The sequence below is a fragment of the Bacillota bacterium genome, assembly GCA_012837335.1.
In the GTDB taxonomy this organism is placed as follows: Bacteria; Bacillota; Limnochordia; order Darwinibacteriales; family DTU012; genus DTU012.
In genome coordinates this window covers 1-57,671 of the sequence record DURM01000089.1, presented here as the reverse complement: position 1 = coordinate 57,671, position 57,671 = coordinate 1, and the positions used below count along the sequence as shown (strand labels likewise).

Here is a 57,671-nt window from a genome sequence, read left to right as displayed (position 1 = left end):
GGAGACCGCCATCCACTTTGATATAGCTGACACCGAAGCGCGCAAGAATACCGTGAACGCTGCCGGTATCATAGACATTAATTCCGGCAGCCAGCAAGCCGGAAATAAGGGCTCGTTTTGCAACCCGTCCAAGCTCACTGCCATCGCTGCTGACAAGTACTGCTCCACCTCTACCGACAAAGGCTCCATAAGCCAATCCGAACCGCACAATCTTCTCTGGAGTCAAGGATGTGCGGATATCCCCTTTGATGCCATCTTTGGTAAATAGAGTTGATTCGCTGTGACTGCCCCAAACCACACTGTCGCTCAGACGAGAACCAGCGGCAATTTGTTTGTGGGGCCAGATTTTAACATTTGGTTCAATTATCGTTCTTGAGCCTATGATCGATTTCTCTCCCACTATCGACCCTTCGTAGACTTGCGTCTTTGCTCCAACACATGCATTACTTGCTAAAACTGCACCTCGCAGCTGGGAGTCTGCGCCCACCTTTACATGCGGCCACAGCACACTTCGTTTAATATCCGCACCGGGATCAAGCTGACAGCAGCTGCTGATCACAGTGTACGGGCCGATGCAACAGCCCGACGTTATTTTTGCATCCTTTCCGATGTAAACAGGTCCGGTAATCTGGACATCATCGGCAATATCAGCATCAATATCGATCCAAATACTGCTGCTTTGCGCTTCCGGCAGTTCAATCTTAACCTGACCTGACAAGCAGTCATACTGAGCTTGGCGGTAGGCTTCTAAGCCGCCCACATCGGACCAGTAGCCATCCGCTGTATAGCCATACAGCGGAGCCCCTTGCTCAAGCAATTTAGGAAATAAGTCCTGGCTGAAATCAAATTTTTCATTCTTAGGAATTTGGGTAAGCGCTTCCGGTTCTATAATATAGATTCCGGTATTAACTGTGTCGCTGAAAACCTCACTCCAGGAGGGTTTTTCTACAAACCGAACGATCCTGCCCTTCTCATCAGTAATAACTACCCCGTAGCTGAGAGGATTGGGTACCTCAGTCAATACTATGGTTACTAAGGCGCCTTTTCGACGGTGAAAATCAACAGCGAATTGGAGATTGATATCTGTCAGGCAGTCACCGCTGACAACAATGAAGGTTTCATCAAGGAAGCTCTCCGCATTCTTAACACTCCCGGCTGTCCCCAATTGTTTGGGTTCAATGAAATATTCGATAGAAACATTATAATTGCTGCCATCCCCAAAATAATCTTGAATTACCTCCGGCATGTACCATAAGGTGCTGGCGATCTCATGAAAATCGTGCTTCTTCAGCAGATCAAGAATATGTTCCATCATCGGTTTATTGACGACAGGAACCATCGGCTTGGGCATGGTGCATGTCAGCGGGCGCAGCCGTGTACCCTCGCCCCCGGCCATAATAACCGCTTTCATTCTTTGTCCCTCCTCAGTCTTCTCTGCGCTGACTTAGCTATGATAAGGTCCAGATAATCGCCTGTCTGCTGATAGCGATCATAGCGAGGCAAGTTAGCCATCCTGGAGTTGAAATCCCGCCCATCCTCCAACGCGCTGCGGCTGATGACTTGGTTAAACACCTCCTCTGTCTGCTCAGCAATTCTACTCCACTGATACTTGGTGGTAACATCTTCATAGGCCTGATCCCGCAGCTTCTTGGCTAAGGCAGGAGCGTCCAGGATAGCCACAATATTATCTGCCAAAGACTGGCTGTTGCCCACGTAGGTGGTTAAACCATTTTTTCCGTGCTGTACGATTTCGGCAAAACCTCCAATATCGCTTACCACCACCGGTGTACCAGCTGCCATAGCTTCCAAAGCCACAATTCCGAAAGGCTCATATAAACTGGGAAAAACCGCTGCATTCGCTATGCGGTAAAAGCTGTTTCTAATCTGATCATCTACAAATCCGACAAAAATAACTCTGTCAGCTGCACCCATCGCTGCCGCCCTGTGCCGGAGTTCTTTTTCATTTGGTCCTGCACCAGCAACAATAAACTTGGCATCAGGTATCCGCGCCAGCACCTTAGGCACAGCGTCCAACAGCACCTGTACCCCTTTCTCGTAGACCAGCCGCCCTATAAAAAAAACAATTCTCTCTTCTGGACTGGCATATTTACTTCTAAAAGCTGTCAAATCTTTCACAGTGCTGGTGAATTTGTCCGCCTTGACGCCATTGGGTATAACCATTATTTTATCCTGGGGCACTTGGAATATGCGCTGAAGCTCTCCGCACATATAAAAGCTGCAGCAGATGACGGCATAGGCTTCGTAGGTCAGCCACCACTCCACATCGCTGATATGCCGCTGCAGATCATTGTGCAGTCCATTATTGCGCCCCCACTCTGTCGCATGGATTGTGGCGATCATTGGACAGCCAAACCCATGTTTTAGCACTTTGGCGGCGTGCCCAACCAACCAGTCATGGGCATGCACCACATCCCAGTGCCAACCACTAGACCACAGTTTAAGAGCACGTTCGATCACTTGGTAATTAAAATAAAAAACTGAATCAAGAAAATTCAGCGGCTGTGGGTGCTCTGTGTTCACTCGCTCTACCCTTACCCCTTCCCGAAACTCAGAGCTGCTTCCCTGAGGATAATCGCCGGAAATCACGCAGACATCATGGCCCCGAGCAGCCATTGCCTCGGATAAATCAGCAACTGCGCGGGCCAGCCCGCCTACAATCTTAGGCGGGTATTCCCAAGACAAGACCAGTATTCTCACTCACACCACCACCTAAAACCATCTTCAGATAGAGCATTACCCAAATTGGTAAAATTTATTAGAGAAAATTGGCAAACAAAAAAAAAGACGGGCGTCCTCTATCCCATCCTTTACATAAAGCCAGAAAAAGATTCGATTTTCTCTAATCCAATCTATTCCACAGGCTTTACAGCCCGCTCCCGCACTGCAGTAAGAATTTCCTGAAGAAAAGCCTGCCTCAGCTCCGGATCAAGCATGTCCTTTTCCGAGATTACTCTGCATCTAGGGTATTTCTTTAATACCTCAGCTGCGAAAAAACCGCTGATACTTCCAATGGGCTCTTCGGGCGAGTCGACAGCAAAGAGCTTACAGTCCTCTATTCCGCAGGAAGGAGAGCGGCTTTTGAGGATAAATCCATCCACATGCTCCAAATCTTCCAGAAAGCCTTCGGCAAAACCAATCATCTCATCTGTCAAATCCCGATCTGTGGAGGGCTGGATTAATCGTAAACCCTGATCGGTCTTATAGATGCAGATCGGGTCCCTGGGAACAGAGAGCCCTATTCCCACTTCCGGACAGACAGGAATAAATTCTACAAAAGGTTCTAGTTCCTGGATAAAATCTGCCTCGATCCGAGCTCCATCATAGCGGCAGGCGTCAAAACTCAAGCATCTGCTTACTACAATTACCGGTTTCTGATAAACTTTCATAGTCACACCACCATTTAGTAATCCCAATTAAATTGATTCCACGGATACAGCCTGGTCGGAGGCAGAAGCTTAAAGGTCATCCATTCTTTTAATGTTGGATGGCTGAACCCCACCTGACAAGACCACAAAGCGATTTGAACATGATCTTTAGTCGGAATGCCGTACTTCTGGTCTCCAATCAACGGAGTACCCTCGGCTGCAAACTGCGCACGAATCTGATGCGGGCGTCCGGTTATCAGCTCTATCCGCACAAGACTGCATCCCTTTTGGCTTTCCAGCACCTGGTAATTCAAAACAGCTTTTCTGCTGCCGGAAACCTCTCCAGCACTCGCCGCAACCTTATTAAGTTCTCTATCTTTCTTTAAATAATGGACAAGCTGTCCAGCAGATTTTTTAGGTCTGCCGTGAACAACGGCCAGGTAGATCTTCTCAAAACTTCCATCAACAAACTGCTTGGAAAGGCGTCCGGCTGCCTTCGAAGTCTTGGCAAAAACCATCACACCTCCCACCGGGCGGTCAAGGCGGTGCACTAAGCCAAGATACACATTCCCCGGTTTATTGTAGCGCTCCTTTAGATCCTGCTTCAACAAAGTCAGCATATCGGGATCACCAGTGCGATCTGCCTGAGACAGCACATTAACCGGTTTCTCCACCACCAATAAATGGTTGTCCTCATAGATTATTGGAATAGACAGCATCAAATTCATCCTTCAAGCTCGCGAAATCTAACCGTTCCGTAGGTTTTCATCAAATAGTACATTCCAGCACAACCTAGGATTACAATTCCTGAAAATAGTACTGCAGCGGCCGCTATTTCTAATCTCAGCATAAAGGTTAAAGCAATCAGGCCAAATCCTATCACCATACTAGCCAGCATATTATACAGTAAATTCATATTCTGCTTAACTGCCATCTGCTCAGTGTCCCAATCCAGCTTAGGATTGAGCAGATCTATCATCAGCCCCATCATACCGGTTAAAAGCATGGCAGCAAAACTGGCGGCTAGAACCAAAATCGTAAAATAAACCGGAGCTTTGATCAGCACCGCTGCTGGTATAACCATGAGAAGAAATCCGGCGTAGCTGAACACTACCCCCGATAAAAGCTTAGCGATCAACTGTTCTTGATAACGCATCGGGATATGCTTAACATATAACTGCTGCCCTTCCCGAGAAATAGCGGTAGCTGTAATACCATTGCTCCCGCCGAGAATGGCCGCTATTCCCAATACAACACCAAAGACTATGCCCGCTATTTCTGGTTCCTGAAGAATGCCGGAAAGCGTTCCAAGTCTCTCAACAAAACCAACTTCGGCTTCATTGGAAGAAAAGAACAGTCCCATAATTAAAAATAGCGGCCAGACAAAATTTATTACCACACAGTTGAGAAAATAGATCGGCGTGCGGATTAAAATCTTCATCTCCAATAAAAGATAAGATAGGATCGGTGTCCGCTGTTTAACGAGCCCGCCAACCTGGTCAGCTTTGATGCGGTGGCGCCGTGAGCCCGATTCAGAGATCCCAATTACACCTTTAAAATAGATCAGCTCCGCGAAAAACAGCAGCACTAAAAACGCGGCCGCTGACAGAGCGGCAAATATCAGCAGATTAGTCAAACCGCTGGCAATTTCGAAATTGATCAGCGATTTCAACGCCCACTGCACACTGGGAAACAGCCTGGTCTGAAGCATCGAGAGAGCATTTCTGTCATCAAGAATCATCTGCTGCAGCATTTCTGGTGTAATTGTATCAAATCGCTGCAGAAAAAAGTTAATGCTCACACCAAGAGCAAAACTCAGCAGACCTCCCCCAATCTTGAGCATTTCCCGGTAGCGTCCCAGATTAGTAACCCGCATCACCAGCATCACCAAGAATGCCGCCAGCACCAAGGGCACAATTGGCAGAAATACTGTAATGATTAAGCCGTACAGATAGAAAAGTATACCAGCTTTTTGCTGAATACCATAGTAAACAAGAATCGGCAGAAATACAAATCCGACTAACAAATATTCATACAGTACTACTGTGAAAAACTTGGCGCCCACAATCTCCCGCGGCTTTACCGGCAGAGGCAGAAAGTTTTCAACATCATTTGCAAAGTAAAAAGTGCTGAGAATATGAAAGATCCCGAAGATGAAAATGATCAGGGAACTTATCGCCAAGCCCCAACTAATAATTACGCTTTCCTGACCAATTACAGCTAACCCTTGGTAAAGTAAACCGATCAATTCTAAAAAAGCAAAGAGAGCAATCGGGATAAAAACGAGGAAGAACGCTGCCATTAAAACCCAGGACCATTTGCTGCCCCTCTTAAAACCAAAATCGATACCGCCGCCGTTTTTTAATAAAACTTTTGTTAACACAAACGTCTTATTCCTCATTATCGGTCAACTCCAAGAAGAATTTCTCAAGGGAATCATTTTTCCGGAAATGCTCACGCATCTCAGTCATATCGCCTGTGAACAGGATTTTACCGCGATTAATAATCGCAATTCGATCGCAGAGTTTTTCTGCCACATCCAGCACATGGGTGGAGAAAAATAGTGTTTTATTCTTGTTGACATGCTCCCTCATCATTTCTTTTAACAGAAACGATGAGCGGGGGTCAAGACCTGTCATGGGCTCATCTAAAATCCAAACAGCTGGATCATGAAGCAGTACGCCGATAATGATAATTTTCTGCCGCATTCCATGGGAATAGCTTTGGATGCGATCGTTTAATACCTCTGTCATGTCAAACCGATCGCTTAATTCAGCAATTCTGGTCCTGCGCACATCAAGGGGCACTTCATAAATATCACCCATAAAGTTTAAGTATTCAATTCCTCGTAACCGCAAAAACATGTTGGGAGTATCCGGAACGAATCCGATCTGTTTCTTAGCCTCGAGCGGATTCTCCGAAATGTCTATGCCGTTGACTTCAATTCTACCGCTGTCAGGAGCTAAGATCCCGGTAATTAACTTGATTGCAGTGGTTTTGCCCGCACCATTCGGACCCAAAAACCCAAAAATCTCTCCCGGAGGTACAGTTAAAGAAAGATTATCAACCGCTTTGACACCACCGCCATATGTTTTATTGACATGCTCCAGCTTAATCACAGTATTCCCTCCCCAGTTTCAAACAACTAACTAAAAGATATCACTTATCAGAAAATGCGTCAATAGAAGAAAGGTGCAGGGAGACAAACAGGAGTCACGAATCACTTAATGGACATCTCTGTTGAGAAGGTATGAATGATGAAAAAGATCAAAATTAATCCCGATAACCTCAACCTGCGCAGAGCCTGCTATTACTACCCCTGCCATCAAAACATCCCGGAGAGTGAGTATGACTGCCGCATGTGCTACTGCGAATTCTACGAAGAGTGCTCCAACCTGGAACTTACCGAGCTGGGAGGATACTGGCTTCACTATCGTGACCAAAACAATGTGCCCAGAAAAGTCTGGGCCTGCGAAAACTGCACCATTCTCCACTACCGCAGGGTGTATGAAAAAGTGCAGAAATGGCGAATCAAAGGCTATCCAGACCGAAAAATTCTCTTGATTCTTGCCAGATATATGAAAGGACGGGTGCGCTGACCCGTCCTACTGCTGCGGCTGTTGGTAGTGATCAGCCAGCATCTTCTCTGCGCGAATGATGGCTGCCTTTACCAAACTGCCCGCTTCCCTGGTCGTGATGTTACCCCAGTCTCCGTTCTTGACTTTGTCGTAGAAACCGAGTTCCTGAGCCAATTCATACTTGAGCCGGTCCGACATAACACCTCTGCGTCGCGGCATCACTGCATCACTCCCAAGTATAGCCTAACCCGGTTTTAACCATGAGATACTGGATTACTGTGGTGATATAGGGTATGTACACCAAAAGCATCACTGCGAGCGCAGATCCTGAATCCGGTCTGCCGCTAATCGCCGGTATCCATCATTTCCCTGCCTCAGATTTACCGCTTCCATCAAACACCGGAGCGCTTCTTCCTTCTTACCTAAGCGTAGATTTAATTCTGCCATGATGATATACAGCTGCTGATCCCCCGCATCACTGCGCCGTCCCGACAGCAGCGCCTCCTCAAAATAATTCAACGCCTTAGCTGCCGCCTCTAACGCCCACTCCGGCTCTCCGCAGTCTTCATAAAGCCAAACAAGCCGCATCCACAAATTTCCATACAGCTGCGGTGCCGCTTCCATAAGATCAAATGTGTATAGGCTCAAATAATAGGCTGCGAACACTTCACTTAAGGTACGTCGAGAGCTGTACTCAAATTGGAGGCTGCCTTCCACCAGAGCTTTTTTCAATTTCGCAGCCTGCCGCGGGGTAATTTTTCTAAACTGCTTGCGTGGATAAGCAAATCCACAGCCCGGACAAACCCAGATATAGTACCAAAGGGGTTCCATGTTCTCGTAAATTATGCGAAAATCAGAAGCGACCTGTTTAGTTATTAATCGCGATTCCCGCAGTTTTACCGCAGAAAACTCTGTCTGGCAGACCGGACACTCCGCTGATGAATAGAAAATATATTCATCAAATTCAGCCGGCGCTGTCGTTTCAAAGTGGGGGTGTCCGTCGGGCAGAACTTGGGCTAATGTTTTTGCAAGCGGCTTCGAGGTTTCTGCCTGTAAGGTGTCTTTGTTTTCATTCAGCTCCTTATTCACCGCTTCTGCAGCCACTGCTTTCAAGATTGTGTAGCCAATTCGCGGCCGCTGCTGAAATAAGCTGATGATGTTATCCTCAGTAATGACAAATAAATCGGTTTCAGTAACGCAGCGGGCTGTTGTTTTTCGAGGCATTTTGTTCAAAAACTCCAGCGCACCAATTAATGCTCCATTGCCAGCGATTTCGGTTCGCTCATCAGTTAGTTCAACACTGCCGCGCAGGATAAAGAACATAGCGTCTGCCGACTGACCTTTTGTGTAAAGTTGAACGCCGGCAGGTTTGCGAATTACCTGTAATCTATTCACCATAACCGCATCCTTTAGTCCAATCACACGGACAATTTTTTAATAATGTCTTCTAAATTCTGAGCAACCCGTGACAAATTCACTGCAAACTGGGCAATACCATGGGTTGCTGCTGATTGTTCTTCGGTCATCGCCGCGATTTCTTGACTGGAAGCTGCCTGATCCTGAGATCTGTCGCTGATAATCTGCAGCTGTTCAATAATGTCGTTGATCCTCTCCACAATATTCCGCAGCGATCCGGTAGTTTCTTTCACTACCATTGCTCCCTGATTAACCTTGGCTCGGCTGGAGCTGATTGATTCAACCGCGGTATTCATTTGGCTTTCTAGAGTAGCTGCCAGGTTATTGACTTCCTGCAGGCTGGTCTTGGTCTGCTCAGCTAGTTTACGCACCTCTTCCGCAACAACTGCAAAGCCATGGCCAAACTCCCCAGCTCGCGCAGCTTCAATTGCCGCATTTAGAGACAAGAGATTAGTCTGATCCGCTATTTCGGTAACTACCTGAACTACTTTGATAATCTCTTTGGAAGCTTCTTTCAGACTGTTAATGGCAGCAGTAGTAGTTTCAGTTGCCTCTTCAATCATCTGCATCGATTCCATACACGATTCAATGCGATTAGAACCCAGCTGAGCAACCTTCCCGGTTTCCTGCGCCTGTTCATTGATCTTTTGGGTATGTTCACTGATTGCGGTAACGCTGCTGGCAAACTCGGTAGCGACAGTTGCTACCTGTTCAATCGAAGCGCTGAGCTCTTCAACTGAAGCGGACGCAGTTTGGCTCGCGGACGAAGTCTCCAAAGCAGCATTTTTAGCTGCAGCTATCATTTCTTTCAGCCCGGAAACCATCTTATTAAAAGATTTGACCATGATTCCCGCCTCATCGCCAGATTCATACTCAACCACAACAGTTAAGTCGCCGCTGCTGGCATGGAGCATGGCGTTTGTGAGCAGCTTAATAGGCTTAGTAATACTGCGGGTAATTACAACCGCCAGAATTATTCCGAGGGAAACAGCTGCAGCCAAAACAAAATGACTGCGGAGAATACTGGCAGCAATCGTATTCGTAATTTTTTCGGAAGAATCAGTGCGGACAACGAATAACGCGTCGGAAATGGACTCAAGGGAAGCGCGAATCTCTGTCAAACGAGGTTGAGTTTCGCTTGTAAAGATGGATGATGCCTGCAAGTGGTTATTGGGCAGGGCTCCCTGAATTTTCTGGGCGCTGCTGTGCAGATACCGGTGATTATTTTCCAACTCAGCAATAATAGGAGCGAGTCCAGGAATCTCTTTTTCAATTTCTGCTCGCTCGGGACTGAGCAGCCACTGTCCAAGCCTGCACTTAGTGGGGTCTAACTCAATATCAAAATCAGGACTGCGGGCATCAATCAGATCTCTTAATCGCGATACCCAAAACAAATGGTCTATTTCACGCTGGGCAAAGTCATAGATGAGATCGCTGGTATCCAGCACAACAGTATTCTGATCGCGGATAGAAAAGAGGCCGAAAAAATTAGAAAGACCAAAAACCAGCATAAGTACCAACACTAAAGTAAAGCCCAAACCTATTTTTTTCCCGATAGTGAGATCCGACCACTTCATTAAGATACTCCTTTCACACCATTCCGAGAGTTTTTTACCTTTAACCCTGTATTCGTAAAAATCGCTATCGTTTCCTTCTTTTTGTGTAAATTGGCACAAATCTCTGGTCGGATCAGAAAACCCCGCAGTTGCCGCGGGGTTGGATCTATATCTTAAATTTCTCTGTTAATTCCCTCAATACTTCTGCCTGCTCCGCCAAATCATTGGCAGATGAAGTAATCTCCTGCAGTGTGGCCGCTTGTTCTTCGGTAGCAGCTGCCATCTGCTCTGAACCGCTGCTTAATTCTAATGCATAGGCAGCAACCTCTTTTATCCGGATACTGATATTCTCTACCGCTCGACCGATCTTTTCAAAAGCCTCTCCCGCTATTTTCACACTGCTTGATCCTGTCTTAATCTCAATAATGCTGTCATTAGCTCCATTGATTACTCGAGAAATCTGAGTGTGCACTTCACGAAGCAGTCCGGCGATTTGCCCAGTAGCGACAGCGGACTGCTCTGCTAAACTGCGTACTTCGTCCGCTACTACAGCAAAGCCTCTTCCCTGCTCACCTGCTCTTGCTGCTTCAATAGCAGCATTTAAAGCCAGCAGATTGGTCTGCTCTGAAATATCGCGGATTAAATCGGTAATCTTCCCAATTTCCGTGGATTGAACACTGAGCTGTCCAACACTTTGGTGGAGAATGTCGAAACTGTCTTCAATCGTCTGCATCTGATCAACCGCTTTAGTAATCAACTCCTGCCCTTCCTGAGCAAGGGAGCGCACTGAAACACCGTCCTGATCTATATTCTGGACATGATCACTCAACTTTTGCACAGATCCGGCAAACTCGCTGGTCGTTGCCGCCACTTGCTGGGTTGAAGCGCTGATTTCCTGGCTGGATCGCGACACAACCGTACTTAAATCAGCGGTTGTACCGCTGGCAGCTTTTACCTCGCCAATCAGCACACCTAAATCATGCTGCAGCTTTTTAAATGTGTTGGCAAGATCACCAAGCTCATCTTTGCTCACCAGCGTAACCTCGGTAGTAAAGTCTCCGCGGCCTATGTTTTCCGCTGCTGATGCCAAACGCAGCACGGGATTAATCAGAATTCGGTTAGCAAACAAAGAACCGATAGCAAATCCGGACAGCAGAAGCACCAGCCCGATTATCAATGTCCGTCTCAGTTGATCCTGGATGTGGACATTGGCTTCATTATAGGAAATAACTGCTCCTAATGACCAGCCGGTCCGATCAATGGTTGAAAAGGCCATGAATCTCTCATCCGGGTCGCGATAGTTAAATTCTCCCGAGGGCTCATTCAGCATTTTTTGGGCTGCTTCCAGATCAGCTTCCACCAAGGTCCCCACCTTTTGTGGTTCACGATGAGCCAAAATCAATCCCTGCTGATCCACTAAAACCAGAAATCCTTCCTGGCCTACCCGACGGTTGGAGAGAATTGCAGACAGACTGTCTAAGGTTACATCTATCCCCACTACACCGACAGCCCTGCTGTCACCCGGGCTATAGACCGGCGCTGCAGCGGTCACTACCAGCTTACCGCTGCCTGTATCCACGTAGGGATCCGTCCACACGAGTCCTCCGGAAGCAATCGCTTCAGCATACCAAGACCGAGCAGTTGGATCAAAGCCCGGCGGCAAACCTTCTGGCGGCAGAGGATAAACATAGAAGCTGCTGTCTCTAGTACCGTAAAAAGCATTCTCAATATCAGCGTGCGATTCAACATACGCCTCAAAAATCTGCTCAATTCTTTCTGATTCAGAAGGCCTGCTGAGTACATGCCGGACACTGAAGTCACTTTGCATCATTTCAACCGCATCTTCAACAGACTTCAGAAACACATCGACCACATCTACACCACTTTCAAGAGCGCTGCGAGCATTCATCCTCACATTTTCTGTCAGCAGCTCCTTAGACGTCTGGTAATCATTTAACCCCAAAATAAATACCGGGATAACAATTACGGCAAACACCAGCAACAGCATTTTCCACCGCAGGGATAGTCTCATGTATGCTGCCTCCTATTAAGAACTTATTTGGTTACGAATATTTTACCATAAAACGGAAAGTGATTATAGTACAAATTGGTACAAAATTCGAGGGTGTCTTATTGATTTCTCTTCAACAAAAAAGCACTGCCTCCATCAGGAAACAGTGCCGCATTTCGAGTTAATCCTTACTGCTTAATTAGGCTGCGCAGAGCCTCTAATGCAGCTTCATAATCTGGGTGGTTTCTCATCTCATCAAGGTATTCTACATAGGTAACCTGGTTATCTTGGTTGAGGACAAACACAGCGCGGGCGAGCAATCTCAGTTCTGTGATCAGCACCCCATAGTCTCTTCCAAACGCTTCATCGCGATGAGCAGAAAGGGTGATGGCGTCTTCTAATCCGGCGTTACCGCACCAGCGCTTTTGGGCAAAAGGCAGATCGTTGCTGACAGTTATCACAACCGCTTCAGGGAGATTGGCAATTTCTGCATTAAATCGCCGGGTCTGCTGATCACAAACACCCGTGTCAAGGGATGGAACAACGCTGATCATCTTCACCTTATTTCCGAAATCAGACAGAGTCTTGATGCCCAAATCATTGTCAACCAGCTGAAAATCGGGAGCAGGATCGCCAACGTTAAGAACACCGCCTACTACAGTTACCGGATTTCCGCCCATTGTCACTCTGCGTTCACTCATAGGTATCCTCCTTCACCAGTATAATTTATTACTTTCCTGCTAATTTATTCCTCACATAAGCTCCAATCCCTCTAAAGATTTACCGACCGGAGCGAATATCTTTTATCGGTGTTGGCGAAAACTGCAGGTTTTCGAAAACAACCTGGCACCCGTTTCCGGTCGGTGACTGGGCTACCAATCCAACTCTAACAGGGCCATCGCTCTCCAAGCGAAAATAGCGCGCCATCTCCCACCATTCGCCATCGTGAGAATAGTGAAATGCAAAACAGCTGCCAAATCTAGTTACCCTCAGATAAACACCGCTTTCCGGCAGAGTTACTGAATTGCAGTCATCTGAAAGACCCTTAGTCACAACACTTACGATCATCGGTCGTTTATAGCTGAACTCGCAGCACAGCTTAGCCCAATGCTCATCATCAACCATCACCATCAATACCGCAGCATCAAAGTCGTCAAGCATCTCTACCTGAACTCGGGTGCTGAAAGTAAAATCACCTGCTTGATGCCTGTACAGAAAATGTCCATCGTCTTTAACACTAGTTCCGGCAGGATCCCGGAAAAAGTCCGTCTTGGTCTCTGCCTGCACTACCAATCCCTGGTCAGTAAAACACCAATTTTCTGGTTCATTGAGCCACTGAAATCCTTCCGGCAGTGTCTTTCCCTGCAATCCGGCAAAAAGATTTACCATCATGATTGCCTCCCTTTTCAGTTTTTACCACGTCATTCCCGAACACTTACTCGAAAAAGTTCCAGTTGTACCAATTACAAATTCACAATAATTTGTTTACATTTTCCACATTTGGTCATGGGGTTCCTGCCTAAACTGCTCTTCATCAGTTAGCCCTTCTCGAGAAAATGAAAAAAGCTGACACCTGTTCTCTCACAAAGTGTCAGCTGTAAATCCTTATTTGATTTATTCATAAGTGGCGGCCCCGGCAGGAATCGAACCTGCGGCACGCGGTTTAGGAAACCGCTGCTCTATCCCCTGAGCTACGGGGCCGCAGCAAAATATAGTGTAACACAAAACTAACATGAATTCAATCTGTTTTTCTAGTAGCTCATCGGCAGAAACTCGAGATAATCGCTTACCTTGCCGTCATCTAGGCAGCATTCGATAATCTTTCTGCCGAGAGGATGGAGGTCGTCAACCAAGTATTTCTCCAGCTCGCGCTTAAAGAATGAGGTGAGAATTGCCGCGCCTTGATCGTAAGCACCAAAACCGACCTCAGGCTGATACTGCACCTGGAGCAGATCTTTCTTAACCTGGTTTCCATCTACCTTGACAGACTGCATCGCATATCCCAGCAGCGGACAGCGAGATTCGACCAGTCGATCTTTACCGAAACTAGCACTTCCTCTCCTAGCTAGATACTCTCTGGTAATCCACTGCGGCATAAAGCCTACCTCGTATGCTCCGATATGCTGATTCGGAATCAGGATATAGCGGGTTCTATACGCTTTCCTAAACTGCTCTAACAGCAGATTAGCCTGATCTACCATTCTGCCGGTTACAAAAGGCCAGTACGAGCCAACTCCTTCACTTTTCATGCCTCCGCCGACATCATTAATGCTGGGGTTGTTCGCCCCCCGCGGGGACACTAACCGCCACAGCCAGGCCAAACTCGGCGGCAGTACATGAAACAGGCCAATAATCCCATAGGAAGGATTATCCTTGGTGGTGAGCGGAGTTCTGACACCGAAACTGCGGATATCAACTGCAGCCGGTTCAGTGATAGCCCCGGAAATATGGCTGCGCGGCACAATCACCCTGGGGTTCGGGCAAGGCTGTCCAGGAGCGTCTTCGATATGCTCCCAAATCAAGCAGGTGGCGCCAGGTTTTCCGTCTAAGTTCATAAAAATCAGCGGTTCTTTGGGATGGATTGTAATTTTCTCATAATACGGCTCCGTGCCGTACTGCGCGATATGGTCGATCCGCAAAAACCATCCGGCTTCGGCATCTTTAACAACTAACTTGCCATCGTCTTCCTGCAGACCTCTAGGGCACAGCGCCATATCATCAGTAATTGGCAGCAGTTCGCTGGATTCGCGCAAGCTGATGATAATCTCTTCTCCGGTGGTTACGTTCTCACCGAATTTAACAGTACCATCTTCCTGGCGGTGAATCTGCTCAATCATCTCGCTCTTTCCGCTGCCGCTTGCTCCTTCATGCATAATGGTAAGTACGTTCTCATAGGGAGTAATAATCTTGACCGTTGAAGCATGCAGTGTTACCCAGCCATCATCTTCTCCCAAATCCAGCAGCATAGCGTAGACGCCTTTTTTGGCGCTCGGTCCAGGATAGAGATTGTACGAAAACACTTCGTGGACCTCATCTGTACGGTTGTGAACCACGATCTGCTTTCCATCAAAGTGGGTATGCCGAAATGGCGGAGCCACATAAACTATTCCCCGCGGCTTGAAGTTTTCAGGAATCTCATCTCTTGGAATAAACTCCTGCATATCAGCTAAGGCAGCTGCGAAAAATGCTGCGTTACGCGGTGAAATCAGCAGTGCCGGATATCCATATTCTTTTCCTCCGGCATAAAATGGCATGACAATTAAACTCTGATTGCTAAGCCAATCAAGCGTCTGCTGTCTCAGGGGATCAAATTCTTCTCCAAACCGCTGATCAAAAGTTACTTTATCAGTCGGTTTCTTATCTCCAATCACCATGCAGTCGGGATCACGCCGACGCATATACGGCTCCACAAAGTTAACCGCAACTCCATTTTTGCACTTGGTTACAGTTGCTTCCAAAACTCTGCCTTGCTCAGGAACTTGATAAGCGACTTCAAAAAAGCCACTCTGCTGACCGCCAATGGCAAGCTTAACTAACTGTTCCCGAGTTTCAGGCACAAAGACATTTTCATGGTTTATGGTTTTGAAAACATCCTCAGGTAACTCAAACTTAGTTAACATCAGATTTTCCATGATAACTCCCTTTCTGTAATTAGGATTCTGGTAAATTAAAAAACCAGTTAAACTGGGTTTAATGTAACAATTATCTGTTTATTATTCTACAAAATACACGTCAGTTCCTTTTTTATCCGCAAAATAAAAAAAGGACAGGCAGGATTAGCCTGCCTATCCACGATTTGTTAACCATCAATCTCGTCTAAGTTATCCTGCAAAGAAGCAATCTGCTCACGGCGGTGTTCGTTCTTGCGCATGATCCGTTCGCGCTCAGTCTCAGGAAGTGCATCGTTTCTTAAAGTTTCTTCAGCTTCATCTAAACGCTCAAGAGTATTTTCAATCTGTTCTCTGTATTTAGCTTCCCGATTCTTCCTTTTAGCCATTACCATAACCCCTTATTCTTCATGGTTCTGCTGCTGTTGGAATCTGTATTCGTCTTTGATTTCCTCACGCTTGCCTGCAATCGCTTCTTCTCTACGGCGGTTTTTTGCTAATATTGCCTGCCGCTGCTCTTCCGGCAGATCCTCATTGCGGAGAGTTTCGTGGGCTGCTTCCAGGTTTTCAATAGTATTTACTACCTGATCCTGCAGCTTATCCACGTTGTCACTGCGATCGTCAGGCTTGGGTTTTGGCATACTAACAACTCCTTTCCTAGCTGCCTCTCCCATAGTCTCTGCAGCAGCGGCAAAAAGTATGCTATTTGAATTGTGCCAAAACCTCATCCAAGTTAGGACTGACAAGGGGTTGTTTAACCAGCGGTCCGGATTTTAATGCGGGAATCGAGTCAGCCAGCGTTGGGCGGTTGACCTTGTAGAAAATGCCGATGGGAATCTTTTCTCCCCACTCCCAGGATCGCTCCCACGCCATACTGCGATCATGCGGATCGTAATTGGGATCCTGATTCAGATCATAAACCCGACTTCGGTACCACTGATAAGTATTGATTTTGTTAAACGTGACGCACGGCTGCAGCACATCCACCAAGGCAAAACCGGGATGCTGAACAGCAGCTTTTAGCGTTTTGATTAGATGCTGCTGATCGGCAGCGTAGCTTCGGGCAACAAAACCAGCATTTAACGTAATCGCTAATGCCAGTGGATTAAATGACTCGTAGGCCACACCCTTTGGTGTAGTGCCTGTAACCATACCAGGACCTGACATAGGAGAGGCTTGCCCTTTAGTTAACCCGAATACTTGGTTGTTGTGGACAATGTAGGTGATATCGATGTTTTTCCGCATCGCATGGACAAAATGGTTGCCCCCCTCCGCATAGCCATCACCGTCACCGCCTTCTGCGATTACCGTTAAATCTCCGTTAGCAATCTTGGCACCAGTGGCTGTCGGCAGTGTGCGCCCATGCAGCGTATTGAGAACATTACCCTTAATGTAATGAGGAGTTTTACCAGCTTGACCAATTCCGGACACGTATAAAACATCCTGCGGATTTAAGTCCAGGCCTTCAAGGGCCTGGGAAAGTGCACTGAGAATTCCAAAGTTTCCACATCCGGGACACCACGCTGTTTCCCTGCTGATGGCAAACCGTCTTTCTGTTGTCATCTGCCTTCACCTCCTAAGATCCGCTCCACAATATCCTGCGGGGCAAATGGACGTCCGTCGTATTTGCGCACATGCCCATCCGGAGCTGCAGCTAATTCCATTCCGATCAGTTTCTGCAGCTGTCCTACATAGTTGTTTTCTACAACGAACTTCTTTCCGGGCAGATTCCAAACCTCCCGCAGCTTATCAGGTAAGGGGAAGACTTGAGGCAGATGCACCTGCAGTGCTCTTATGCCTTTTTCTCTCAAGATATCAACTGTTTCCCTGATCACACCCTTGGTTGAGCCAAAACCGATTAAGATATACTCAGGGTCATCATCGCCATAGGTAACCGGATCCAAAGCTTCGGCCTGCAGACCTTCTAACTTCTTCATCCGCTTATCCATCATTTTAATCCGGGTATCCGCATCCTCGATAAGATGGCCTTCTTCATCATGCTCATCACCAGCGCTGACTACAAGACCTCCCGAGCCAAATCCGGGCAGTAGGCGCGGCGATACACCTGATTCGGTAAACTGATAGCGCTTATACTCCGGTCCGGCATCGGTGATCAGCTCACCGCGATCAATGGTAATCCTCCCCGGATCCAGCGGTTTGACAGTCTGGTATGAATCAGCCAAATGCTGGTCACTTAAGACGATTACAGGAGTCTGGAACCGCTCTGCTAAGTTAAATGCGGTCCCCATCAAATAGAAAGCCTCTTCTACATCACCTGGAGTTAATACAGCTTTGGGGTAGTCTCCGCTGCCGCCATAAACTGCAAATAGTAAGTCGCCTTGTTCAGTGCGGGTGGGAAGCCCAGTGCTAGGACCGGGACGTTGTGCGTTGATTACTACGACCGGTATTTCTGCTGAACCAGCTAAACCCAATGCTTCAGTCATTAGAGCGAACCCGCCTCCGGAAGTGGCTGTCATTGCCCGCGCGCCGGCATAAGCAGCTCCGATTGCCATATTAATCGCTGATATTTCATCCTCAGCCTGTTCCATCACCACATCTAAGCGCTCGCTGTTCATAGCAATAAATTCAGTTACGCCTGTTGATGGAGTCATGGGGTATGCGCTCATAAACTTTAATCCAGCTGCAAGCGCTCCTGCCGGGAGGGCGTCATTGCCCTTGAGGATCATTACCGGTGGGCGATCCTCCGGCTTAGGCGGATGTTCCAGGGTTCTTCCTGCTCGCGCCAGACTAAATCCAGCCCGGGCACACTTAAGATTGCCCTCAACCACTGCATCGCCTTTGGATCCAAATGTTTCCGCCAGCACAGTTTCAACAGCGTCAAGATTGTCAGCCAAAAACGCCCAAACTGCTCCAGCTGCAACGGTGTTGGCCATAATTGAAGGCTGACCCTGCTCGTTCGCAACCTCGGCAAAGTTGATACCGATAAAATCCAGGCCTTCCTCCTCATCCGACTGCCCATCGGCGATAACAACTCCACCCTCGTTTAGCTCTGAGCGGTGCTGCCCGATGGTGTGCTTATCCAGAGCCACCAAAAGATCGACTCCACGCTCACAGCAGAAGACCGGCTCATCTGCTATCCGCAGTCTGGTAAAATTATGACCACCGCGGATTCTGGACATATAGTCCTGCTGAGCAAACAAGTACCAACCTTCCTTAGTTATTGCTCGAATCAGCATGTTGGTAACTGAAACCAAACCTTGTCCTGCTTCGCCGCCAATCAGAATATTGAAGCTTTTCAACGCACAAACCACCTCTCTTCCACTATTTGCCATTGATTATAATACATTATCATATTAATGTAAACAGTAATCAAACTCATTACAGCGGACCACCAAATGTAGGGACAAACAAAAGTTTGACCCATTCTGTTGTGGGTAAGTCTGTGGACTATGTGGATAAATACTTAGTCACGGAGTTAAGAACGTGTTAAAACTCCAGTTAGAACGCTTCCTTACAATAAGTCAACTGTCTGACTTTTTCGGCGAATATAAATTTGATCCTGAAAAGACAAGCCATATAAATCCATCAGTTTTTGATCAATTTCCTCGTAAATTCTGCGGCGCTGACCAGGGTTTTTCGACATCAAAATCTGATCAACCAAGCCGATAACCTCTTTTTGCTCGGATTCAGAACAGAGCGCAATCGGTATTGATTCCAAAAAACTGCGGAGCACTTTCACATCCGGATTGGTGATCGTTCGATAAAACTGGACAACTCTCGAATTCAGTACAGCCATCACATATTTTACGGAAACGCCTGTAAGTTTTGGAATCAATATGTTGGCGCTGTTGATGCTTAAACGCTGATGGTTATCGTAAGCCACAACTAAACGCTGATGAACAAAACGATAGAGCAGCTTCTCCGGCGCTCGGTAGTATTCTTCCGGAGCAACCTGCTGGAAAAGCTCGCGCTGATAAACAAGGTGATATGAGCATTCTTTAATATTGTAGTGAAGCAGATCACGGCCGGAAATCACTGGTTCACTGTTATCGACCGGAGAAGTGAGCAAAAACCTCCGATTATTCCCGGTGACAATTCCCAATGCGAAATCTGCTTTATCTTTAAGGTAAGTAATGTTGGGTCTGGTGCGGAGGTGTTCAATAATGGAACGGTCACGCTGCTTACCGTACACAAAACAACTTAGGTTGAGATCGCTTAGCTCAGATAAATCCCTTTGGCGGTTTGTTTTTTCTGCTATCAAGGTGATTACGGGCGCATTAACCTGTGCAAATGCCATTCCAAGTTGAGCGGTCTCCCTGATCTGGCATGATTTTAAGATCAGCTCTCGAGCGGAATGATGAAAATGGGTGGTCAAAAATGCCTCCGGGATGACATAGCTGATTAAACCTCCGGTCCGCACACGCTCAACCGCCCATTCGATGAACAGGCAGAACGATTCTGCTCTGCCGCCAGCTTGGATTGTTTGATACCCCCTTCCTGACAGCTTCTGCAGCTCCGCTTGAGTAAACCTGTATCCCCAGGGCGGATTGCCGATTACTAAGTCGTACTGGTTCTGATTCGGTTCCAGCAGGGTATCCCGCTGCTCGATGCGCACCTGCGCTGCCAGTTCAGGATGGGCAAACAGCAGTGACAGATTCATTTTGGTAAGAATAACTGCGATCGGATCGTTATCAAAACCAATCAGCATGCCCGCTAACCTCAGCTCTGCCTCATACTCCGCCAGTCCTGTTTTCACAATCCGGGGCTTCAAAAATTGAAACAAATGGAGCAAAAAGTTCCCTGAACCACAGCAGGGATCTACAGCAGAACCCAGCACCAGCGGGTCGATGTAGTGAAAACTGGATGCGATCAGCTGCTTTACGACCGCACTTGGCGTGTAGTAGCTGCCAGTATTTTTTCGCTTCCGCAGTGAACAGATTGCCATATACACCAATCCAAGCAGGTCGTCACCGGAAACAGCCTGCAGATAACCGCTGTTTATTTCCCTCAACAGCTGCAGATCATTCCGAGAGCTGGGAGCACATAACTCCCAAAACTCTTTAGCAAAACCGCCATAGAGTCCCATCTCAATCCGACCTGCAAGCCACTCTTCGGTCAGCACTAGGTTTGTTTTATTAGGTGAAATTCTGCCGTTCATCTGCAAAAGCTTGAGATAAAGCTCCAAAAGCACCAGCAGCTGCCCCTGCTTGGAGAGTTTGCGGATCAGCGGCATCAAACTTTCTCCAAAATCAACAAGAGCCTTATTCTCCAGATAGTTGGCCGGCACCGCCCGTCCCGTTATCGCTTGTTTGTTCCTGCGGCTCTTTAAATATGGCAGGCTGCCGGTGTTAATCGCTTGTTTGAGCTGATTGATCTCAGCCGATGCCAGCTCGTACACCCTTCCAGAACGTGTGACTTGCTTGATTTTACCTAATCTAATCCAATTGCGAACAGTAGCAGGGCTGACACCGAGAATCTCAGCCGCCTGCTTGATCGTAATTTGCTTTGACATATGTTTCCTCCGCTGTTCATGGTCTATCTGTGGTTAATATTCTTAACAGTCGACTGAACATCCTCTTATAGGGGGAAACTATCAGCAGAAAGGAGGCAGCTATGACGGAAAAACAGAAAATGAGCCATGGCAAGCGCAGAGCCGATGCCCCTAAAGGGCGGGAGGGCGAATTTGTTTCGTATACAGATACTAAAACCGGTGGTCCGATGGGTGTTCTCGACGGAGAAGATCTGAAGAAGGTTCACGGCAGACAAAAAACTAACGAGCACTAGATTTTTTCGGTTCACCTGCCGATTAAAAAGGATAACAGCCAATGAAAAAGAACTTTAATCTGTAGAGATACCAACTTGAAAGGCAGGTGAACCTACCACCTAGGTGGGGCGAAATGTTCGTAAAGAATTTCATGACAAAAGACCCTATTACGGTATCAAGAAAGGATTCTATTACTGTTACTGCCAATGTTATGAAAAAACACAAGCTGAAGCGTCTGCCGGTTATGGATAATGAACAGCTGGTAGGCATTATTACTGAAAAAGATGTCGCTAAAGCTCTTCCTTCTCCGGCTACGACATTAAGTAAATACGAGATCAATTACTTAGCGGATAAAATAACTGTGGCTGATGTGATGACCACTACCGTCATTACAGTAACACCCGAAACTACAGTTGAAGAAGCCACCATGATTATGCATGAAAAGGATATTGGCTGTCTGCCTGTACTGGATAACGGCAGATTGGTGGGAATTGTAACTGAAACTAATATCTACGATGCCCTTACCAAGCTGTTCGGCTTAGACAGACCGGGCCTTAGAGTGACAGTTCAGGTAAAAGACCGCATCGGTGTGATCGCCGACATCTCAACTTTAATCAAGAATCTCAATTTAACCATCATCAGCTTAGCCACCTACGCCACAGGAGCGGATACTGCTGCTCTAGTATTTAGAATCGCAGTTGATAAACCAGAACCGGTGATCGAGACACTTACTGCCAATGGTTACGATGTCATCCACTGGACCATGCTTTAAATGGAAATGGCTGCCAAAAGGCAGCCATTTATGCTTTCTCAAAATCACGGTAAAGTAAACTGGGTTGGATACCGTCGTTATTCTGATACTTACCGCTGGAGTAGGGCTCGTAATCACCGCAGATCGTGTGGTAGTAGATCTGACAGATCTCTACGCCTGCGTAAATGCGGATCGGCTTAATGCAGAACATTTCCAGGGTCCAATACCCGGAAAACCCCACATCCCCAAACCCGGCTGTGACATGGACTACCAGTCCAAGCCTGCCGATGGATGAGCGGCCTTCCAACATCGGCACAAACCCTTCTGTCCTGGTATATTCCACAGTTCTGCCCAAATACAGCCGATTCGGCTCCAAAACTAAGCCCTCTTCCGGAATCGTCAGCAGTTTTGTTTTATTCGGTTTTTTCATATCGAGAACCGGTTCATCATAGACCAGCAGTTGATTATGTAAGCGCAGATTATAGCTGTTAGGGTTCAGCTGGCTTTCATTAAATGGTTCAATGAAGATCTTTTTATTTAAGTTCTGATAGATCTCCTTACCCGATAAAATCATCTTCACTCACCTCTGCGAAATCCAATCTGCTCAAGCCAGGAAGCCAGCAGTTCTGACCAAACAGCTGTTTCCGGCAGCTCCTCGGCCAAACCCAAGCCATGCCTGCCGCGGGGAAAAACATGGAGAGCAAAATCTACATTGGCTTTGCTCAGTCCTTCGGCAAACATGAGGCTGTTCATCACCGGTACCGATTTATCCTCCGCTGTGTGCCAGAGGAAAGTCGGCGGCATATTCTCATGCACATGATTCTCCAGCGACATTTGATTCACTAATTCAGGATCAGGATCCGGTCCCAGGAGGTTGCTGCGGGATCCCTGATGATGATGCTTTTCCATGGAAATAACTGGGTAGCAGAGAATCAAGCAATCAGGGCGGGAGCTGACTTGTTCAACCGGATCATCCGCGTTGGGATTGGCATCAAGGGAATAGACCCCAGCCGATGCCGCAAGATGGCCTCCCGCTGAAAAGCCCATGAGCCCAATTCGATTTGGATCGACATTGTACTCTTCAGCATGGCTGCGCACAAACTGCACTGCTCGTCTAGCATCCGCCAGCGGAACCGGATGGCGGTAGGGACTCACCCGATAATCCAAAACAAAGGCAGAAACTCCAATTGTATTTAACCACTCAGCAATATCTTTGCCTTCATGTTGTGCCTTACCCCGATATCCTCCTCCGGGACAGACAACTACTGCTGCGGTAGGAGCAGCAGACTCAACTAAATACGGCTCAACCGCAGGTTCATTTTGTCCATACTCAGGCACAAAACCCGGAATCTCATTACCCCAAATCTTTACCACATAATCACCTCAGATCAAAATCTACAAATCCACCTTCAGCTTCAATACTCATGCGTTTGGCAAAATCTAACACAAATTGATGCTTCTCATCAAAAATGGTTTTAGAAACTTCATAATTCAGCGCACTACGGGCCCTACCAGCTATCTCAGGATACTTTGTTTGATAAAACTCAACTGAATCCTCTAAGGTCCCTTCGACATGAGCGTAGTAGAAGAAATTCATCCAGATTTCAACTGCACCAAAATGATCAAGCGTATCCGCATCCTGGAGAATTTTAATATAGTCATGATATTCCTTAGTATGATCGCGGAACTGGTGCCAGCGGACCAGCTCGCTGATCCGATCCAGCTGCTCCTTGGTGCAGTAGTCCGCAAGAATCTCCCGCACGATAATCGAACCATAGACTGCGTGGGGTTCGATGCCTTTCGCGATATCATGAAAATAGGCCGCAGCAGTTAATTCCTGATCCCAGGAATCATCGTTCGGCAGCACCAGCTGACGCAGCTTAACCGCTATTTTAGCAACCCGCTGCCCATGGTAATAAATAAAACCTAACTCCCGCTCTTTATGGGCTTTGCGGTTCGCTAAATGCTGATACGCCAGCTCCCTGATCTCTTCTAGATTCAAATCTGCTCCTCCAATCCTACCATGCAATCAATCCACGGCCGCACCGTAACACCGTGCTCAGCTAAGTATGTTTTTAGCTCCCGGACCGAATAATTGCGCTCTAGGCGGGGCGAATACAGCATCGAACTGATAATTCCGGCTGACGCCTTAGTCTTGGTAAACACATCCAAAAGATGCTCCGGTTTGCCTGCACCACCTGAAGCAATAACCGGAATATTGACATGCTCACTGATTAAAGCTGTGATATCTAAATCATAGCCTTCATGAGTGCCATCGCAGTCAATGCTGTTCACACAGATTTCACCGGCTCCCAGTTCCTCTCCCCGTTTAGCCCAAGCGAGCGCATCCATACCGGTAGCAACTCTAGCTCCATCAATCATAATTTCATAACCACTGGGAATCTCCGGAGTCTTGACGACTTTTTTCACCTGCATGCTTAGGACAATGCACTGGCTGCCAAATGCCTGAGCTCCTTCGGTAATCAGTTGCGGATTGCGCACAGCCATGGAATCGATGCTGATTTTCTCAGCTCCGGATTTGAGAACACTGTACATATCCTCTAAACTTCTGATTCCACCGCCCACTGTAAAAGGAACAAAAACCTGCTTAGCAACAGCCTGCACCATTTTCAAGTCAATTGGTCGCTTTTCTGCGCTGGCAGTAATATCATAGAAGATTATCTCATCAATTTGATCGCGGTAGACCTTGGCGGCTATGGTTTCCGCCCGCTCAATATTGATATTATCCTGAAACTGCTGAGCTTTGGTCACCATTCCGTTAATAACATCAAAGCAAGCTATCAAACGTTTAGTCAGCATCTGCATCACCCACAATCGCAGCAAAATTTTTCAGCATGGCCAGTCCCATTTCACCACTTTTTTCTACGTGAAATTGGGCCGCATAGATATTCCCACTGGCAATTAACGCGCAGAATTCTTGGCCGTACTCACTCGTTCCAATTGTAATCTCATCTGCGTCTGGTTCAACGTAGAAGGAATTCACGAAATAAAAATACGCCGAGTCCGGAATCCCCTCTGTCAGCGGATGCTTACCTCGAAATTTAACTTTGTTCCACCCGATCTGAGGCACCCGCACGCTTTCGGGAAACCGCTTTACCTGTCCCGGGATCCAGCCTAAGCAGGCTGTATCCCCTTCCTCGCTGTGTTCAAATAAAATCTGCATGCCCACACATATTCCGAGAAACGGCAGTTTTTTATGGAATACCAGATTTTCTAATTCTGGTACAAAACCCAATTCAGTTAAAGAAGCCATAGCTGCCGACGCTGAACCAACCCCCGGCAGAATAATGCCACTTAATCCCTGCAGCTGCTCGGGACGAGAGATCAACTCCGCATCAACTTTTATTTTTGCCAGAGCGTTAAGAACACTGGGAGCGTTCCCAACTTTATAATCTATCACTCCGATCATTGCCGCAACACCCTCTCTATGTTGGATTGTGATATTAATTCGCTATTTCAATCCTTAATCCTATCAAGTTAAAAAGCCTATATCGCATTTCCTTAGAAATTTGATGTAGGCTTCCGTTTTATTTTCTCCGCGACAGTCCCCATGATACCAGCGCACCAAAAACTAACAGCAAAATCCCCAGCAGCGCTTCAAGAATACTGCGGGGAAAGCCCGGAAAGACCACAATAATCGATCCAGCCACGATCCCCAACAAGGTATAATAGGTCCAGCCATAATATTTACTCAACAAAAACTTAGTTACCCGCGACAGTAAAACCGCGCTGATCAAAGCTGATAGTCCCGTCGGAATCAAGGGAAGTAAGTTCAGCTGTGCCAGTGATTTTAACAGGAGCTGATAAGTGCCGGCAATCATCAGCAGAAAAGATGAGCTGACACCGGGAACTACCGTACCTGCAGCCAGCAGAATTCCAGAAAGCACTGCCTGCCATCCCTTAAGTTCATCTGCAGTTTTAACTGGTTCCTGCAGCTCCGATCCAAACAAAAGCGGAATGAAGATGATACATACACCCAGGATCAAAGCAGCGTAATAGCGCTTATCTAAGCCCTTCGCATTCGCAACATCAGTTAAGCCGGGCAGACTGCCCGCCAGTAAACCAATGAATAGGTATTTTACCAGCAGCGGATAATACTCCAGCAGATAATTGAGAACCTGGCTCAAAGCTAAGACACTGATTACTGCCCCTGCAGCCAGGGGCAGCCCAAATTTGATGTTTTCCCGCAGGTCTTCAAAAGGATGAGCAATGATGCTGATAATTCGCTCGTAGATCCCCAGGATGACCGCCAGAACTCCTCCGCTCACTCCCGGAATAATCATTCCTCCGCCGATCATAATTCCAGCAAGCACGAGATAGAGCGTATTCACTCCACTCCCCCCTCCCAAATTGGCTGGGATTACCGTCTTGCGACCCATTTCTGCAGTTCGATAAAGAACAGCATGACTAAGCACATAGCGAGAACAATCAGCCACTGACCGGCTGTCAGCACTGCCAGGTCAAAGAGATTACGCAGCACCGGCACAAAAATTACAGCCAGCTGCAGCGCTGCCGATGCCAGTACTCCCCGCCACAACCAGGGATGCTCTTTTGGACGCACATGGATCACGCTGTGGCGGTCACTCTGGAATCCAAAAGCAGCAAACAACTGAGACAGGGATAGAGTTAGAAACGCCATAGTAGTGCCCACCTGGCCGCCTCCACCCAGTCGATACGCAAATAGGGTAACCATAGCCTCTACCGCGCCGACAAAAACAATTCTTACCCAATCCCTAACTCCTAAAAGCGGCTCCCTGCTGTCCCGCGGCTCCCGTTCCATAACATCCGGTTCTGCGGGCTCGGCACCTAAAGCCAGTGCCGGGAATGTATCTGTAACTAAGTTAATCCACAGGATATGGACAGGTGCCAGCAGTCTCCATCCGATTATGGTGGATGTCAGGATCGCAATTACTTCTCCCACATTAGAAGATAGTAAAAAGCGAACTGTCTTATGTATATTCGAGAATATTCGTCTGCCTTCCTTGACAGCCGATACTATTGTAGCAAAATTATCGTCTGTAAGCACCATATCGGCAGCCTGCTTCGATACATCTGTGCCGGTAATACCCATGCCAACACCGATATCCGCTGTTTTCAAAGCTGGCGCGTCGTTTACACCATCGCCGGTCATTGCTACGATCTGGCCTTTGCGCTGCCAAGCATTAACTATCCGGCTTTTATGCTCCGGGGCAACCCGAGCATAGACCGAGATATTTTCTACTTCAAATTCCAGTTCCCCATCGGACATCTGATCGAGGTCTGCTCCAGTAACCGCCCGGCTGCGCTCATCCATTATGCCAAGATCCTCAGCAATCGCTACAGCAGTAACCTTATGGTCACCGGTAATCATGACAGGTTTGATTCCGGCAAGTTTGCAGGTGGCAATTGCTTCTTTTGCTTCTGGACGAGCCGGATCGATCATACCGGTTAAACCACAGAAGACCAGATCATTCTCAACTGCTTCCGGATTATCAAAATCTGGTTTTTCACTCACATCTCTATAACCGAATGCTAACACCCTTAAAGCTCGGCCTGCCATCGCATCATTGGCAGCTGCAATTTCACTGCGGCGCTCATCCGATAAGGGCACAACATCTCCATTTCGATCTTCATGGGTGCAGCGGTCCAGGAGAACATCCGGGGCTCCTTTAACATAAACTCTCAATCCACCGGGATTTGATTTCCGAACTGCCACAGATGAGAGCTTGCGGGCAGAATCAAAGGGAATTTCACCTTCCCGCTGCCGCTGATTCACCTGCTCAACAGTCCATTTATTCTCCTTTAAGATATAATCTATCAGAGCTGTCTCGGTAGGATCACCAATGGTTTCGCCCGCTTCATCCAGCTTAGAATCGTTACAGTGACCCATTGCATCATAGAGAATATCCGGGTTTTCACTCCAAAGCTCTTGAACAGTCATTTTGTTTTGGGTCAAGGTTCCGGTTTTATCTGAACAGATGATTTGAGTGGAGCCAAGCGTTTCCACTGCCGGGAGGCGGCGGATAATCGCGCCTCTAGCAGCCATCCGGGTCATACCTACTGCCAGAACAATGGTTACAACGGCCACTAGTCCTTCAGGAATAGCTGCCACCGCAAGGCTGACCGCGGTTAGAAACATCTCCAGAGCCGGTACTCCGCTTAACAGCCCAATCACAAAGGTGGCAATCGCAATACCAATTACACCGATTGAAAGCATATTCGAAATCTGGTTTAGTTTACGCTGCAGCGGTGTAATTTCTTTTTCGGTAGAAGCTAGCTGCTCAGCGATGGAACCCATTTCGGTCTGCATGCCGGTAGCAGTAACGACACCGGTGCCGCGCCCGTAAGTGACATTAGTACCCATGTAAGCCATATTGATGCGGTCACCGACTGTCAGGTTTTCACTTTCCAAAGGATCAGTTAGCTTATCTACCGGAACAGATTCTCCAGTCAAAGCAGATTCCTCAATCTTTAAAGCTGCGGTTTCGATCAAGCGCAAGTCCGCAGGTACACTGTCGCCTGCCTCTAAAAGAACGATATCACCCACAACGAGTTCCCGCGCTGGTATCTGCTGAATCTTTCCACCACGAACTACATTCGCTGTCGGCGCAGCCATCTTTTTCAGGGCTTCCAGCGCTTTTTCTGCCCTGCTCTCCTGCACTGTGCCCAGAACAGCATTGATAATCACTACCGCAAGGATAATTGCGGTATCAACCCATTCGCCGACAATACCGGAAATCAGGGCTGCTCCAATCAGCACCCAGATCATTAAATCTGCAAACTGGGCAAGAAAGATAGACAGCAGCGTCTTTGATTCGCCCTGCTGCAGTTCATTCGGTCCGCTGTTGGCAAGGCGCTTCTGCGCCTCCTCATTTGTTAAACCCTCTGAACTTGATTTAACTGCTCTAAACACTGCTTCAGTCGTTAGCGCATGCGGCTTAGAACTCATGCATCCACACTCCTTCTGCAATAATAAAAAAAGAGACTTTTTACAACACAAAGTTGCAAAAAGTCTCACTGACCCAAATAAATGGCCGACGCACCAGGCAGTTCTGCCATGATGTTGATGCGCCGATGTGCAAAACTGCACACCAGTTACTCCCTTTTTTGGTAGTTTAGCACAAAAGCTGGTGCTCTGTCAACCGCTAGACAGCCCTCATATCAGCCAGTTCTTTCTGAGCCTGCACCAAGCGGTAATAGGTACCCTGCTGCTCCATTAACTCATCATGCGTACCTAGTTCAGCAATGCGGCCATGATCCAGCACAACAAGGCGGTTGGCATACCTCAATGTCGACAAGCGATGAGCAATAGCAATTGTGGTTCGGTTGGCAACCAGCCTTTGAATGGCTTCTTGAATCTGCTGTTCGGTGTGGCTGTCAACGGATGATGTTGCTTCATCCAGGATCAAGATTCTGGGATCGTGAAGCACTGCCCGGGCAATCGCAATCCGCTGCCTTTCTCCGCCGGATAACCTCTGACCGCGCTCGCCAACCCGGGTATCATACCCGTCCGGAAACTTCACAATAAAGTCATGGGCGTTGGCTATTTTAGCAGCTCTAATAATCTCTTCCGGCGTGGCATCCGGCTTAGCATATGCGATGTTCTCCCAGATACTACCAGCAAAGAGAAATGTGTCCTGGAGAACAATACCAATCTGGTTGCGGAGATCTTTTTGCTTCAAATCTTTTATATTGATTCCATCGATTAGAATTTCGCCTTCATCAACATCATAGAAGCGGCAAATTAAGTTAATCAGAGTCGACTTCCCTGCCCCAGAATGGCCGACTAAACCGATCATTTCTCCTTCTTCAATCGTCAGATTGATGTTCTTTAGTACCGGTTCATGTTTAATGTAACCAAAAGTGACATTACTTAATTCGATTTTGCCTTTTAGTCTCGGAACAGGAACCGGATTTTCCCGATCTGTAACATCAGGCTGCTGGTCAACAACTTCAAAGATCCGCTCCGCAGAAATCATCGCATTGTGGAACCACCGCGGCACTGAAGTTAAGAACCGCAGCGGCCCATAAATTCTAGTTGCATAGTTAGTAAAAAGATATAGTTCACCGAGCATCATCTGCTCGCCCAGTATCAGCTTACCGCCAAAATAGAGAATCAAGAAGTTACCCAAGCCCATAACAAATTCAAGGATTGGATAAAAAGTATTAAATGCTTTTTCGTTGCGGGCACTGACATCGGCGAATTCACGGGTCTGATCTGTAAATTTGGAAATCTCCCGCTCTTCTCCTCCGAAAGCCTTGACAACGCGGATACCAGAAAGAATATCCTGCAAAAGAGAGTTAACCCGGTCATTAACCCGCCACTGCTGCCGATACATGATCCGGATTCTGCGCCAGGTAGCTCTCTGAGCCAAGACAATAATCGGCGCCGGTATAATCACCAATAGTGTCAGCTTCCAGTTGGTAAACAGCAGAATCACTGCAATCGCGAACAGCAGAATCGTTTGATTCACCAACTCCGGCAGATGGCGCTGCATAAAACTCTGAATATTGTTGGTATCACGGCTGATCCGATTCATCAGATCGCCTGTCTGCTTCTGGTCAATAAACCTTAAAGAAAGAGCCTGAATCTTACTGTAAACCATATCCCTTAAATCCTTACCAAGGTTAGCGCTGAGCTTAACCATGGTAAAGTCACGCCATATTGACAGCAGCAGGTTTAACAGTCTTCCTAGCGCCAGTCCTCCCACCAAAATTAAGAGCAGGCGAAGATCATATAGCTGTGGTTTCAATACATTGTCAATCAGATGCCGCTGGATTTGGGGAATAACTAGATCAACAGCGGTAATCAGCCAGAATATAGCCATCACTCCCGCGACCATGGGTGCGTGGGGTTTCATCACATCCCATAACCGAAGGAACACTTGGCGTTTATCCAGACAAACCGGACAGATTTGGGTATTACGTCTAAAAGGTCTGCCGCAGCGGGGACATGCGGCAGGCTCAGGTTCATCCAGCGGGCGCAGAACCTTATCCTCTAAGTAGCGGTTTACATAGTTTTCAGCAACCGCATACTCCGGATGGTGCTGGAGGGAATACCGCGCTGCCGAATAAACTTTGCCATCCATCCAAACAACTAGACGACCGTTGCCGACCATATTCTGGGCTTCTATTTTCTCAACTTTATCTAGATCAAACTCCTGTATCACCTGAGGCTTTTGATCAACAACATCAAAGCGCAAAATCCTTAGGTTTGTAATTATCACTAAAGCATCCGCTTTATTTCCATCTGCATCAAGATCCGATGGCAGCCGGAAAAGGAGTGACTCACCATCGGCGAGCAGACCTTTTGGCAGCTCGAACTGCGGCTGGCTCTCCAAATCTTGCTTCAAGGGCATGCTGCTCAATTAGCTTCACCTCGCTAGATATATGGTTCTAGGAATCGTAAACTCCTGGCATCTAGACGATGGTAATCTTCGATCTCATAGCGATTGCCTGTCATATCAACAATCAACAGGCGCCCTCCGCCAATAGGAAAAATTCCATCATCACGAGCCCTTGTGACAAATTTACGAAATCCGTGATCTGTCTCCACATCCCAATAAAGATGGCCAAACTCATCTTTAACATCCAGAATTCGGGTAATTACTGGTGAGTAATAGCGCCAACGCAACTCGGTCAGAATCGCTTCCTGCGATTCTGCCGGAAACTCGGCGACATCCCTAATAATTCCGATTTCGTTTCCTTCTTCATCCCGCACCGAAATGTACTTTTGTTCCAGGGAAAAAGGAAATGCCTGGTATAAATCAACCTTACGGTACAGCTCTGTACCGAGCTGAAGGGTCAACAGCCCACCTTCAGAAATTGCAAAAACAGCTTCTTTAGGATTCAAATAGTTAATACTGCTGAATTCCTGTAATTCTTTTGCTGCCATAGACATCCCCATCCTCTTTTGTTATCCTCCTACCACAGTAAGCTCTAAGGCTTTGCGCTGTGTAGTAAACAGTTTCTCATAAACTCCCTGTTTTTCCAGGAGTTCATCATGATGGCCAACTTCAACAATCCTTCCTTTTTCAAAGACGAACAGCCGATCTGCTTTGCGCAGCGTCGATAAGCGGTGGGCAATTGCAAAAGTAGTCCGGCCTTCAACCAATTTTTCCAGCGCAGCCTGAATCAGCTGCTCGGTTTCGGTATCGATATTTGCTGTTGCCTCATCAAGAATCAGAATCCTCGGATCCAGCAGCACCGCTCTGGCAATCGCAATCCGCTGCCGCTCACCGCCAGACAAATCCTGACCTTTGCGGCCGATTACTGTTTCGTATCCATCCGGAAGTTTCATAATAAAATCATGGGCATTGGCAATTTTGGCTGCCCGAATGATCTCTGCCGGACTTGCCTCCGGTTTCGCATAGGCGATGTTATCCATGATGGTTCCGTGAAACAGGAATGTTTCCTGGAGAACCATGCCAACCTGACGGTTCAGATCTTCCTTGGCAATGTCCTTTATATTAACTCCATCAATGAGAATTGCACCAGCATCAACATCATACAGCCTGGAAATCAGGTTAATCATGGTAGACTTGCCGGCTCCTGAATGGCCAACCAAACCGATCATTTCACCGGGCTGCACCTCAAAGTTGATATCCTGGAGAATCGGCACACCTTCCTCATAACTGAATTCAACATCACGAGCAGTAACATGGCCTTTAATTGTCTTGATCCGAACCGGTTTTTCCGGATAAGGCAGATGCTCGGTTGAGTCAATGATCTCAAAGATTCTCTGGGCTGAGTTCATACAGGATGACCACCAGTCAACGATATGGGTCATCTGGCGGATTGGCTGATACAGCATGCCCAGATAAGAAGTAAAGGTGATCAGCGTACCTAAGGTCATTTTTCCGGTAATAACGTCCCAGCCGCCTACACCCCAAATGACCAGCTGGCCTAAACTCATGACATAACCCATGACCGGGAATACAGTAGAGCTCAAGCGGCCAATGCTCATCTGGACATCAAACACGCGGGCGTTGCGGTCGTTAAAGCGATCCACTTCCGAATCTTCTTTACCAAATGCTTTAACCACCCTAATTCCGGTCAAAGAGTCATTTACCACGGAGTTCAGCGATGCATTTGCTCTGAAGCGCCGTGAATGCAGTTTCCAGAGATTCGGCAGGATCTTATAGGTAATCAAAAGAATGAGCGGAATTGGAATAAACACCAACAAAGTCAAACGCCAGTTCATCCACAATAGCAGTGCAGTTACACCAATAATCTGCACCGTATTGACAATGAAGTAGGGCAGTCCGTCATGGAAGAAGTACTGCAGGTCAAGAGCATCGCTGTTAACTCTATTCATCAACGATCCTGTCTGGCGCTTGTTGTAAAAACTGAGCGACAGCCGCTGCATTGCTGAGAAAATCATACTCTTTAAATCATAGATGATCTCAGCGGTAACCGCAGAATTAATCCTGCCGTAAATAATCCGCAGCAGGTATGAGATCAGACTAAAGCCAACTGTGAGCAGAACCATTTGCCCGATCATACCTTCATACTTGCCGCCCGGCGTTATGACCTCATCAATCAAAACCCGTCCGGACATGAACGGCGTTACCAAAGACAGGAGCGCGCTGATAAACATGATCGCGATCATCGCCATCAGCGGCACCTTGTATCTGGGCGTCAGCGCTAGTACCCGCTTAAACAGCGTTCCTTTGTCAATACAATTTGGACATACCTGATGGGCAGGATTAGGATAGAGGCGGCCGCACTTGGGACATCTTGCATCATGCGTACCTCGCCCTGGTCCTCCTGGACCTCCGGGTCTTCCGAATCTTCCGGGTCTGCCCGGCCCAAATTCTGCTTGATCAGGCTTCCGTTTCGCTTCCTTCGGCTTCAGCATGCCGCTGACAGTTCGGCAGAAAGTGTTAAGCTCTGCCCCCCTGCCTTTACTGGCTCTCAGGAGCACCTGTTCTTTACCGTCAATATCTGTCACCACGGCTACACTGCCGACAAAATACTCACATTTCAACTCGCTTAAATCTGTCAGCTCGTATTTGGCTGCCAGCTTGACTTCCTCAGTAAAGTTGCGCAAATCGACTTCGGTAGCAAACTGCTCATTTTTTGCGCGTCTGCGCTTTAAACGCGCCAGCCTCGGCTGAGATTTGACGCGTTCAGTCTGGGTAAAAATGTACAGCCACTGGTCATCTACACAAATCCAGCTGGAACGAAAATCTCCCTTTTGATCAAGATCACTGTGGGTGAAAGCGCGAATCTGCTCGCGTTTAATACCCGAGGACTCTAATGCTTTCTGCAATAACTCCGGAATCTCAAAATCATGGTCCATGCCTTCACTCCTTCCTCACTGCTCAATGCTTGTGTCGTACAATTCTGGATCCATCTCCGCAATCAACTGGGTTAAATTTCCCTCATAAAACAGATAAAGCTCGTGCAGCGCCCTGGTGCATGCAGTATAGAGCAAATAGCGATCTGCATCAGAGCCGTAAACAGCTGCACCCGCATCGAAAATGATAACTGCATCAAATTCCAGTCCCTTACCTAAATATACCGGGATGATCACAACACCGGATGGAAAATATCCAGTTTCTTTGCTGATTAAGCTGAACTCGATCTTTCCATCCAGCAGTTCTGCTGCTTTTTTGGCTTCAGATTCATTTTTACAAATGATTGCTATCGACTCACAGCCGTTTGCTGAGCAGGAAGCCACCGCGCGGATGAGCTGCTCAGCTTGGTCTTCACCATAGGCAATAACCTTCGGTTTCGAACCTTCTCGTTCTACCAGTTCTATTTGCTTTTTAACAGGCAAAAGCCTGCCGGTAAATTCACCAATTTGCATAGTAGAGCGATAACTCTTTGTCATTTCCAGCAGCCGGCAGTCATAACCCTTTTCCCTGAATACGTTGGCAGCTGTTTGAAAATCTGTCAATTTGAGATAAGGATGAATAGCCTGATTCAAGTCTCCCAAAATTGTAAATGCTGCCCTCGGAAAGATACTGCGGAAAATTTCATAGTGAAACAGTGAATAATCCTGCGCTTCATCAATGATCACATGCTTTATTCCCGAGAGTTCCTCCCAACCGTCCAGCTCACCTTGGAAATAGAGCAGAGGTGCGGCATCTTCATAAAGCAATCTTTTCTGAGCAAAACTGAGCTGGGTGATCCGGCAGATCTGATCCCAAAGAGGTGGCAGTAAGTTGGGATCCGCAAAAGCAGCGATGTGATCAGTGCCCTGAAACAAATCATAGTAAAGCTGGTAAACGTCCAACGTACACATTGCATTTATCTGTTCGTGAATTGGTGCCAAATCTTGATTGACTTCTTTCATGCTGAGTTTCTGCAGCTCCCGCTCGTTATAGCCTTTATACTCAGGAAGAGCAGCCTTTTCCGCTGTCAGCGTACTGATTCTATTCCTGCGGATCGATTTCAGCAGATACAAAATACGGCGCTTAATCTTTTCCAGCCGCTGAGTCAACGGCAGATAACTGTAGGTTTCGTTAAAAAGCTGTTCGCATTCTGCCTTGGTAATAACGACTCGATTCCATACTCTAATGTCAGCAAATTGAAACGCATTCTGCTCTAGATATTTTAAATATTTGTTAACTAAATTATAGAAATTTAAAGACGATTTGAATTCTACTGCTGCGATTCGCGCCTGATAATCCGGATCGGCCTGACCTCCTAAAATGTACTCGAATTGAGCGAAGTAATCCTCTATCAGCCACTCCGGTCGAATCTGCCGATCAATGTAATCCTGCATGGTTGCCTGCGGGATATTATCCTCACCGAGTTCAGGCAGAACATTTTGGATATAGTCACTGAAAATCTGGTTCGGTGAAAAGATCATGATTTCCCTGGCACTGAGCTGATCGCGGTAGCGGTAGAGAAGATATGCTGCCCGATGCAGTGCGATTGAGGTTTTGCCGCTTCCCGCGGGGCCATGAACCAGCAGCACTCGGCTGACTTCTTCCCGAATCGCTTGATTCTGCTCCCGCTGAATGGTATAGACAATATGCTTCATTTTATTGTCAGCGCTTTTACTGAGAGCAGCCTGAAGCACATCATCATTGATAGTCAAATCGCTGTCAAACATGTATTTCAGTTCGCCATCCTCAATCCGAAACTGGCGCTTGAGGCGGATATCTCCAGTAACAGTACCACTAGGAGCTTCGTACTGAGCTGCACCTACTCCATAATCATAGAACATACTGGAAATCGGAGCACGCCAATCATAGACCATATGCTCTCTAGTCTCGCGATCAACCAGCGATGCGACTCCGATATAGATTTTTTCTGTTGTTTTATATTCGTCATCATAAAAATCAATGCGTCCGAAATACGGGGACTTCTTCAGCAGTTCAAGTTTAGACATGTTGCTGCGGTAAATCCCAAAGTCCTGTCCGTGCCGGTTCAGCTCGTCAAGGTACTGAGCTGTAGTAATCATATTTGCGCCGCCTATCTGCAGCTCTTCCCAGATTGAGCGGCGGGTGTCTTTCAGCTGCTGCTTAGCCGCATAAGTCTGCGCCCGAGCAGCCTGCAGCTGCTCTTTAATTATCTGCATAACTTGCTGCAGCCGCTGTTCTTCCAAACGATACTGCTGCCGATCTATAGCAATCCTTCCTTTCCTAAGAATTCATGCAGTGATTAACTTAATATTTCCAGACATTTATATAATTAAATGTTAAATCATTACTTCCGTAAGTATCATTATAGCATAAGAAAACCTCTCTGTTAATTTGAGAGGTCTTTAATTATTTTATCAACCAATTCAGGCAGCACTCCTATTTCATACGCGGATTTAAATACTGTATAACGACTGCGGTATTCTTTACCGTACAGAAGGCTGTTTAACAGCAGTTTGTCATCAATATCGAGCGCTGCTGCGGGCCAAGGATAGCCCAGTTCCCTATAAACTTCCAGCATCTCATCTGCTGTGGGCAGAAACGCCAGTGCAGCTCGGATCCGCTCATGCTCAGCAGCAAGAGTGCGGAAGCGGCGTTCTGTTTTCTCCCAGCTGATTCCGATTTCTTCGTTATCTCTAACGATCGCTCGGCCAATCTTTTCGCCATATTTATCTAGAACCAGTTTTGCATGAGCGTCCTCATCCAGGTAAGCCTGCTTGGCCTTATCAAGCTGAAATTGATCAAGGTTCAGCTCAAAATACCGCTCATAAAACTTGAGGCAGTAAACAGCTGCAACACCAACCGACAAACCATGCTGTGGTGGTTCTTCACCAGCAAGCAGTTTCATCATTTCCCAATAGTGGGCCATACTGTGCTCGTTTGACGCCACAGGTCGAGTATGGCCAATGATTAAAATTGTTAAGCCGGACAGAATTAAACCCTCAATCAACGCCCGGACTCCTGCAACAGACTGTTTCTTAATCTCACCGACATTGTCAAGACACCGCTCAACTGCTTGGGTAACAATATCAATGCAGATAGGACAGACCTTTTCTCCATTGACGATCTCTCCCAACAGCCAGTCAGCTTTAGCAATATATTTTCCCATTACATCGCCGAATCCGGCTAAGAGCATATGGTAAGGTGACCGGCTCATCACACCCAAATCGCAGATTAGAACCTGCGGATACCCCGAAGGCTTGTTAACTTTAAGATTGCCTAAAGTAAGGGGTGCTACTACTGAGGTGTATCCATCCATCGAAGGAGCGGTACCTACCACGGCAAAAGGCTTCCCGGTGAGATGGGCCGCGTAGCGAGTCAAGTCGGTGATCACACCCGAACCTACCGCAAGTAAAAACTCTATCTCATCGGTAAAGGCTAGCAGAATTTCACCCAAAGCTGTTTCATTAGGAATCAACGGTTTCTTCCGCTCCAGCAGGCAGAGATTTACCTGATAACCCGCCTCCTCAAGGGCCGAAACAGTAGCTTGGCCGGCAGCGTCATAGACAACATTATCAGTTACCACCAAAACATTAGTTCCCAGACTGCGGGGTGCTAGGTATTCGGGAATTCTTTCAACTAGATTTTCGCCGATGTAGATATCAATATCCGGATAAGAATGCTGTAAACCGCAGTCACAGTTCAGTTCAGGCAACACCAGCTTATTTCCTTCATATCGAATCTCAATGCCCATTTTGATCCTCCAATGCCGCAGAACTCTAGAATGATAATTTTATGCCAGATCTGCCATACTAATACAAACACTGATAAGGGGGAAACTGCTGTGAACGATCTTAAACCGATTGAACAAAATCAGCCACAGCCGGGAACAACCGACAATACTTGTTCAGCCTGCAGCGGTACACTGTTTGTAGAATGCGGCTGCACCGAAGGCCTTGGGCCAGAAAATGCCTACGCCGACTGTCCCTTCTGTAACGGAACCGGATCAACTGCGTGCCCAACCTGCAGCGCTATTCAGCCCTGATCTTTTTCGGGGCTGAGAAAACCTTTAACCAGCACCAAGGGGGTGCCGGCATCAGCAGAACCGCTGACCAAATCAGCCAGACTGGCGGTTACATCAGCTAATCGCCGCGGTGTAGTTCCCTCTGCTGCATTGTCAGTCTGCTCATGCTCCCTCTGCTTGAGCTCCTCTAATTCCGCTTCGATTTCGGCAATGGTTTTACCTTCTTCATATCCCATATCAGCTATATACTTATACTTGATCCCCTCACGCATTACTCCTTCAAATCCAGAGGTAGCTCCAAAGACCGGAAGTGGATCCGCCAGCTCGTATATACCCGTGCTCGGATCTTTATAGGCTCCGTCACCATAAATAATCACTTCCACGTGTTTGCCAACCGCCTTTTTTACCTCAGCCTGAAGCTTAAGCGCAAACTCTAGACCAGCACGCGGAGCAAGTTTCAGTTTATCTCCTGCAGACATATTGCTTCCTAAAAGTCCCCATTCTGACCACGCTTCGCTGCTGCTGTCAGAACAGATATCCTGGAGGGTAATCAAGTTAGAAACAACTCTGCTTAATGCTTTCTTGGTCTGCTCCCGGCCGTGTACATCTGCTGCAATCACACCATCCAAGGTGTATTCTGCGATTGCTGCTGGATCATTAGCCAGAAAAATTTCCGCCTGCGCACCTTCCGACTCAATGGTTTCCCGATACAGACGGATGTAATCCACCTTAGTAACAGGATGCTGTAAATTATAACCGGCAAGCTCAGCTTCAGTAATTTTATCATAGTAAGATTTACCTAGTTCTGCGGTGACATTACCGGGCACTGCCTGATTGCCGACCTCATCGGTTGGCCAGGAAAGCTGCACAACAACCCGACCTTGGGGTACAGCTCTAGCGATCGCCTGCAGGATTAATGCAAAGCGATTGCGGCTTAAAATCGGAAAAACAACACCAACTGAGCTCGACGGTTTCAGCTTAAGCTTCTGCTTGATTTCTTCAGCAATCTGATCCAAAGTCACAAAGTTATTCTGACAGCGTGCAACAATCGATTCTGTAATACAGAGAATATCGCCATTGTCGATTAAGTCATCTTCAGCACAGCGTTTAACACAGGCGGTAATCTCAGCTGTCAGGTCCATCCCGGGTACAATAACACCCATTTTGATACCTAAAGCTGCTGGTCCAATATATTCTGGGAGTCGAGCCATACATATACCTCCTCAAAATTCATCTGCGCGGGCGGATCAGGACAAAACCAGGCAGGCTAAATGGTTAAAACACACCAATAATGGTGTGTTTTAACCTCTATCAGCTTATCTGAGCTTACTTCCTCGCTCCAAACCGCACATACATAATAACGCCAATTATGCCGACTACAAAGCCTGTCAAAGACAGAGCATAAGCTGCAAAAGCTAACCACACAATTGACGGAATGATGCCAACAACCGCACCGAGAATAATCAGCCATCCCGCTATCAACATGCTCCCGCCAATTAAAATCCAGCGGAGATCTTTTCTCATGGCTTACTTATTCTTTTCATACAGCCAACAGGCAACCATCTGCTCCCCGTTGACTTTGATTTCAGGCGGTTCAAACTGATCGCATTTGCCTTTGATCATCTTTGAACAGCGAGGATGGAAGCGGCATCCTTTCGGTGGGTTCATCAGACTTGGAGGCTCACCTGTCGGTACCTCTTTGAAAGACTTCAAGTTCTCTGCATCCGGATCCGATGTGGCTTTAAATAAAGCCTGGGTATAAGGATGCAGTGGGTTTTCCAGCAATTTATCAGTAGAAGACTTTTCTATAATTTTTGCTCCATACATAGTAAATATACGTTCTGAGAAATATCTTACAGTCGATAAGTCGTGGGTAATATAGATAATTGCCAGGTTGTGTTTTTTCTGCAGGCCGCGCAGCAGCTGCAGAATCTCAACCCGAACCGATGCGTCAAGCATGGACACAGGTTCGTCTGCGATCAGCATTCTTGGATGGAGAATCATCGCTCTAGCAATAACCAATCTCTGCTGCTGTCCTCCACTGAGCATATGTGGAAACTTCGGTAAAAAGTCCTCAATCGGAGCTAACTTTACCTCTTCCAGCACTTCTTTAATCCGCGCTTCTCGTTCAGCTTTATCAGTAATGCCGTTAATCAGCATCGGTTCTTCGAGAATTCTGCGAACGGTCATAAACGGCGGCAGTGCACCATAAGGATCCTGCTGAACATAGCCAACGTCAGAGTGATATTTCTTAATATCCTCTTTCGTAAACTCGCTCATATCCTTGCCGTCAAAGTACATCTTACCTTTAGTCGGTTGGTTCAAACCCAAAATTGTTTTGGCCAGTGTACTTTTTCCACAGCCACTCTCTCCAACAATCGAAACTGTTTCGCCTTGATACAGCTCGAAGCTGACTCCGTCTAAAGCTCGCACATCACCTGCTTTGAAAAAACCAAGTCGTCTGATCTCAAACCAGGTGTGCAGATTCTCCACCTTAAGAATCGGCATTTTTTTCTGAGGGCTCTGCTGAGATTTCACAGCCAGATTAGGCATTCTTCTTCACCTCGATCCCATCTGAATACAGCCAACATTTAACCTGCTGACCATGCTCCAGCTCAATGCTATCAGGGTGCTGTAAGCATTTTTCGAAGCGCTGGTCGCAGCGGTCATAAAATCTGCATCCCTTAGGGGGGTTAATCAATGAAGGCGGCTGCCCAGGGATAAACACAAGTTCTTTATCTTCACGCAGTGTGGGTACACTGCTCATGAGTTTGCGTGAGTATGGATGTCTCGCTTCAGTGTAGAAATACTCAGCGTGACATTTTTCTACCATTTCACCAGCGTACATTACAGCAACCTCATCAGCTAGTTCACTGGCGGTACCGATATCATGTGTAATTAGGATAAATGTTGTGCCAAATTCATGCTTAATTTTCTTTAATACGTTCATCAAGTTTGCCTGTGTCAGCAAGTCTAATGCGGATGAAGGCTCATCCAAGAGCACCAGCTTTGGATTGGTGACCAATGCCATGGCAATGGTAGCCCTCTGTCTCATTCCACCACTGAGCTCAAATGGATAGCGTTTCATGAAGTCGAGAGGCAATCCAACAACTTGAAATACCTCAGCGGCTCTTTTTATAGCATCTTCTTTAGTCATACCCCGTTCATGGATAAAGAGAGGTTCAGTAATCTGATCCTCGATCCGCATAACTGGATTCAGCGAGTTCATCGCTGCCTGCGGTACCATAGCGATCTGCTTCCAGCGAATCTCCTTGCGGAACTGCTCATCGCTGTACTTCATCAGATCGACACCTTCAAAGATAATCTCCCCGCTGTATTCTAAAATATTGCGGGGCAGCAGGCGTAAAATCGCCTTGTTAAGGGAAGTCTTGCCGCAGCCAGACTCCCCAACTATTGCTAATGTTTTACCTTCTTCTAGGGTAAAACTCACATTATCTACAGCTTGCACGGGGCCTTTTGTAGTTTTGAAATACAGCTTTAGATTATTTACTTCTAAAAGAATCCTACTCATAATTATAACCCCCTCAGCCGTGGGTTAAAGATCCGGTCAAGCGCAAAGCCAACCATTGCGAATCCTAACCCTGTGATGACAAGCAGCACGGCTGGTTCTAATACCCAATAGTAGTGTCCTGTAAACAGTGCTCCTTCAGAATATGCGTCGTTGAGCAGTTTACCCCATGTCGGCAGGTGAGGATCACCAAGGCCTAATACTGCCAATGTCGCTTCCAAGAATACAAAGGACGGAATTTGGGTTACAAATCCGGGAATCAGAACCGGAATTACTTTCGGAATCAAATACCGGAAAATGATCCTGAAGTTGCTGGCCCCATAGGCGCGGGCTGCATCAATATACCCGGACGCCTTAACCTGCAGGAACATTGAGCGGTACGACAGGATCGACGAACCGAAGATTCCCAGCAGAATTGTTACACCCAGCATCGTCCAAATACTTCGGGAATAAAACATTCCCACCATAATCAAGATCGGCAGAAGCGGCAAGATCATAACGATCTCGTTGATCCTGCGGATCAAACTGTCAATCAGACCGCCAAACCATACACCAAAAGCCGCCAACATCATAGTTGCCAGAGATGAACCTACAGCTGCTAACAGACCAAAGGACAGGGCAACAGGTGCACCCCACATCAGCGCAACCATAATATCCCTGCGGCGGTGGTCAGTTCCAGCGAGGCCATGGAGTTTACCGTAAACAACCAGTTCGGCCTCCATTGTCGAGTTCTCTTCGAAGACTAATCCTTCGACAACCAGCTGGTATGTCCCTTTTAATACCTTACTGGGATCATTTGGATCAGCAAATAAACCTCTGTCAGGTCTTACGCCGCCAAGAGCTCTAGTAACATTACTGTCCTGGCTGATTACATAAGCGTTATCAGCAGAACTGACCGTCAAGTCAGCGAGCTTAATCTCACGACCGTCAGGTGTAACCCACTTAACAGTCGCGTATGGTCTTGCCGAGGTAAACTTCGAAATGAAGAAAAGACTAATCTCTGATGGAAAACCATCGTACTGATAATCAAATTCGAACACAAAATCCTGCGTTGCAATGCCGCTGCCTAAATCAACAGCGGTCTTAAGTTCCGGATTATCTATACTGCTTACCTTAGTGGTTAAAGGCTGTTTTTCTTTGTAAAAATAGTTTAACCAAGCAGGTTTAGCGTTGCGAGGCACCTGCCGCCAAATTTGACCCTCGCCTTTCCAAAGCCTAATGGCTTCTGCAGGCGGAATCTTAATGAGGGCATACGCCGCGAAAACAAACAGCAATGCGATAATGACCAGACCAGCAACAGCAGAAGGATAGCGTCTGATTTCATTAAATGCATTCCTCAACCCACTCATGATCTATTCCCCTCCGCTCCTAGCTTAACTCTTGGGTCAACTATGGCATAGATGATATCTAAAAGAAACACGGTAATGGCTAATAAATAAGCATAAAGAACAGTAACCGCCACTAAAACCGGTGTATCAAACATATTAATTGCTTCTTGGGTCAACCGTCCAATACCAGGCCAATTAAAGACAGTCTCTAATACAATAGCACCAGTCCACAAACTAATTAATGTCAGAGCAAAGCTCGTAATAATAGTTGGCAGTGTTGGACGCAGTACATAACGGCGTTCGATCTGTGAAGATGACAATCCTTTTGCTTTTGCCATATCTACATAGTCTTCACTAGAGTAAATCAGGAAAAATGTACGCCAATGGTATGATGTCAAAAACACTGAGCTGACAACAATTGCTGATACTGGCAGAATCAAGTGTTTGAGCACACTTAAAGCATAAGCCAGTGGTTCTTTCGGTGGTGGAGCTGATACCAGTCCGCCGAAAGGCAGCCAACCCAGAAATGCTGCAAATATTAATATCAAAAAGATACCAAAGAACCATGCCGGTGCTGCTGACATCGGTGCCATAGCGACAACAAGCTTATCAAGGGGACTTCCATACCGCCGAGATAAAAACAAAGCAAAAGTAATGCTGACAAAGAACAGCAGTAGCTGTCCCGAAGCCATCAACAGCAGTGTTGGGAACAATCTTTCTCCAAGAATATTGCGCACTTCAGATGAGCCGGAGTCACTTAGCAGATAATCCGCCCGTCCAAAGTTCAATGTCATACCATTCCATAAATACTCATGGGCTCTCTGCCAGAAAGGTCTATCCAATCCCAGCTTCTCAATCTCAAGCGCTACTTCCCTTTCATAAAAGGCATCGCGCTCCGCTTTACTCATGTCTCGCATCGCTTCGTTTCCCTGCATCTGCATCGAAACAGATTCTTTAATCTGTGCTTTGCGCATATCGTCTACATAGCCGCCACCGTTAGCAATAATAATCGTAAGATAGATTCCAATTGTAACAGTGATTAACAGCACAATACCGCGGACAAGAATGTACCGCAGTAATCTGCTGAGGTTTCGCATCCGTTCCGACGAACGGCCGGCGGCTGTTTGTGCTTTCTCAACAGCCATATTAAGCATAACTAAACCTCCCAATCCTAGCGTTCAATAAATCATTAAAAGACGGGGATCGTGGACACCACGTCCCCGTCTTAAATTCAATTGTTGTAAACAATTGTGGTTTACGGCAGGGTTACAAATGTATGCTGATCCAGACTTGCGCCGCCAACCAGTTTAGGCATAACGATTACTTCAACGGTGTTGGAGCCAACTGGCAGTTGAGCAGTTTCGTCACCGGTGAGGGTGATTACTGCTTTACCGTCAGCAACGATGTCGCCTTCGCCGCTGAATGCAACCTTGCCGGAAGAGTCTAATACTAAGTATTTGACTTGCTGCAGGTCTTCAGCGCGATAAGCTTCACCCTTGAAGGTAATGTCAACGTTAATTGTAGCTACTTGACCAGCAGATACACGTGCCGGACCGCTTACTTCAATTTCAGCGATAGCTGGCTCTTCGAACATGGACCACTTACCAACTGGTTCGGAGTAGTCTTCAAAGCGTACTAAGTGAACCATTTTTTCTGTTGGGAATGCCCGCTCGAGCATCATCGGACCATCGCCAACCCAGAAGTGGCGCTTATCTTGATACCAAGCCTTGAGGTTAGCATAGCGCTCTTGAATTTCTTCTTCAGTGATGTAATCACTCAAGAAATCTTCATACGGAATCCAGTTGTTTTCGATAGCGTAATCTAACCACTTAGCCAGGATCCGGATACTCGGACCAGCTTGATAGCCTAACCATTCAACTTCCAGGTCATTAGCCTTGGTAGCTGTGAACGCTAACTCTTCATTCAGCTCAGCCAGCATACCGATAGCCAGTGTGTGCCATGGCTGTTTACCATAGTTATACTGAACAGCGAACAGGTCAGAGATGTTGTGCTCAGCATCCAGTGACCAGGAGTCAGAGTAGTACTCATATACAAGCGGATCGGTAGAAATAATCTTCAAGCCGCGGAAGGACTTGAGCATAGTTTCTAAACCGGATACTGCTGATCTGTCAAACAGTGGGCTTTCTTCCATTCCGCGATCAAATCCGTCAAAGATGAACGGAAGCAGAATGTCAACGATACTCCAGTCACTGCCGTCATGCCATTTAACCTTGTTAAGGTCAGTGTAGTACATTACGGACTTCCGTAAAGCAGTTACGCCTTCCGGCCATTTCTCAGCAACTGTGATGAAGCGTCCTTCGACAGGATCCCACTCTGCCCAAGCATCGCCAGGTACAACGATTTCTTCTTCGAAATCCAGAGTTACCCAGTCAAGAGTCTTAGTAACAGGGAGTCCTTCTTTAACAGTAACTTCTGCTCTTTCGATTCTGTGCGGCCAGTAGTTACCAGTGAACGGGTCAACCATGAGACCGCGGTCGAAAGTAGCTCTCATCGGCATTAAGTCCATGGTCCAGTTGGAGCCGCCAACCGGGTTCCAAGGTTCAACCAATACTTGCGGCAGCGCGATGTTTACAGTACCGCCGATTTCTTCACCGCGGCGCAGGGTCGGTGCCCACAGATCTGTACCAGCAACATAACCAGCTAAGTCAGATGCAACACTGATACCAGCGCGAATCGGTGTGAAGGAAACCTTATCTACGATGAACACACATGGGGAATCTTCAAATGCCAATTCCAGTGCGCGTTCGTAGAGAGCTTTTCTTTCTTCCAATGTGTTGAATTCTCTCCGATAGAGCTTATCGGAAATCTCATCCAGCTCTGGAATCGGCTCAAGAGCTTGCCATCTCGGCTGAGTCATACTTCTTCTAGTGTACATTTGGTTGAAGATATGACCTTGGTCGCGGTATACAACCGGTGACAACCATCCGCCGGTGTAAGCATGCCATTCACCAAGTGCCGGATCGCCCATCATCCAGATTGGAGATAATTCGGTACCACTTCTGTGCTCAACTCTAACTTTAAAACCAACTTTTTCGAACTGTTCACCCATGTAGTCACCAAGACGAGATCTTTCGTCTTCGTTACGGGCAAGGATGATAAGTTCAACTGGTTCTTGTTTGTAGTGCCAAACGCCATTCACTAAGTCGGCACCCATCTTGTGCATTTCTTCATGAATGACTTGTTTTCCTCTTTCGAAGTCATATGCATATTTCAGCTCGAGTTCGCGAACTTTCTCAACAACGCGAGAATAGTCAACAAAAGAGCTGTTCAGCAGGGTATACTTCGGTACAGCTAAACCGCTGTAGAGTTCTTGAGCAATATAATCGCGGTCAAACAACCAGTTGGTTGCTTCGCGGATCTTCCGATTGCCAAACGGGTTGAGTCTACCATCATTGAACTCTGGTCCTACAGTGTTGTATGTAACTTCAGTGTAGGAACCGTAAGAAATGTAATAATCCAGCGCAGGGTCTACCTGAACTGTATTGTAAGCAGTGACGTCAGATGAAGAGTTTGCCCAAATGTCAATGTCACCTGCTTGCAAACGAGAGATAGCTGTTGAAACGTTAGCCTCTTCTACAAAAATTACCTCATCCACCCATGTGCCTGTGCGCTGTGCAGAGGCGCCGATCGTGAAACTAAACAACATTACTACTGCCAATAAAAGGCTTAATCTACGACTCACCAACATGTCACCCTTTCAAGCATTATTTTCATACTTCATTTTCAGTCATCATCCATTAGTTATCAATCCTACCTAAAAATAGACCGCTAAATATAACGGTTTACATCCCCCCTTCAAAAAATAAAAAGTCTCCTAGCATAAAGTCTTTCGGTAACTATTCTCTCTCTTTTGCAGATTTCCTTCAAGAAAAGATGATTTTTTTGTAAGATCAGTAAAAATAAGGCCAAAAAGATGCGTTTTTTCTAATCTCTACAGTCCGTTAACCAAGCCATAACAATATTAACTAAACCAGCCTCAGCAGCTGTTCCAGAGGACCAGCTGCCGCGTACCGCACCCAGCCGGAATGTGCGGATTTCACAATAACACTGTCCTTTGTGTTCATGTATAGTTCGCCGCAAATCTTTATTTTCCTCTTTTCGAAACTAAATTAATTGGCCGAGCTGTCTCTATCTGCGTTTTTGGCCTGGTAAACGCCGCGAATTATCACTGTGGATAAAACTATCAATCCGCCAATTACAGCCCAAATACCCGGCTTTTCGCCTGTAACAATTGCGACCCACACCGGATTCAAGAGCGGTTCTAAAATCGTAATCAGAATAGCTTCTAAAGACGAAACAACTGGTATGGCTTTTGTGTACAAAATATATGGCAGCCCCAGTTGGAAGATACCCAGGACTAAAAGCAGGAGTCCGCCATTTAAATCGATGCCACCGGCAGAACCTGCTAAAAAGGGCAGCCCAATCAGAAAATTGACTAAGTTTCCCAGCAGTACATACTCAGCAGGATCTCGATCAGGATCAAGTTTAGCAACAATTACGAAGCCCGCCATAGCAATACCTGAGATTACTGCCAGAATATTTCCGAATAAATGGCCGACTTCCAAATCACCGATAAAGAATAATACCATACCTATAGTTACCACTGCAACCGAAACCCAATCTGAGCGGCGAACCCTCTCCTTCAAAAACCATACCGCAAACAGTGCCACCCAGATCGGAGCAGTGAACTGCAGCAGGATAGCGTTGGCCGATGTGGTCAGCTTATTCGCAGCTACAAATAAAAACGAATTCGCTGCGTAAGTAAGGGCACCCAGCAGATGATATTTCGTAAGCGTAAACCTGCGCCGCAGATAGATAAACAGCACTAAAACCGCAATACCCGCTCTGGCGCTGCTCAATGCCATCGTATTTAGGTTGATGGACTTGATCAACACTCCAGCGCTGCTCCACAGCACCGAAGCCAAAACTAACTGATTGATTGCTTTAAGCCGCTGCTGATTCATCATACTCTACTCCTTCAGCGGCAGCGCATAGACCTGCTGCCACTGCTTTAAGTTATTTGCTGTGACCAAAGTAAATACTGCAACACTACGGCAGTCAAAACTATATTTAGGATTATAACCCATTAATTGCTCCAGGTACAAATCATATTTATCTCCCCTTAAACGAGTCGCTAAAGTAAGATGAGGATGATAGCGGCGGCGTTCCGGTTTAATGCCGAAATGTTCGAGGACTCCGCTCAAATCCCGCTGCAGACCAAACAAAGCTTGGTTCTCCTCGATATCAATAAAGATCACAGATCTGCCAAAATGGCCAATACCCCTGCAGGAGAGCTCAAAGACCTGATGGCGAATCGCAGTCTCCTGCAGCACTTTTCTCAGTTTTCGTTCATCCAAATCCCAGCGAAATGGCGGAATCAAGGTTATATGCGGCGGTGTTTTAGGAGCCTTAAAGCGCCTCCTCCAAGCCTCCACTTCTTTATTGATATCATCCGGAAGTGTGATACCCAGAAAAAACTCAGCCATGCTACCGACTCCTTCCTATAATATAACTATAATGCTTTATCGCACAAAGGGAATACCCGGACCGTGTCGAAGAGTGAAGTAGTTCATAACAAAACCGAGGTGATTCGATGTATCAGGATGTTCAGATTACCGATTATCTTGAAATTGTCTACCAAAAATTAGCCAAAGGCGGCGTATTCCTTACAGCGCAAAACCAATCCAGTCTCAATACCATGACCATCGGCTGGGGAGGCATCACTCATTTTTGGGCAAAGCCGATCTTCATCGTACCGGTAAGGCGTTCCCGCTATACATATGATCTGATTGACAGTGCAGGTGAATTCACCGTAAGCGTGCCGCTCGAAGCGGATCTCAGCGCTCAACTTAGATTCTGCGGCACCCACTCCGGGCGGGATGTGGATAAGTTTCAATCCGCAGGCATAACCGCTGTTCCCGGGCAAGTGATCAGCACTCCCGTTATCGCTCAGTGCGAACTCCACTTCGAATGCAAAACCGTGTATAAACAGACTATGGATCCAGCCTTCTTAGATGCTGCAGTTCAAGAACGCTGGTATCCCGATTACCACACACTTTATTTTGGCGAGATTGTCGCCTGCTACCGCATTGATGGCGTCAAATAGAGACTGCTGCCAATTAAGGCAGCAGTCTTTTTTTCAACTATTTTTCTATCTTTGTTTCCTCCAATACTGCCAGCCGCTTCTCCAACTTATCCTGATGTCGGTGCAGAAACACCGTGTATCCTAACATTAATAACCACACAATTGAGTAAGCCGCAGCCAAATAAGTCACCGCCCGCCCCCCTTTAGGTTGTTAATCCGCTCTTCCAGTCTGAGACTGCGAAATCTTAACGCCAAAAAGTAAAGATAGATTAAGGTAAACGTCCCCAATGTGAAGAGCAGAGTGATCTTCATAAGGTCTGACAGCCCGGTTTCCGCTGCGGTAATCACCACAGGATGAATTGACCGCCACCATCGGGCTGAAAAGAATACGATCGGTACATTGATAAATGCGATTATCCCATACACTGCTGCCAATCTGCGCCGGTTCTCACTAGCTCCGCCGCTGTGGAGAATTAGATACGCCAGATACATAAACCACATCACTGTAGTGGTTGTTAATCGGGGATCCCATGTCCACCATGTGTTCCACACTGGTTTCGCCCACATCGGTCCGGTCAAAAGCACATTGGTAATAAAAACAGTGCCGATTTCTGCGGAAGCAAGCGCCAGCTGACTGCTGGCACGCTCTCTTGTGATCAGATACCTAATACTAAAGAAGAATACCACCGCAAATGCCAGCATACCGATCCACGCACTCGCCACATGGGCGTAGAACACTTTCTGCACAGCTCCCATCGTTTTCTCTTCTGGAGCATAAACAAAGATCAAATATATATTACCGGGCACCAAAATCCCCAACAGCAGCAAAATCAACCTTTTCAACTTTTCCAGCACCTTTTCAGCCCTCCAGAATCCAATCAAACAGCACAAACGGCACTACTGTGTAAATCAAATCAAAACAGAGCATTAGATAAAGCCAGCCCGGGATTAAATCCGCACTTGAATCCAAAGCAGCGCTGACACAGAGCACACCTCCGATTAGGATTGGCAGCAGCAGTGGAAACAGCAGAATTGGAAACAGCAGCCGCGTATTCGGAACTTGAACCGCAAGGGCGTTAACCACCGTCCCCACAGCAGCCAAGCCCCAGCTGCCCAAAAAAAGCGCTGCTATCAAGAAGCCAATTCGATTGGGATTGATTCGAGCATTTATCAATATCCAAGCAGGCGGAAGGATAATCATTTCCAAAAGGAGCAGCACAGTCAAATTGGCAAGCATTTTAGCCAAAAAAATACTGCCTCTGTCACCTACTGCTAACAGCAGAGCACTCAGGGCATCGTTTTCTTCCTCAACACCAAACAAACGCTGCAGACTGAGCGTGGAAGTAAAGAAAACGCTGACCCAAATAACAGCTCCAAATGCTTTGTCAACCGGGAAATCTGTCAGCTGAAATGCAAAGCTGAAAATCACAACCAGCATAATACCAAAGACAGCTGTAGATATAAAATTATGTGAAGTCAAGAGCTCCACGCGGAGATCTTTACGAAAAATCAGCCAAATTCTGCGCCCGTACTCAGACACCTGTAATCCCTTCTTCAACCATTTTTCCGCCTTCAATTATCATCATTCGATAGTCAAGCCCATTCACATAACCTAAATCATGAGCTACCAGGATCTGGATCGAGTTTATCTGCTTCCGCTTTAAGATGCCCTGCAGCAAAGCGGTTCCCTCCCTGTCCAAACCGGTAAAAGGCTCATCATATAATATTACATCCGGATCATTAATTAACGCACGGGCAAGCGCCAGCCGCTGCTTCATACCGCGCGACAGCACACCGGTTAACTCATAACGCTCCGGCCACAGACCAAACTCTGTCAGCAGCTCTCTACCCCGCTCCAATGACCAGCAGCCGTACAGCTTAGCAAAGAAGCGCAGATTATCTAGAACCGACAGGGATTCATAAAGCATGGGTAGGTGGGATAAATACCCTATTTTCCAATGCTTTAATCCATTCTCCTCCTGATTCCACAGGATTTTTCCGGAAGTTTTCGGCATTAAACCGGCAAGAACCCGCAGCAGCGTCGTTTTGCCTGCTCCATTACGCCCGGTGACAACTATTAAATCGCCGGTTTTTGCCGTAAAGGAAATCTGATCGAGAATGACCTTAGCTTCAATCTGTTTACACAGTCTTTCAACGACTAAAATGCCCTCCACCTATCTGCCTCCAGAACCATCTTCATATTTTGACGGACACTGAAGCATCAGCTTGCTGGCTTCAAACTCCCCAACGTCATTAAACCTGCCTTCAACAATGATTTCATCAGCATGGGTCAAGTTGTTAGGCAGCACACCTTTATGCCGGACGCTGAGCTGGTTTTCGCCATGGCTGATTGTAAAGGAAAGCAGTGGTATTTCCGGCTGATAATCTACACTGTTCGCAACAAGACTGCCTTTGATGCGAATTTTCCGGCTGCCCGCCTCCAGGTTCACCGCTTCTTCAATTGTATAGTAATAAGCGGCTGTACCTTCCAGGCCTTTATACGCCAAGTAACCTAACACCAGGATGGGTATGATTGAAAAAACCAGGATAATTCTCTTATTTTTATTCATGATAATCCCTCTGATTAAAAGCATTTAGTAGCTGTTTCTAGTATTCTTGCCTGCCCGCGTTCTTTCCTTCCCCCTCAGATCTCAATAAAAAAGCACCGCCAAATGCCAAGAGAGCAAAGGCGGCATTTGGGGTGCTCATTTACCGTTATTCCATTATATTTTACGCTTGTTTTATCTCTGGACGCGGGCGTTACCTTCCCAAATACTCCACACCTGCGCCTCGTCAACCGGTTGGGCATAGTCGGTCAAGAAGGTTGTAGCCATTGCTCCGGTAGCCCAGGCAAATTGAACCCATTTTTCTGGATCCCATTGCCGCAGAATAGAGTAGAGCAGGCCTCCGACAAATCCGTCACCACCGCCAATGCGGTCCAGTACGGTGATCGGCCGCGGCTCAACAACATGCCAATTATCGCCTTCCAACAGAATTGCACCCCAGAGATGGTGGTTAACGCTGACTACTTCCCGCAGGGTGTTAGCAAACACACTGGCGTTTGGAAATGCTTGCTTAACTCTACCAATCATTTCTTTGAAATGATCGATTGTCTCAGCTATATCTTTTCCGCCTGCTTCCGGACCTTCAATTCCTAAGCACAACTGGTAGTCTTCTTCATTCCCAATTAAGATATCAGATACACTGGCAATCTCGGTAAACACCTCGCGCAGTTCCTGTTCACGACCTTTCCAGAAAGTAGCGCGGTAGTTGAGATCAAAAGAGATGCGTGTACCGTATTTTTTAGCTGCTCGAGCGATTTCCAGGCAGAACTGGCTGGTTTCTTCTGAGAGAGCAGCGATCAACCCGGACATATGCACAATCTGGGCGCCTTCTTCACCAAAGATGCGGTCCAAGTCAAAATCTTTGGCATTTAAGGTCCGCCCTACCTCACCAGCCCGGTCATTGTGAACTCTAGGACCACGGGTACCATATCCGCTGTCAGCAATATTAAACTGATGCCGGTAACCCCAAGGTCCACCTTGATCTACCTCAGGACCTTCATAGTCCATATGGCGGCTGGCGAGATTGTTCTTAATGAACTGAGCAATTGGGCTGCCTTTAACAAATGTAGTCAATACCTTTACAGGTAAACCAAGATACGACGAAATACTAGCTACATTAGTTTCAGCACTGGTCGCATGCATAATGTATCTGTCGCTTGCATATACAGGCTGTCCATCCAAAGGAGTGATTCTAACTCCCATGCTGGTAGGCACGATCATGGCGTATTTACAATCTTTTCGCAGTTCAATACTCACGCTAAAACCTCCCTGTAGTGTAATAACTGTTCCTAATTCATGGTAATACATTTAGATTATTTAATGAATAATCCTGCTTCACCTTTAGTTTCTGTAATCGATAATATTCTATCCTATCCAGTTTTGCTGGTTTTCTGAGTTAACCGGTCCACCAGACGCGGCAGCAGAATCGCGCAAATCAACAGACAGCCGATGATTACAGTCATTACCTGCGCCGGCACGTTCAAAAGACTCATCCCAAAGCGGGCGAACCCAATTAAGAACAGCGACAGAACTACACCCAACATCGATCCGGAACCACCATTGATGCTGACGCCTCCTAAAACAACCGCGGTAATAACTTCCAACTCATATCCTTGAGCAATATTCGGTCTGGTGCTGTAAATTCTTGACGTGAGTAAGATGGCCGCAAAAGCAGACAAAAGCCCGCTGACCGTAAAGAGAATCAGCTTAATGCGATCAACCGGTATTCCGGAATATCGGCAGGCATCTTCGTTATTGCCGATGGCATAGACATAGCGTCCAAAGGTGGTCTTGTGGAGAATGAATCCGAAAATAACCGCCAAAACCGCAAAAATCACCAGCTGATTGGGAATCATTGTTCCAGCAAAGTACCCCTGGCCGATATCAGCGAAATCCCAAGGATATCCAGTGACCGCCTGATTTCCCAGAAGCACATAAGCGATGCCCCTGAATAAGGAAAAGGTGGCTAATGTAACTACCATCGCCGGCAGCTTAAACCTGGTGATCACCAATCCGTTAAATAGACCTCCAAGTGCACCTACCAGCAGGCAGAGCCCAGCCGCAGTCCAAATGTCCATTCCTGAGCGGTAAGCAATCCCCATCACCGCTGCTGACATCGCCATGTTGGAAGCTACAGACAGGTCCACATTTCCCGTGATAACAATAAAAGTCATGCACAGGGCAATGATACCCTTCTCAGTAAAATGGAGGGTAGAGTCAAATAGATTGCGGATGTCCAGAAAATATGGAGATAGATTGGACATCAATATAAAGACTCCTACCAGCAGTAACAGCAGAATAAATTCCCAATGCCTAAAGATTCTGGTCATGCCTCTTGCCCCCTTGCTGCTGCTTTTTTGTCTCTGGTCTTCATCACCGCATCCAAGACCACGGCCAGCAGAATGATGAAGCCTTGAATTGCCAACTGCCAAAATGGTGATACCTGAGTAACAGCGAGGGCGTTTTCTACTATTGAGATTAAGAGAGCACCAAGAAGAACCCCGGTAATTTTGCCCGTACCGCCGAAGACACTGACTCCGCCGATGACGATTGCAGTGACAGTGGAGAACTCAAAACCTGTTGCTGAGTCACTCTGGGCGGATGCAAAGCGGGAAACCCACAAAACACCACATAATCCGTACAATAAGCCTGACAGCGTGTAGACCAGATACTTAATCCTATCTACATTAATGCCGACCACCCGGGCAGCCTCCGCATTGCCACCGACAGCGTAAATCTCTCTGCCGGGTTTGGTATGAGTCAGGAAATAATAAAAAATCGCATAGCAGACCACGGTCATAAAGATCAGATTTGGTATACCGAGGATATGTCCCCGCGCCAGCCTAATAAAATTGCTGGGCATTTCATGAGCACTTACCCACTGACCCTTGCTGGCGATAAAAATCAGCCCCCGATAAACAGACATCGTTCCTAAGGTTGCAATAATGGGGGGAACAGCAGCTTTGCTGATCAGAAAACCATTGATGCTGCCCAGCACTAAACCGATCAAACCGCCTAAAATTAGAGCAAGAAGCGGATTTAACCCATACCCATGTTTATAAATTAAACCGACAAGCATTCCCGAAAGAGCTAATCCTGAGCCAACCGACAGATCAATTCCACCGGTGATTACTACCATCATCTGACCGACAGCCACCACAGCCAGAATTGCTCCGTTAAGCAGGATATCGTTAAAATTAGCAGCGGATAAAAACCGTGGGCTGCGAATTGATACACCTATTATCAATAAAAGCGTAAATACAATCAGGCTGGTTTCCCGCCTGACAACTGCTTTCGCAAGTAAGCGGCGTCTTTCTGATGTTAATTGTATCATCTCTAAGCCCCCTTATGATACATCAGCTTCCAGCTGTTTTCTGCCGATAGCTGCCTGGAGGATCAGCTCCTGAGTAGCTTCACCCCGCTTAAATTCTGCCGCAATTTGCCCCTCATGCATAACTAAAATCCGATCGGACATGCCAATAATCTCGGGCAGTTCAGATGAGATCAGAATAATGCCTAATCCCTGCGCAGCCAAATCATTCATTAAATTATAAACAGCTGTTTTAGCCTGGACATCAATTCCCTTAGTCGGTTCGTCTAAAATCAGAACATGCGGATTTGTAGCCATCCACTTAGCCAGCACTACTTTCTGCTGGTTTCCGCCGGAAAGATTCCTCACCAACTGCGATACACCAGAAGTGCGAATATATAATTGATCGACAAACCGTTTCGCAATATCGCTTTCCCGAGCTTTATTAAGTATTTTATACTTAAAGCTATCGAGAATTGAAATCGTAATATTAGATGCGACATTCATGGGCACAATCAAACCGCAGCGCTGTCGATCCTCAGGGAGATAGGCAATTCCACAGTTCAGCGCATCATGGGGCGAGCGGACAGCTAGCTCCTTGCCCCCCAAATAAATTTTCCCCTGATCCGGACGGCTGATACCAAAAATAGCTTCGGCCAATTCGGTTCTGCCAGCGCCCACCAAACCCGCGATGCCGAGAATCTCTCCTTTTCTGAGACTTAAAGAAACGTTGGAAAACTCACCATGCTTGGTAAATCCATCAACTCGGAATATTTCTTCCCCAAGTTCCACAGCTGCTTTTGGGTACATCTCGTGCATGGGCCGCCCAACCATCATTTGAATAACCTTCTGCACCGATACTTCATTAATGTTGTTGGTCCCGATGTACTTGCCGTCTCTAAGCACGGTTACTCGATCCGCAAGATCAAACACTTCCTCTAAACGATGAGAGATAAAAATAACTGCAGCTCCATCAGCACGCAATTTGCGAATAATACTAAATAACCGCTCAGTTTCCTGAATAGTCAGGGCTGATGTCGGTTCATCCATAATTAAGATTTTTGAATCGATTGACAGCGCTTTCGCAATCTCCACCAGCTGACGCTCCGCTACATTTAAATATCTCATTTGCGTATCCGGACTGACATCAAGCTGCAGATCCTGCAGAAGCTTTTTGGTTGTCTTATGCATAGCTGGCCAATTAATGCGGCGCGATTTCGGATAAAGTACCGGATGCCCCATAAACACGTTTTCAGTAATACTCAAATCAGCAAAAAAAGTAGGATCCTGGTAGATGGCAGCAATCCCCGCCTGCTGCGCATTAAGCGGACCTGCAAAAGAAACCGGTTCTCCATTAAGAATAATCTGACCCTCATCAGGCTGGTGTACCCCGGTGATTATTTTAATCAAAGTAGATTTACCGGCTCCGTTCTCACCGACCAAGGCGTGGATTTCACCTGGTTTAAGTTGAAATTCCACTTGATTAAGTGCTGTAACACCAGGAAATCTTTTGGTTAGATTACGGAGTTCGAGAATATAATCTGCCACTGAGACCTTCTCCTTTTATGAAGTGTTGTGAACAATCATGCAGTGAATCGGAAGCGGGTATCAACCCGCTTCCCCTCTTTTATTTTTATTTAGTACACTTGATACCACTCGTCGATGTTGTCTTTATCAAACACAAAAGGAGCTCCTAAAATAACTTCCAGGCCGCCGTCTTCAGTTGTTACGATTTCTCTCTCGCCCATGCGGCCAACATTAACGGTCTCACCGGCTTTTCCTTCAATTGCACCGGTAAGGAGACCGTAGGCCATGTAAGTGGAAACATAACCAAGATCAATTGGGTTCCACAGCGCAATCGCTTCGCTGGTGCCGCTGCGGATGTAATCTGCCATCTCGCTCGGCAGTCCCAAACCGGTCAGAGCAATTTTTCCGGACAAGCCTTGGTCCTCGATAGCACGGGCTGTTGCAGCCAAGCCAACTGTTGTCGGACAGATAATACCCTTCAGGTCAGGATATGCTCTGAACAAGCCCAGGGCTTCGTTATAGCTTTTTTCACGCAGGTCGTCGCCGTATACGATCGAAACCAACTCCATCTTTTCGTACGCAGGCAACTTGAGCTCTTCTTTCATCCACTCAATCCAGATATTCTGATTAGCCATTGTTGATGTAGCACTTAAAACTGCGATTTGGCCTTCATAATCAATCATTTCTGCCAGCATCTGCACTTGAATGCGGCCGATTAATTCCATATCAGCTTGATTCAAGAATAAATGGCGGCCTGCCGGAGCTACAGCCGAGTCAAATGCTACAACCCGAATGCCGCGGTCCATGGCACGTCTTAGGATCGGAACCAAAGCATCCGGATCATTGGCGCTGACAAGAATCGCATCTACTCTCTGGGCGATCAGCGCATCAATCATAGAAATTTGGCCCTCTGCGGTCGGTGTCTCTGGTGCTTG

General features: G+C 46.9%; 54 protein-coding genes and 1 tRNA gene (1 of these 55 running past the window's edge). 5 read left to right on the top strand and 50 right to left on the bottom strand.

What is annotated here, in order from left to right; translation table 11 throughout:
* The 6 genes from GX019_11380 to GX019_11355 form a co-directional block, all read right to left on the bottom strand.
* Window positions 1-1,411: the 5' portion of an NTP transferase domain-containing protein gene (locus tag GX019_11380; protein ID HHT37758.1), read on the bottom strand. Its footprint begins 968 nt before the window's first position; 1,411 of the gene's 2,379 nt are visible here — the first part of the coding sequence; its start codon is at window positions 1,409-1,411; its stop codon lies off the left edge, out of view.
* Entirely contained in the window at window positions 1,408-2,718 is a 1,311-nt protein-coding gene (locus tag GX019_11375) for a glycosyltransferase family 4 protein (GenBank protein HHT37757.1), read from the bottom strand. The genes GX019_11380 and GX019_11375 overlap by 4 nt, the downstream gene beginning before the upstream one ends.
* A gap of 152 nt (window positions 2,719-2,870) precedes the next feature.
* On the bottom strand, window positions 2,871-3,407 hold the full coding sequence (locus tag GX019_11370) for a DUF523 domain-containing protein (protein HHT37756.1): 537 nt from the start codon (window positions 3,405-3,407) through the stop codon (window positions 2,871-2,873).
* A gap of 14 nt (window positions 3,408-3,421) precedes the next feature.
* On the bottom strand, window positions 3,422-4,105 hold the full coding sequence (locus GX019_11365) for an RNA pseudouridine synthase (protein ID HHT37755.1): 684 nt from the start codon (window positions 4,103-4,105) through the stop codon (window positions 3,422-3,424).
* Between the two features lie 5 nt (window positions 4,106-4,110).
* The gene (locus GX019_11360) at window positions 4,111-5,787 is read right to left on the bottom strand and encodes a hypothetical protein (GenBank protein HHT37754.1); all 1,677 of its coding nucleotides are present in this window, start codon (window positions 5,785-5,787) and stop codon (window positions 4,111-4,113) included.
* Window positions 5,777-6,505 (bottom strand): ABC transporter ATP-binding protein, encoded by a 729-nt coding sequence (locus GX019_11355; GenBank protein ID HHT37753.1) that lies wholly within the window; start codon window positions 6,503-6,505, stop codon window positions 5,777-5,779. The genes GX019_11360 and GX019_11355 overlap by 11 nt, the downstream gene beginning before the upstream one ends.
* A gap of 138 nt (window positions 6,506-6,643) precedes the next feature.
* Between GX019_11355 and GX019_11350 the strand changes: the two genes are divergently transcribed.
* Window positions 6,644-6,985: a hypothetical protein gene (locus GX019_11350; protein HHT37752.1), complete on the top strand. Its 342-nt coding sequence runs from the start codon at window positions 6,644-6,646 to the stop codon at window positions 6,983-6,985.
* Between the two features lie 6 nt (window positions 6,986-6,991).
* Here the strand turns inward: GX019_11350 and GX019_11345 are convergent, their stop codons facing one another.
* The 13 genes from GX019_11345 to GX019_11285 all read right to left on the bottom strand — a co-directional run bounded on the left by GX019_11345 (window position 6,992) and on the right by GX019_11285 (window position 21,028).
* A complete protein-coding gene (locus tag GX019_11345) occupies window positions 6,992-7,183 on the bottom strand; it encodes a small, acid-soluble spore protein, alpha/beta type (GenBank protein HHT37751.1) in 192 nt (63 codons plus the stop codon).
* A gap of 90 nt (window positions 7,184-7,273) precedes the next feature.
* On the bottom strand, window positions 7,274-8,359 hold the full coding sequence (locus tag GX019_11340; protein HHT37750.1) for a DUF2225 domain-containing protein: 1,086 nt from the start codon (window positions 8,357-8,359) through the stop codon (window positions 7,274-7,276).
* Between the two features lie 23 nt (window positions 8,360-8,382).
* On the bottom strand, window positions 8,383-9,957 hold the full coding sequence (locus GX019_11335; protein HHT37749.1) for a HAMP domain-containing protein: 1,575 nt from the start codon (window positions 9,955-9,957) through the stop codon (window positions 8,383-8,385).
* Window positions 9,958-10,102: 145 nt separating this feature from the next.
* Window positions 10,103-11,968, bottom strand: coding sequence for a methyl-accepting chemotaxis protein (locus GX019_11330; GenBank protein ID HHT37748.1), 1,866 nt, complete (start codon window positions 11,966-11,968; stop codon window positions 10,103-10,105).
* 167 nt (window positions 11,969-12,135) lie between these two features.
* A complete protein-coding gene (tpx, locus tag GX019_11325) occupies window positions 12,136-12,627 on the bottom strand; it encodes a thiol peroxidase (protein HHT37747.1) in 492 nt (163 codons plus the stop codon).
* A gap of 100 nt (window positions 12,628-12,727) precedes the next feature.
* A complete protein-coding gene (locus GX019_11320) occupies window positions 12,728-13,336 on the bottom strand; it encodes a DUF1349 domain-containing protein (protein ID HHT37746.1) in 609 nt (202 codons plus the stop codon).
* Window positions 13,337-13,572: 236 nt separating this feature from the next.
* Window positions 13,573-13,648, bottom strand: a tRNA-Arg gene (locus GX019_11315).
* A 50-nt stretch (window positions 13,649-13,698) separates the two neighbouring features.
* Complete coding sequence (locus GX019_11310) at window positions 13,699-15,579, bottom strand: DUF4914 family protein (protein HHT37745.1); 1,881 nt, start codon at window positions 15,577-15,579, stop codon at window positions 13,699-13,701.
* Between the two features lie 167 nt (window positions 15,580-15,746).
* On the bottom strand, window positions 15,747-15,950 hold the full coding sequence (locus GX019_11305; GenBank protein ID HHT37744.1) for a small acid-soluble spore protein Tlp: 204 nt from the start codon (window positions 15,948-15,950) through the stop codon (window positions 15,747-15,749).
* 6 nt (window positions 15,951-15,956) lie between these two features.
* Entirely contained in the window at window positions 15,957-16,196 is a 240-nt protein-coding gene (locus GX019_11300; protein ID HHT37743.1) for a small acid-soluble spore protein Tlp, read from the bottom strand.
* A 61-nt stretch (window positions 16,197-16,257) separates the two neighbouring features.
* On the bottom strand, window positions 16,258-17,118 hold the full coding sequence (locus tag GX019_11295) for a 2-oxoacid:ferredoxin oxidoreductase subunit beta (protein HHT37742.1): 861 nt from the start codon (window positions 17,116-17,118) through the stop codon (window positions 16,258-16,260).
* Entirely contained in the window at window positions 17,115-18,815 is a 1,701-nt protein-coding gene (locus GX019_11290) for a 2-oxoacid:acceptor oxidoreductase subunit alpha (protein ID HHT37741.1), read from the bottom strand. Before GX019_11290 ends, GX019_11295 begins: the two co-directional genes overlap by 4 nt.
* 212 nt (window positions 18,816-19,027) lie before the next feature.
* Window positions 19,028-21,028 carry an N-6 DNA methylase gene (locus GX019_11285; protein HHT37740.1) on the bottom strand — a complete coding sequence of 667 codons (2,001 nt, stop codon included), beginning with the start codon at window positions 21,026-21,028 and terminating at the stop codon, window positions 19,028-19,030.
* Window positions 21,029-21,129: 101 nt separating this feature from the next.
* Between GX019_11285 and GX019_11280 the strand changes: the two genes are divergently transcribed.
* Together GX019_11280 and GX019_11275 are read left to right on the top strand one after the other, a co-directional pair.
* The gene (locus GX019_11280) at window positions 21,130-21,300 is read left to right on the top strand and encodes a hypothetical protein (GenBank protein ID HHT37739.1); all 171 of its coding nucleotides are present in this window, start codon (window positions 21,130-21,132) and stop codon (window positions 21,298-21,300) included.
* Window positions 21,301-21,413: 113 nt separating this feature from the next.
* Window positions 21,414-22,052, top strand: a complete 639-nt coding sequence (locus GX019_11275; GenBank protein ID HHT37738.1) for a CBS domain-containing protein — start codon at window positions 21,414-21,416, stop codon at window positions 22,050-22,052.
* Between the two features lie 28 nt (window positions 22,053-22,080).
* Here the strand turns inward: GX019_11275 and GX019_11270 are convergent, their stop codons facing one another.
* The 12 genes from GX019_11270 to GX019_11215 form a co-directional block, all read right to left on the bottom strand.
* Window positions 22,081-22,605, bottom strand: coding sequence for a dCTP deaminase (locus GX019_11270; GenBank protein ID HHT37737.1), 525 nt, complete (start codon window positions 22,603-22,605; stop codon window positions 22,081-22,083).
* 2 nt (window positions 22,606-22,607) lie between these two features.
* Window positions 22,608-23,405, bottom strand: a complete 798-nt coding sequence (locus tag GX019_11265; GenBank protein ID HHT37736.1) for an alpha/beta hydrolase — start codon at window positions 23,403-23,405, stop codon at window positions 22,608-22,610.
* A 4-nt stretch (window positions 23,406-23,409) separates the two neighbouring features.
* Window positions 23,410-24,033, bottom strand: a complete 624-nt coding sequence (locus GX019_11260; protein HHT37735.1) for an HD domain-containing protein — start codon at window positions 24,031-24,033, stop codon at window positions 23,410-23,412.
* Window positions 24,030-24,851 (bottom strand): imidazole glycerol phosphate synthase subunit HisF, encoded by an 822-nt coding sequence (gene hisF / locus GX019_11255; GenBank protein ID HHT37734.1) that lies wholly within the window; start codon window positions 24,849-24,851, stop codon window positions 24,030-24,032. The genes GX019_11260 and hisF overlap by 4 nt, the downstream gene beginning before the upstream one ends.
* Window positions 24,841-25,461, bottom strand: a complete 621-nt coding sequence (gene hisH, locus GX019_11250) for an imidazole glycerol phosphate synthase subunit HisH (protein HHT37733.1) — start codon at window positions 25,459-25,461, stop codon at window positions 24,841-24,843. Before hisH ends, hisF begins: the two co-directional genes overlap by 11 nt.
* A 118-nt stretch (window positions 25,462-25,579) precedes the next feature.
* Complete coding sequence (locus tag GX019_11245) at window positions 25,580-26,383, bottom strand: DUF368 domain-containing protein (protein HHT37732.1); 804 nt, start codon at window positions 26,381-26,383, stop codon at window positions 25,580-25,582.
* A gap of 29 nt (window positions 26,384-26,412) precedes the next feature.
* On the bottom strand, window positions 26,413-28,980 hold the full coding sequence (locus GX019_11240) for a calcium-translocating P-type ATPase, PMCA-type (GenBank protein ID HHT37731.1): 2,568 nt from the start codon (window positions 28,978-28,980) through the stop codon (window positions 26,413-26,415).
* 196 nt (window positions 28,981-29,176) lie between these two features.
* Window positions 29,177-31,384 carry an ATP-binding cassette domain-containing protein gene (locus tag GX019_11235; protein ID HHT37730.1) on the bottom strand — a complete coding sequence of 736 codons (2,208 nt, stop codon included), beginning with the start codon at window positions 31,382-31,384 and terminating at the stop codon, window positions 29,177-29,179.
* A gap of 29 nt (window positions 31,385-31,413) precedes the next feature.
* Window positions 31,414-31,926 (bottom strand): DUF1854 domain-containing protein, encoded by a 513-nt coding sequence (locus GX019_11230; protein HHT37729.1) that lies wholly within the window; start codon window positions 31,924-31,926, stop codon window positions 31,414-31,416.
* Between the two features lie 21 nt (window positions 31,927-31,947).
* The gene (locus GX019_11225) at window positions 31,948-34,335 is read right to left on the bottom strand and encodes an ATP-binding cassette domain-containing protein (protein HHT37728.1); all 2,388 of its coding nucleotides are present in this window, start codon (window positions 34,333-34,335) and stop codon (window positions 31,948-31,950) included.
* Window positions 34,336-34,350: 15 nt separating this feature from the next.
* Window positions 34,351-36,594, bottom strand: a complete 2,244-nt coding sequence (locus tag GX019_11220) for an AAA family ATPase (GenBank protein HHT37727.1) — start codon at window positions 36,592-36,594, stop codon at window positions 34,351-34,353.
* 143 nt (window positions 36,595-36,737) lie between these two features.
* Window positions 36,738-38,102: a sn-glycerol-1-phosphate dehydrogenase gene (locus GX019_11215; protein HHT37726.1), complete on the bottom strand. Its 1,365-nt coding sequence runs from the start codon at window positions 38,100-38,102 to the stop codon at window positions 36,738-36,740.
* A gap of 90 nt (window positions 38,103-38,192) precedes the next feature.
* On the opposite strand from GX019_11215, the gene GX019_11210 reads away from it, so the two are divergent.
* On the top strand, window positions 38,193-38,393 hold the full coding sequence (locus GX019_11210) for a hypothetical protein (protein HHT37725.1): 201 nt from the start codon (window positions 38,193-38,195) through the stop codon (window positions 38,391-38,393).
* On the opposite strand, the gene GX019_11205 is transcribed toward GX019_11210, so the two are convergent.
* From GX019_11205 to GX019_11165, 9 genes are all read right to left on the bottom strand, one after another.
* Window positions 38,384-39,583 carry a hypothetical protein gene (locus tag GX019_11205; GenBank protein ID HHT37724.1) on the bottom strand — a complete coding sequence of 400 codons (1,200 nt, stop codon included), beginning with the start codon at window positions 39,581-39,583 and terminating at the stop codon, window positions 38,384-38,386. The two genes, GX019_11210 and GX019_11205, sit on opposite strands and share 10 nt — an antisense overlap.
* Before the next feature lie 115 nt (window positions 39,584-39,698).
* The gene (locus GX019_11200) at window positions 39,699-39,896 is read right to left on the bottom strand and encodes a hypothetical protein (protein HHT37723.1); all 198 of its coding nucleotides are present in this window, start codon (window positions 39,894-39,896) and stop codon (window positions 39,699-39,701) included.
* A 3-nt stretch (window positions 39,897-39,899) separates the two neighbouring features.
* Window positions 39,900-40,925, bottom strand: coding sequence for an ABC transporter ATP-binding protein (locus GX019_11195; protein ID HHT37722.1), 1,026 nt, complete (start codon window positions 40,923-40,925; stop codon window positions 39,900-39,902).
* A complete protein-coding gene (locus tag GX019_11190; protein HHT37721.1) occupies window positions 40,918-41,904 on the bottom strand; it encodes an ABC transporter ATP-binding protein in 987 nt (328 codons plus the stop codon). Before GX019_11190 ends, GX019_11195 begins: the two co-directional genes overlap by 8 nt.
* 2 nt (window positions 41,905-41,906) lie before the next feature.
* Window positions 41,907-43,250, bottom strand: coding sequence for an ABC transporter permease (locus GX019_11185; GenBank protein HHT37720.1), 1,344 nt, complete (start codon window positions 43,248-43,250; stop codon window positions 41,907-41,909).
* Window positions 43,247-44,326, bottom strand: a complete 1,080-nt coding sequence (locus GX019_11180) for an ABC transporter permease (protein ID HHT37719.1) — start codon at window positions 44,324-44,326, stop codon at window positions 43,247-43,249. The genes GX019_11185 and GX019_11180 overlap by 4 nt, the downstream gene beginning before the upstream one ends.
* Before the next feature lie 158 nt (window positions 44,327-44,484).
* On the bottom strand, window positions 44,485-46,932 hold the full coding sequence (locus tag GX019_11175; protein ID HHT37718.1) for an ABC transporter substrate-binding protein: 2,448 nt from the start codon (window positions 46,930-46,932) through the stop codon (window positions 44,485-44,487).
* A gap of 427 nt (window positions 46,933-47,359) precedes the next feature.
* Window positions 47,360-48,214 carry an EamA family transporter gene (locus tag GX019_11170; GenBank protein ID HHT37717.1) on the bottom strand — a complete coding sequence of 285 codons (855 nt, stop codon included), beginning with the start codon at window positions 48,212-48,214 and terminating at the stop codon, window positions 47,360-47,362.
* A 6-nt stretch (window positions 48,215-48,220) separates the two neighbouring features.
* The gene (locus tag GX019_11165; protein HHT37716.1) at window positions 48,221-48,736 is read right to left on the bottom strand and encodes a 2'-5' RNA ligase family protein; all 516 of its coding nucleotides are present in this window, start codon (window positions 48,734-48,736) and stop codon (window positions 48,221-48,223) included.
* A gap of 107 nt (window positions 48,737-48,843) precedes the next feature.
* Between GX019_11165 and GX019_11160 the strand changes: the two genes are divergently transcribed.
* A complete protein-coding gene (locus GX019_11160) occupies window positions 48,844-49,356 on the top strand; it encodes a flavin reductase family protein (protein HHT37715.1) in 513 nt (170 codons plus the stop codon).
* Between the two features lie 37 nt (window positions 49,357-49,393).
* On the opposite strand, the gene GX019_11155 is transcribed toward GX019_11160, so the two are convergent.
* The 10 genes from GX019_11155 to rhaS form a co-directional block, all read right to left on the bottom strand.
* Window positions 49,394-49,525: a CcmD family protein gene (locus tag GX019_11155; protein ID HHT37714.1), complete on the bottom strand. Its 132-nt coding sequence runs from the start codon at window positions 49,523-49,525 to the stop codon at window positions 49,394-49,396.
* Window positions 49,522-50,190, bottom strand: a complete 669-nt coding sequence (ccsA, locus tag GX019_11150) for a cytochrome c biogenesis protein CcsA (GenBank protein HHT37713.1) — start codon at window positions 50,188-50,190, stop codon at window positions 49,522-49,524. The genes GX019_11155 and ccsA overlap by 4 nt, the downstream gene beginning before the upstream one ends.
* Window positions 50,191-50,194: 4 nt before the next feature.
* Window positions 50,195-50,893 (bottom strand): ABC transporter permease, encoded by a 699-nt coding sequence (locus GX019_11145; GenBank protein ID HHT37712.1) that lies wholly within the window; start codon window positions 50,891-50,893, stop codon window positions 50,195-50,197.
* Window positions 50,868-51,509, bottom strand: a complete 642-nt coding sequence (gene ccmA, locus GX019_11140; protein ID HHT37711.1) for a heme ABC exporter ATP-binding protein CcmA — start codon at window positions 51,507-51,509, stop codon at window positions 50,868-50,870. The genes GX019_11145 and ccmA overlap by 26 nt, the downstream gene beginning before the upstream one ends.
* Window positions 51,510-51,905 carry a cytochrome c maturation protein CcmE gene (locus tag GX019_11135; protein HHT37710.1) on the bottom strand — a complete coding sequence of 132 codons (396 nt, stop codon included), beginning with the start codon at window positions 51,903-51,905 and terminating at the stop codon, window positions 51,510-51,512.
* Between the two features lie 171 nt (window positions 51,906-52,076).
* The gene (locus tag GX019_11130) at window positions 52,077-53,207 is read right to left on the bottom strand and encodes a sugar kinase (GenBank protein ID HHT37709.1); all 1,131 of its coding nucleotides are present in this window, start codon (window positions 53,205-53,207) and stop codon (window positions 52,077-52,079) included.
* Window positions 53,208-53,269: 62 nt separating this feature from the next.
* Entirely contained in the window at window positions 53,270-54,229 is a 960-nt protein-coding gene (locus GX019_11125) for an ABC transporter permease (protein HHT37708.1), read from the bottom strand.
* A complete protein-coding gene (locus GX019_11120) occupies window positions 54,226-55,233 on the bottom strand; it encodes an ABC transporter permease (protein ID HHT37707.1) in 1,008 nt (335 codons plus the stop codon). The genes GX019_11125 and GX019_11120 overlap by 4 nt, the downstream gene beginning before the upstream one ends.
* A gap of 12 nt (window positions 55,234-55,245) precedes the next feature.
* Window positions 55,246-56,757: a sugar ABC transporter ATP-binding protein gene (locus GX019_11115; GenBank protein ID HHT37706.1), complete on the bottom strand. Its 1,512-nt coding sequence runs from the start codon at window positions 56,755-56,757 to the stop codon at window positions 55,246-55,248.
* A gap of 89 nt (window positions 56,758-56,846) precedes the next feature.
* Window positions 56,847-57,671 (bottom strand): rhamnose ABC transporter substrate-binding protein (rhaS, locus tag GX019_11110; GenBank protein ID HHT37705.1); only part of this gene is annotated, 825 nt, incomplete at its 5' end.

Coding starts and splice junctions, on each gene's coding strand:
- GX019_11370 (HHT37756.1), bottom strand. CDS start 3,407: ATGAAAGTTTATCAGAAACCGGTAATTGTAGTAAGCAGATGCTTGAGT.
- GX019_11365 (HHT37755.1), bottom strand. CDS start 4,105: ATGCTGTCTATTCCAATAATCTATGAGGACAACCATTTATTGGTGGTG.
- GX019_11360 (HHT37754.1), bottom strand. CDS start 5,787: ATGAGGAATAAGACGTTTGTGTTAACAAAAGTTTTATTAAAAAACGGC.
- GX019_11350 (HHT37752.1), top strand. CDS start 6,644: ATGAAAAAGATCAAAATTAATCCCGATAACCTCAACCTGCGCAGAGCC.
- GX019_11345 (HHT37751.1), bottom strand. CDS start 7,183: ATGCCGCGACGCAGAGGTGTTATGTCGGACCGGCTCAAGTATGAATTG.
- GX019_11335 (HHT37749.1), bottom strand. CDS start 9,957: ATGAAGTGGTCGGATCTCACTATCGGGAAAAAAATAGGTTTGGGCTTT.
- GX019_11330 (HHT37748.1), bottom strand. CDS start 11,968: ATGAGACTATCCCTGCGGTGGAAAATGCTGTTGCTGGTGTTTGCCGTA.
- tpx (HHT37747.1), bottom strand. CDS start 12,627: ATGGGCGGAAATCCGGTAACTGTAGTAGGCGGTGTTCTTAACGTTGGC.
- GX019_11320 (HHT37746.1), bottom strand. CDS start 13,336: ATGGTAAATCTTTTTGCCGGATTGCAGGGAAAGACACTGCCGGAAGGA.
- GX019_11310 (HHT37745.1), bottom strand. CDS start 15,579: ATGGAAAATCTGATGTTAACTAAGTTTGAGTTACCTGAGGATGTTTTC.
- GX019_11305 (HHT37744.1), bottom strand. CDS start 15,950: ATGGTAATGGCTAAAAGGAAGAATCGGGAAGCTAAATACAGAGAACAG.
- GX019_11300 (HHT37743.1), bottom strand. CDS start 16,196: ATGCCAAAACCCAAGCCTGACGATCGCAGTGACAACGTGGATAAGCTG.
- GX019_11295 (HHT37742.1), bottom strand. CDS start 17,118: ATGACAACAGAAAGACGGTTTGCCATCAGCAGGGAAACAGCGTGGTGT.
- GX019_11285 (HHT37740.1), bottom strand. CDS start 21,028: ATGTCAAAGCAAATTACGATCAAGCAGGCGGCTGAGATTCTCGGTGTC.
- GX019_11280 (HHT37739.1), top strand. CDS start 21,130: ATGACGGAAAAACAGAAAATGAGCCATGGCAAGCGCAGAGCCGATGCC.
- GX019_11275 (HHT37738.1), top strand. CDS start 21,414: ATGTTCGTAAAGAATTTCATGACAAAAGACCCTATTACGGTATCAAGA.
- GX019_11270 (HHT37737.1), bottom strand. CDS start 22,605: ATGATTTTATCGGGTAAGGAGATCTATCAGAACTTAAATAAAAAGATC.
- hisF (HHT37734.1), bottom strand. CDS start 24,851: ATGCTGACTAAACGTTTGATAGCTTGCTTTGATGTTATTAACGGAATG.
- hisH (HHT37733.1), bottom strand. CDS start 25,461: ATGATCGGAGTGATAGATTATAAAGTTGGGAACGCTCCCAGTGTTCTT.
- GX019_11240 (HHT37731.1), bottom strand. CDS start 28,980: ATGAGTTCTAAGCCGCATGCGCTAACGACTGAAGCAGTGTTTAGAGCA.
- GX019_11230 (HHT37729.1), bottom strand. CDS start 31,926: ATGGCAGCAAAAGAATTACAGGAATTCAGCAGTATTAACTATTTGAAT.
- GX019_11225 (HHT37728.1), bottom strand. CDS start 34,335: ATGGACCATGATTTTGAGATTCCGGAGTTATTGCAGAAAGCATTAGAG.
- GX019_11215 (HHT37726.1), bottom strand. CDS start 38,102: ATGGGCATTGAGATTCGATATGAAGGAAATAAGCTGGTGTTGCCTGAA.
- GX019_11205 (HHT37724.1), bottom strand. CDS start 39,583: ATGGCTCGACTCCCAGAATATATTGGACCAGCAGCTTTAGGTATCAAA.
- GX019_11200 (HHT37723.1), bottom strand. CDS start 39,896: ATGAGAAAAGATCTCCGCTGGATTTTAATTGGCGGGAGCATGTTGATA.
- GX019_11195 (HHT37722.1), bottom strand. CDS start 40,925: ATGCCTAATCTGGCTGTGAAATCTCAGCAGAGCCCTCAGAAAAAAATG.
- GX019_11190 (HHT37721.1), bottom strand. CDS start 41,904: ATGAGTAGGATTCTTTTAGAAGTAAATAATCTAAAGCTGTATTTCAAA.
- GX019_11185 (HHT37720.1), bottom strand. CDS start 43,250: ATGAGTGGGTTGAGGAATGCATTTAATGAAATCAGACGCTATCCTTCT.
- GX019_11180 (HHT37719.1), bottom strand. CDS start 44,326: ATGCGAAACCTCAGCAGATTACTGCGGTACATTCTTGTCCGCGGTATT.
- GX019_11170 (HHT37717.1), bottom strand. CDS start 48,214: ATGAATCAGCAGCGGCTTAAAGCAATCAATCAGTTAGTTTTGGCTTCG.
- GX019_11165 (HHT37716.1), bottom strand. CDS start 48,736: ATGGCTGAGTTTTTTCTGGGTATCACACTTCCGGATGATATCAATAAA.
- GX019_11160 (HHT37715.1), top strand. CDS start 48,844: ATGTATCAGGATGTTCAGATTACCGATTATCTTGAAATTGTCTACCAA.
- GX019_11135 (HHT37710.1), bottom strand. CDS start 51,905: ATGAATAAAAATAAGAGAATTATCCTGGTTTTTTCAATCATACCCATC.
- GX019_11130 (HHT37709.1), bottom strand. CDS start 53,207: ATGTATTACCATGAATTAGGAACAGTTATTACACTACAGGGAGGTTTT.
- GX019_11125 (HHT37708.1), bottom strand. CDS start 54,229: ATGACCAGAATCTTTAGGCATTGGGAATTTATTCTGCTGTTACTGCTG.
- GX019_11120 (HHT37707.1), bottom strand. CDS start 55,233: ATGATACAATTAACATCAGAAAGACGCCGCTTACTTGCGAAAGCAGTT.